Source organism: Bacillus cereus group sp. BcHK124 (genome assembly GCF_027712065.1).
Lineage (GTDB): Bacteria > Bacillota > Bacilli > Bacillales > Bacillaceae_G > Bacillus_A > Bacillus_A pacificus.
The window spans coordinates 1-57,671 of the sequence record NZ_JAQFPJ010000023.1 but is presented as its reverse complement, the minus strand read 5'-3'; the positions used below and the strand labels follow the sequence as shown (position 1 = coordinate 57,671).

Sequence of the window (57,671 nt, the reverse complement as noted above, 5' to 3'; positions counted from 1 at the left end):
TTTCCTCGCCGCAAATATGAACATACCCATAATCAACTAGTTTCTTTAATAACCTTTCAGTTGATCGTCGAGTCACTTGTAAGTATTCAGAAAGATCTGCTGCTGTAAACTTCAATGACGGATGTGATTGACTAAATTGAATAATCTTTGATAAATTTGCTGGGCTAAGTTTCGTTTCCTTCGCTATTTTCATTAGTTCCGGGTTGTCGTTCTTCAAACTTTGTACTCTCTGTTCTTTCGGGAACGGACCAAATAGTTCTTTATCACTTGTTAGTATATAAAAACAGTGGTCTATTGGATTATTCTTCGCGAAACCTTGGGCGATTTTAGCATTTTGCTCCGCTTCTTTCACAGTTTTTCCGTAACCAAATCCAATAGCTATCGTTCCTTCTATACTCGCAAATAAATTATTTATCATATTTGTTTTTATAATGGATTCAATATCACCACGAGTTGTATACAAAATGAACGTCATTTCATCAATTGTTTTAAATGAACCACGTAGTTCTTTTGAAATGACATTTAATTGCTCAAGCAAAACATCTCGTAATTCTAAAGAAGAAATAATACAAGCACCAACAGTAGCTGAATGGCTTCTTGCTAACTCAGCTTTTATTTTCGCATTTTTTAACCCATGTATAATAGATTGCTTCGGATCTATCATACGTTCTGAAGGAATACCTATTTTTTGAAGTTCATCATAGACAGCATGAATACTAGTTAAAGCTAAATGAGCTTCTCCAGATTGATATTTAGCTACATGAAAATCAATAACTCTATTTATTTCATCTTTACTCCACAGCATATTTTCATAATCAAACACTTGTGGACTTTCTTTTATACCGATATCCTCGAACACATTTACAATAAATGAGCGGTCTACTAAATCAATTGAGATTTGATGTGGTTGAATACCTTGGTGATACATGACAGAAAGAATGGAAGATGCGATGGTTGTCTCGTCTTGCTGTAAGTACGTACTCGGAATTCGTAATTGTTCTCTTATTTCTTTTGCCATATAATAAGGTAAAGCACCTGAGAAAAAGATGAAATCACAAGGCTTTAAACGCTTTAATAGTTCAGAAGATTCTGCCGGATGAAGGTAAATATATGGATCAATTTCTATTTCTTCTATTTTATGAGCAATAGGTAAAAGTGTCTCCATAAACTCTTTTGAACCGACAACTGCAATTTTTATCATCATTTCTCTAACTCCTTATCATTAATTAACGACTATTTAACGTCAACTATATCAAATGTACAAAACCATTGTAAACAGGAAGGGGTCTCTACCTAATGAAAATTACAGCTATTCATCTTTATGCAATTCGTTTACCGCTTCGCGATCCGTTTGTTATTAGTTATGGTTCTTATTCTGATATGCCTTCTATTATCGTCAAAATGGAAACAGATGAGGGCATTATCGGGTACGGTGAAGGCGTCGCTGATGATCACGTTACAGGCGAATCATGGGAAAGTACTTTTCATACTTTAAAGCATACACTAGCTCCTGCCCTTATCGGCCAAAATCCAATGAATATCGAAAAAATACACGATATGATGGACAATACAATTTACGGTGTTCCAACAGCGAAAGCCGCAATTGATATTGCTTGCTTTGATATAATGGGTAAAAAATTAAATCAGCCTGTATATCAACTAATTGGTGGGCGCTACCATGATGAGTTCCCTGTTACTCACGTTTTAAGCATCGCAGACCCAGAAGAAATGGCCGAAGAAGCTGCCTCTATGATTCAGAAAGGTTACCAATCTTTCAAAATGAAAGTCGGTACAAATGTAAAAGAAGATGTAAAAAGAATTGAAGCGGTACGTGCACGTGTAGGAAATGATATTGCGATTCGCGTTGATGTAAACCAAGGGTGGAAAAATAGCGCCAACACATTAACAGCACTTCGTTCATTAGGTCATGTAAACATCGACTGGATTGAACAGCCTGTTGTCGCAGACGATATTGACGCAATGGCTCATATTCGTTCGAAAACAGACCTTCCGCTTATGATTGATGAAGGATTAAAGAGCTCTCGTGAAATGCGCCAAATTATTAAATTAGACGCTGCTGATAAAGTAAACATAAAACTAATGAAATGCGGCGGCATATATCCCGCTGTAAAACTCGCTCATCAAGCTGAAATGGCAGGCATTGAATGCCAAGTTGGATCTATGGTCGAATCATCCGTTGCCTCTTCCGCAGGATTCCATGTCGCTTTCTCGAAAAAAATCATTACGAGCGTCGAGCTAACAGGTCCATTAAAGTTCACGAAAGACATCGGAAACTTACATTACGACGTACCATTTATTCGCTTAAACGAAAAGCCAGGACTCGGCATTGAAATAAATGAGGATATCCTGCAAGAACTTACCGTCTTTCAAGACGTTGTACGCTAAAGGAGGACTAACGCATGACAGTTCTATACGAAGGCAGATTAAAACAAAATAATGAGCGATTTCACGTTACATTACTCACACTAGAGAACATCGAACAAATCTTATCACTACAAAACGTTGTAGTTGAGACGCTTGAGGATAAAAGTCGCTTACAACCACTATCGTTAGAAGAATTTCAATACATTCTAGAAGGAAATGGCATGATGATCGGTGCTTTTATCAAAAACGAACTCATCGCATTTCGCGCCCTACTCGTCCCTCCTATGGACGATGAACATTTAGGACTTGATATCGGCTTACCAGAAAGTGAACTACACCGCGTCATCTATCAAGAAATCTCAAACGTTCATCCGAACTGCCGCGGAAATGGGATGCAAAAAATATTAGCGACAGTCATCATGGACGAATTACAAAAAGAAAACGGCAAATATGATTATGTGTGCTGCACTGTTGCACCTTTTAACATTCCAAGTTTAAAAGATAAGTTCTCACAAGGGATGGAGATTGCTGCATTGAAGGAGAAGTATGGTGGTAGTATGCGGTATGTTTTTGTGAAGGAATTGCGCGGAGTTAAAAAACAAGATTGGACGGATATTAAGATCGTTCCGATGAGTGATGCTGGTGGACAGCAGGCGTTGCTTTCGGAGGGTTATCGTGGGTATGAGATGGAGAAGGTGGATAGAGATTTTATTGTGAAGTTTGGACGATAATTGCTACGCCAGAAAAAAAAGGAGATGTCTGCTGTGACATCTCCTTTTGCTTTCTCTTCATTGAACATATCGATTGCAACTTCAAATATATCAGCGATTTTTAAAATATATCGGCGCAACTCCAAATATATCAGCGATTTCCAAAATATATCGGCGCAACTCCAAATATATCAGCGATTTTTGAAATATATCGACTTACCGACAAATATTGACAATAATCGCAACCTATACAAAGCGTAACATTAAACCGTCATCTTCCAACTAGATAACGCTAACCAGTTCTCCATTTCCTTATAATCAGGCATGATCTTCCCGACAAGACGCCAAAAAGAGCGATCATGATTTAAATGAACCATATGACACATTTCATGAACAACTACATAATCAATTACTCGCTGTGGTGCCATCGCTAGCTTCCAATTGAAGGTTAGTTGTAAATTCGAATCACAAGTACCCCACGTGCGACTACTATCTGTAATACGAATAGAACGTGGTTTTGTTTTAAAGTTACTTTGATGCGCTTTAATACTCTTCTCTACTAATGACTTACACTGCTTATAGTAAAAGCGTTTTAAAGCTTGCTGTATTTTCTCATCTTTAAGATCTTTCACATAAATATGTAGCTTATCTCCTTCAAACACTGCATTGTCTTGCGTAATATTTGCATCTTGAGAAATTTGTATCGGATACATACTTCCTAAATACAAAAAGCCTTCTCCTTGATCGTAATCCTTTTCCTGTGGTCCACGCGCTCGCTCCTCCATTTCCTTACAGGTTGTCTGAATCCAATCCCACTTCTCCTCTAGCAACTGGACTAAATATTCAACAGGTGTCCCTTTCGGAGCTTGTACTTCTACATTTCCGTAAGAATCTACAAAAAGACGCACTGATTTTTTCTTCTTATAAGTTATATGAAAATTAATTGTCTCACCTAAATAAGTATGTACCATTTCATCACCTAACGTATTATTTTACATATAAAAAGAGTAGGATACGAACATCCTACTCTACCTATTATACCATTTGCTGCTTTGACGAACTCATTATCCTCTATACTTTACAGCTAATCCTTTAATGAAATTCCTTGCGTATCTATCGCCGCACTCTTTGTAATTTTTATGGCCTTTTTTTCTTAATAGAGCGCCTAGTTCTCCCTTAGTCACCGTAACGCCTACGCTATCTAATATATCAAGTACATCCTCACTCGTTAAAGATAGTGCTATTTTCATTTTCTTTAGAAGAAGGTTATTCGCACTCTCTTTGCTTTGTACAGGTGCCGGTTGCCCTGGTTTCGGATCTTGCTTACCTCGTTTTAAAGTAATAAATCCATTTAAAAATGCCTCTAACATCATCATATCGCATGTTTTTACGTACTCATCTTCTTCCACATCAGGGTTTTCAGGTTCGTGCTGAGGCGCTCTCTTTATTTTTGTAAGCATATCAACTACGTCTTCTTTCGTTACTTCCATTCCGCCAAGTTTAAAAATTTCTACCATATCTATATCTTTTATATCTAAAGCATATCTTACTCTTTTTAATATATCGTTATTGCTCATTGCCATTGGGTTTCCTCCTGAAATGTTGATTATAGTAATGCTTTTAGCATGTGTAAATGAATGTCGTCAAATTACTACTTTAACACTTTAGGGGAAGGTTTTGTAGTCTTAGGTGGATTAATGCTTGTGGAGATGATTTTAAAACAGCAACATATGCTTTTAGGCACTTTAAATTATCTATTTAAAACCAATTGGATTATAATGATACTAGAGTTCATATAGGAGGGAATCAATAATGAATTATCTAATTGGTTATAAAGATGCTGAACGAAATTTCGGACATGAGGACCCGATGCTAACAGAATATACATATGGAGAGTCAGGGGCTAATACCGACAAACTCCAAAAAGTACAAAAGGGAGATTTTCTATTCTTTCATAAAACAATACATAACAAGCGCTATATAACCGCATATTATCTGGTCGAAGAAGTCGTGATTGTAAAAGATATCAAACAGAATCGTTTAATCATGAATAAATATGATAATCCCCACCTAAAGAAAGAGATACAACAACTAACACCAAGCGAATGTATTGCGTTTGGAAATCCTATTCAATCTAAAGTCCTTCAAGTTCCTTTGGAAATTACCCCTGAATTATTGAGTAAATTATCCAGACCTGCAAACCTTAATCCTAATCAATCTTTATTAAGTGCAATTTCTTCTGCTCTTCGTACTTGGAAAGAATTGAATCCATCTGATATCAATTTATTGTTAGATTTAATTGAGCAAAATGAGTCCAAGGGTAGACTTACTAATAGAGTTTTAACCGCTGAAGAAGTATTTCAAATTTTAGAAAGAGATATCGAGAAATTCATCATTTCTAACCCTTCAATACTTGATGTAAACTATAAAATTGAAAAATCACAACATATCTTCTCAGATGAATCACGTTTAGATTTGTTATTAAGAGATACTACTAATAACGAATTTATTGTAGTAGAAATTAAGAAAGGACCTATTGATAGAAACGCTTTAAATCAAATTAAACATTATATTAAACTATGTAAAAAAGAATTAAAATTAAATACTGTAAAAGGTATTTTAGTTGGTAGTGGGATAGCACCTTCCTTTGAGGATGATATTAATAAAGCAAAAAGGGATGGAATAACCGTGCGAAATTATGGTTGGGGCTTTACTATTAATTAACACACTTAAAAATGGACAAATCTAATATAGGTTTGTCCATTTTTTTATACTACTCAAATATAAATATTTGTGATACAGTTCAACAAAACTAATCTAAATAAGATTAGTTTTTATTATTTAAATAATTAAATTTAACAAAAAAGGTAGTGCCTTCGGATCCTGTTTGAATTTCTATTTTTGCATTATGACGGGCAGCAATGGCATAACATACGCCTAATCCCAATCCAGTTCCATTATCTTTGGTTGTGTAAAATGGAGTCCCCAGTTTCTCTAATACTTCAGGCCTGATACCATTCCCTTCATCCCGCACTGCAAGCACCACACATTTTTGCCCTTCCTTATAGGTGCTAATGGTTAGAGTTTTCCCTGTACTCATCGCTTCTAAGCCATTACGGTATAGGTTCATTAATAATTGCCTTATCTCATTACGATTTAAGAGTAATTCTGGAACGTCATTTGTATCGACTTGAATATATTTATTTTGATTATGCGTATCAATCTTTATTAAAGGAATAATATCACGGATAATTGAGTTTAAATCTAACATCTGCAAATCTGATTTCTTTGTATTACCGATTGAGAGAAATTCAGTAATAATAGAATTGGCACGATCAAGTTCTTCAACCATTAAATTAAAGTAGTTATTATGTTTCTCATAGTTGTTCTCTTCTTTTAATAACTGCAAAAATCCTCGTACTGTTGTCATTGGATTTCTAATCTCGTGGCTAATACCTGCTGCCATTTGCCCTATTAACTCTATGTTGGATAACCTTTTCAATTCCTGCTCATATTGCTTTTTTTCCGTTATATTTTTACAAATACAACAAATGCCATCATCATACGGATATGCAATAACTTCATACCAATATTCTTCAGAGGTAGAAAGAAATTCGAAATGAACTGTATTTCGCTCTGACATTACACGATGAAGCTCCTTATATATAACTGTATCGATGCTACTTGGGAAGACCTCCCATATATTCTTACCTAATACATCTTTTGCTGTTTTTCTTTGCGGGAAATGTTGATGCTTATTTACGTACGTAAATTCCCATTTATTATTCAAAGTCAAGAATCCATCCGTAATACTTTCAATCACACTTGTAACTTTTTCATTAGCAACAGCTAGTTCTCTCGTTCTTTCTTCCACCATACTTTCAAGTTGATCCATATATAACAAGTTTGAAAACGTAGGAGCTGTAGCATCAACGATAGATTTTGCCAGTTGAATTCGGGAAGCATCGTAATTATGAGCTTTTGCCCCTTTACCAACGACGATTACCCCTAATACTTCTCCCATCGAAACTAATGGCAGCATCAGTAGGCCCTTACTATCTATATTTTTTGTTTGAATAACCTTTCGAAGCTTGGCTTCATAGGTTTTCTCCGTCCAGTCAGTTTCTGCCCAATCACAGTCCGCGCTTAATTTCGTTGTTTTAATCGTTGTTTTATCTAGCCGGTCTAAAAGGTGGGCAGCCATGTTTTTACTCTCTAAAATCTGTCCTAAGTAAAAAAAACATTTATCAAAAATCTCCTGTACCGAGGAACACACTGATAAATCACGGGTAACATTTAGTAACAGCTGCTTCTCGGCAATAAGATTTTCTTTTTGGGTTAAATTTTTTGCGTTTTGAATGGCGACCGCCGCCATATTTACATAAGCTTCAACACTTTGAATTTCTGAATCTGTTAAGTTCATTGGAACTCCATAATCAAATAAAAAAACAAGACCAAATAACTCTTGCCCAAATGAGATAGGCAGAGCTAATAAAGATTTAATTTTGAACGCATCGACTGGTCTCGGATCCGGTCGATGATCCTTTGAGGTATCAGGAATATAGATCGTTTTTTTAGTTTCAATAACTTCTTTTGCCAGTAAGTCTATTTCAGGATCAATTACCTGCGTATCGAGCGTTACGCCATTTATGGTCTCTGGTTTTCCCGCAAACCCTCTAAATGTTCCATCTTCTTCAGGTAAATAAATTCCAACAGCGTCACACCTAACAATCTCCTCTGATATCGCCATTGTTACACGCTGCAATACTTCACGTAGTTCTAATTTTGTATTTATTATTTTTGTTATATTTGCGAGCCTAGAATATCTCGTCTGATCACTTAACATTTACATAGCCTCCAATTATAGGCGTAATAAAGTGAAACTTTATTTAATAAGTGGGGGTTTGGTTCATCCCCCACTTATTATTAGTTGAACCAATCAGGCTTTTATGGGCAGTCCGCCCCCCACCTAACTTCTTTGCTTCCGCTGAATTTTGAGGTGGGGGTCTTACTGCTCGTTAATGCGGGATAAAATTGCTACACTCCATCCCTTCTAACTTTCAAAAGTTACACAGTTTCACTCCCCTGTGTCTCACTAACACTCGCCTCAAACTGATTAAGCAATGTACGCACTTCATCCGTCGACTTCGTACTCATCAACTGATTTCTCAATTCAGCAGCTCCAGGGAAGCCTTTTACATAAATTTTGAAGAAGCGATGTAGTCCTGTGATAGAGCGTGGTAATACTTCTGCATATTGATCTTGAAGATCGAGCTGTAGTCTTAAAAGATCTAGATGTTCTTTACTACTATGCTCTCTTGGTTCTTTTTCAAAGGCAAATGGATTTTTAAAGATGCCTCGTCCAATCATAACACCATCAATACCGTATTTTTCAGCAAGTTCCAGCCCAGTTTTACGGTCAGGAATGTCTCCGTTTATCGTTAGGAGCGTATTTGGTGCAATACGATCACGTAATTTTTTAATCTCCGGAATTAGCTCCCAGTGTGCATCTACTTGGCTCATCTCTTCTCTTGTACGTAAGTGAATAGAAAGGTTTGCAATATCTTGTTTGAAAATATGCGTTAACCAATCTTCCCACTCACTTAACTCTTTAAAGCCAAGTCTTGTTTTTACGCTGACAGGTAGTCCGCCTGCTTTTGCAGCTTGAATAAGTTCTGCCGCAACGTCTGGACGTAGAATAAGGCCACTACCTTTCCCTCTTGATGCTACGTTCGGTACAGGGCAGCCCATATTAATATCAATGCCTTTAAATCCTAACTCTGCCATACCAATACTCATTTGACGGAAATATTCAGGATTATCTCCCCAAATATGTGCCACCATTGGCTGTTCATCTTCTGTAAAAATTAAACGACCACGTACGCTTTTCATACCTTCTGGATGACAATAGCTATCTGAGTTTGTGAACTCTGTGAAGAATACATCTGGACGACCAGCTTCACTTACTACGTGACGGAAAACAACGTCTGTCACATCTTCCATTGGTGCAAGTACGAAAAATGGTCGTGGTAAATTACGCCAAAAATTATCTATCATTTCAAATTCAAATCCTCTCACTATGAATACAATTTCAAACTCTCAATAAACCAAAAAGCAGATGGTATAGATTTTCCTATATCAACTGCTTTCCTATTATACCAACTTCAGCCAAGCTACACACTCCACATGAGTCGTATGCGGGAACATATCAACAGGTTGTACTTCCTGCGTCTTATATCCACCTTCTTCTAGTACTTTTAAGTCACGTGCTAATGTTGCTGGGTTACATGATACGTATACGACGCGTTTTGGTTTCATGTCGATGATTGTGTTAAGTAGTGCCTCATCACAACCTTTACGCGGTGGATCTACGACCATTGTGTCAGCGATTACGCCTTCTTTATACCATTTTGGAATAACTACTTCTGCTTCTCCTACACCAAATTCAGCGTTTGTCATGTTGTTTAGTGCTGCGTTACGCTTTGCGTCTTCGATCGCTTCTGGGACAATTTCAACGCCGTACACTTTTTTCGCTTTTTGTGCTAGGAATAAGGAGATTGATCCAATTCCACAATAGGCATCAATTACTGTTTCATTGCCATCTAATTTTGCGTATTCTAACGTTTTATCGTATAACACTTTTGTTTGTTCTGGGTTTACTTGGTAGAATGAACGTGCTGAAATCGCAAATTTAATATCGCCGATAAAGTCATAAATATATTCTGATCCGTACAGTACTGTCGTTTTGTCTCCGAAGATTACATTTGTACGTTTCGGGTTTACGTTTTGAACAATTGATTTTACTTCTGGGAATTTCGTAGCAATTTCTTCAATGATTGCTTTTTTGTTTGGCAGTTCTGCTGTACGAGTAATGAAGACAAGCATAATCTCCCCTGTTACTTGTCCGTAACGAGCCATTACGTGACGAAGCGTTCCTTTGTTACGCTCTTCGTTGTACGCCGAAATACCGTGTTTTTCACAAATACGTTTTACTTCTTGAATCAATGTATCGTTTTCTTCTGCTTGAATTAAACATGATTCCATATTAATAATGTCATGCGTTCCTTGACGATAGAAACCAGCTACAAGTCCGCCTTCACGTTCTCCAATTGGCACTTGTGCTTTATTACGGTATACCCACGGATTCTTCATGCCGAGTACAGGGTGAACAGGAACATCGCTTAGTCCTCCGATGCGCTGCATAACGTCGCGTACTTGTTTTTCTTTCGCTTGTAATTGTCCTTCATATGTTAAATGCTGAAGCTGACAACCGCCGCACTGATTGTACACTGGGCATTCGGCATCTTTACGATATGGGCTCTCTGTATGAAGCTTCATTAAACGACCGAATGCGAAGTTTTTCTTCACTTTAATAATTTTAATTTGCGCTTCTTCACCTGGTAATCCGTTCTTAACGAAAATAGGATAGCCTTTTACTTTCGCAACACCGGCACCATCATGTGTTAAATCTTCAAATACTACATCTATAAACTCGTTTTTTTCAACTGGTGGCGTCATTTTTGTACTCATTTTCCGACCTCTCTTTTTCATAACACTGCGTTACATTTTATCATACTTATATGGTCTATTTCTATTGGAAGAAAAAAAGCTATTGACGATAGTTCTCTGTTAATGTTACGCTACTACTAATTTAATACGGACGATGTTACCTCATATATACTCGATAATATGGATCGAGAGTTTCTACCCGGCAACCTTAAATTGCTGGACTATGGGGAAAACTAATGAATATTAGCCTATGTGCAAAAAAGGACTCATATTGATTAGCTTTCTCTCATAGATGAAAGTGAATCCATATGGGTCTTTTTTTATTTCCATTTTTCTAAAAGGTCAGACATCTTACGTATGACATAAAACCTCTTTGTTTTATTTTTAGTAATACAACGAGCGTTTTATGTACAAACTTTATACGAACTTCTGAAAGGGGTAACTACATGCAATATGTAATGAGCATTATCGGTATTCTTGTCGTTTTAGGTTTATGTTTTGCTTTGTCAAACAACAAAAGTAAAATCAACTTCCGTGCAATTGCTATTATGATTGGTTTTCAAATTTTAATCGGTTGGTTTATGTTTGGCACAAAGATTGGTCAACAAATCATTATTTTCATTGGTAAAGTTTTCAACAAACTAATTAAACTTGGTACGACAGGTGTTGATTTTCTCTTTAATGGAATTCAAAGAGACTTTGTCTTTTTCTTAAACGTACTATTAATTATCGTATTCTTCTCAGCACTACTTTCTATCTTTAGTTATTTAGGTGTTTTACCATTCATCGTTCGTGTTGTCGGCGGTGCGATTTCAAAAATTACTGGTTTACCACGCGTTGAATCGTTCCATGCGGTAAACTCTGTATTCTTCGGTTCAAGTGAAGCGTTAATCGTTATTAAAAATGATTTACAACATTTCAATAAAAACCGTATGTTTATCATTTGTTGTTCTGCAATGAGCTCAGTTTCTGCTTCTGTTACAGCATCATACGTAATGATGTTAGATGCAAAATACGTACTAGCAGCTCTTCCGCTAAACTTATTCTCAAGCTTAATCGTTTGTTCGTTATTAACACCAGTTGATACGAAAAAAGAAGACGAAGTGATTCAAAAATTTGATAGAACGCTATTCGGAGACAGCTTTATCGGTGCGATGATTAACGGCGCGCTTGATGGTTTAAAAGTAGCTGGTATCGTTGCAGCATTAATGATCGCCTTCATCGGTGTGATGGAAGTTGTAAACTACGTAATTAGTGCAGCTTCAGGGGCAATGGGACATGCTGTTACGTTACAACAAATCTTCGGTTACGTACTTGCTCCATTCGCATTCTTAATGGGGATTCCAGCTCAAGATATTATCCCAGCTGGCGGAATTATGGGTACGAAGATTGTATTAAACGAGTTTGTAGCAATCCTTGATTTAAAAGGTGTTGCAGCAACATTATCTCCACGTACAGTTGGAATCGTTACAGTATTCTTAATTAGCTTCGCAAGTATTAGCCAAATTGGCGCGATCGTTGGTACAATTCGTGCTCTTTCTGAGAAACAAGGAAGCGTCGTATCGAAATTTGGTTGGAAAATGCTATTTGCATCAACACTTGCTTCTATTTTATCTGCGACAATCGCTGGATTGTTTATTTAATAAAAAATCACCTTACTCGTTGAAGTAAGGTGTTTTTTTTATCTATTGTTACTTTTCTCATTCCATACATCTTCTTCAAATGCTATGATGAACAAGGGTATGTCCCCACCTCTCTTACAGCGGTGGGGATTTTAAATATAAATATGTAACATAATACACAATAGAAGGTGATTTTATGAGAAAATATGCTGCAATCGCTTTATGTACATCTGCCATTTTAGCAGGTTGTAATACTAACAATGTAAGTCAAGAACCTAAAAAAGAGAAAAAAATTCAAGAAACTAAGAAACAAGAAGAGACCGTGAAAGAACAAGGGAAAATTTCTTATAACCAAATTACACATGAATCTACAAACACTACTATTCATATGACAGATATAAAAGATGCTTTAACTGAAGTACAATATAAAATTTGGCGTACTGCTGATGGAAGGGAACACACTAAATCTTTTTCTTCTAAAGAAAAGGAGAAACAGTTTACACTTCCTTTTGATATAAAAGAATTTGAAGGAAAACGCGGTGAGTTTCAAATTGAAGCAATAGGTATAAAAGAAGATGGGAAAACCATTCCACTCACAAAATCTGCTATTACTTTCGAACAAAAAGTTCCCGTTCTTATGTACCATGCAATCGATGATTATCACGGACAAGGCATTAAAGACTTATTCGTATCACCTGCTAACTTTGAAGCCCAAATGAAATATTTAAAAGACAACGGCTATACATTACTAACTTTTGAACGTTGGGGTGATATTAATAAAGTAAATAAACCTATCTTTGTTACATTTGATGACGGTATGAAAAATAACATGAATGCATTCCATGTTTTACAAAAGCTAAAAGACGATACGTTTAAACCAACAGCAACAGAATATATGATTGTTGATAACGTTGATGTAGAAGGATCACTGTCTACTTCTGAAATAAAAGAAATGGTCAATTCCGGCATTTTCTCAGTGCAATCTCATACAGCGACGCATGCAGACTTACCGAAAATTACAAACTATGAAGAGGAATTAAAAGGATCAAAAGAAAAGTTAGAAAAAATAACAGGTAAGCCCGTTATCGCAGTTGCTTATCCATTCGGTCATGTAGATGATAAAGTCGTTGCAGAAACGAAGAAATATTATCAATTTGCGACGACAACAAAACCCGGAAAATTCATTACAAAAGGTGAACCCGATGAATTGTTAAAAATGAAGCGTGTTCGCATACACCATACGACGACCGTAGAACAGTTTGCTTCTTCGATTCAATAACGATGAGGGCTCAATATATTTTGAGCTCTCTTTTTACGCTATATTTATATATATTTTTTGAATTTTCTTGTATTATATATAGTAAGAAATCTTTCAAATTAAAGGAGATTATACATATGTCATTTGAACAAACGTTAGAGAAATATGCTGCCCTTGCAGTCAATGTTGGTGTTAATATTCAACCAGGACAAACATTATCAATTAGCGCACCTCTTGAAGCTGTACAATTTGTACGCCTCGTTACAGAAAAAGCATATAAATCTGGTGCAAAACACGTATATGTGGATTGGAATGATGAGACGTTAACACGCTTAAAGTTTGATCTAGCTCCTGAAGAAGCATTCGCTGAGTTCCCATCTTGGAAAGCACACGCTCGTGAAGAATTAGCAAAAGAAGGCGCTGCATTTATGTCTATTTATGCAGAAAACCCTGATTTATTAAAAGGTGTAGAACCAACGCGTATCGCAACAGCTCATAAAGTAGCTGGTGAAGCAATGAAAGTATACCGTGATTACGTACAAGCTGATAAAGTAAGCTGGTGTGTCATTTCTGTTCCTACGAAAGAATGGGCTGCGAAAGTATTCCCTGACGTTGCACCAGAAGAACAAGAAGCAAAACTATGGGATGCTATTTTCAAAGCTACTCGTGCTGATTTAGAAAATCCTGTGGAAGCATGGAAAGAACACGATAAAACATTACATACAAAAGTTGATTACTTAAACGAAAAGCATTATAAAGCTCTTCACTATACAGGTCCTGGAACAGATTTAACGATCGAACTTCCAGAAAAACATGTATGGGCTGGTGCTGGTAGCTTAAATGAAAAGAACGTACCATTTATGGCGAACATTCCAACTGAAGAAGTGTTTACAATGCCACTTAAAACAGGTGTAAACGGCCAAGTATCTAGTACAAAACCGTTAGCATTTGCAGGTAACATTATCGATAACTTCACGTTAACATTTGAAAACGGACGTATCGTAGATTATAAAGCTGAAGTTGGAGAAGAAGCTTTAAAACATTTAGTAGAAACAGATGAAGGTTCTCACTTCTTAGGAGAAGTAGCTTTAGTACCTCATGATTCACCAATTTCAAACACAAATATTTTATTCTACAACACGCTATTTGATGAAAACGCATCTTGCCACCTTGCAATCGGAAATGCTTATGCATTTAACTTAGTTGGCGGAAAAACGATGTCTAAAGAAGAACTTGCTAAAAATGGCGCAAACGCTAGTATTACACACGAAGATTTCATGATTGGATCAGCTGAGCTTGATATTGACGGTATTACTGCTGATGGCAGACATGAGCCTATCTTCCGTAAAGGTAACTGGGCGTTTTAAATTTATTACCATAAAGAAACACATTGGATAATCCAATGTGTTTCTTTATTTATTTGGTTTCAATTCAAATTTTATTGTTCTATTTTCACGCGTAAACTCTGGTCTATACGTAGCGATATACGTATTTTCTTTCGCTACGTCAAATAGCATGATATCTTGAATTTTTTCTTCTGGTGCTAACTTTTTACTAATAAAGCTATCAGGGTTATTATATTCTTTAAATCTTGTACCTTTCTTATCGGTAATCTCAAATTCATAAAATGCAAAAGGTATTTCCTTTTTACTATTATTTTCTACTTTGAAAATAATCCCCAAAATCTCCTCTTTCTTTTTATCCTCATCATAATCCGGATATCCTAATTTAACTGAATCGATAGTTACTTGCAAACCATCTACGTCTACTGTCTCCCCTATTTTATACACTTTATCTTGAACATCTTCTTGTTTACTTTCATTACTATCTTTAGTCTCAGTGCAAGCACTTAAACTAAAAGCTATGCCAAAAATTAAAACAATTTGACTTACCTTTTCTAACATACTCTTTCCTCCACATAAGACAAAATTTCATATATATCATAACAAAACGCTTTACTCTTTCTTGTCATATTTTGTCGTATTAATTGCTAACTGCACAAATAGAAAAAAGCTATCTTCTACAAAAGATAGCTTTCATGATGCCGATGAAACCTTAAGCCCAATGACACCCAAAACAATAAAAAGAATACAAAATGCTTGAAATAAACTAATATGCTCTTTAAAAAAGTACACACTAATGATTGTAATAAGCAATGTTCCAACGCCAGACCAAATAGCATAAGCAATACTTAAATGGATCTTTTTCACAACGATGGCGAACACGCTGAAACAAATTCCATAAAACACGAAAATCAGTACACTCGGAACAAGCTTTGTTAAACCATTTGATAGTTTCATCGCAATTGTTCCAGCTACTTCAAAAATAATTGTAACAAGTAATAATAGCCAATATACCATACTAGAATCTCCTTCTCTGTTACCTTATAGAGATTCTAGTATACTACTTATAGTCCCAATGAAATATATTTAATTTCTAAATATTCCTCGATGCCGAAATGGCCTCCTTCACGACCGATACCACTTTCTTTAAATCCACCGAATGGTGCTTGTGCAACTGATGGAAGACCGTCGTTTAGACCGATAATACCGTACTCTAACGCTTCACTAATTTGGAATGCTTGACTAATATCTTTCGTGAAAATGTACGCTGCTAAACCGTATGGCGTATTGTTTGCACGTTCAATTACTTCTTCAACCGTTTTAAATTTCGCAACAGGTGCAACTGGTCCAAATGTTTCTTCATTCATACAAAGCATCGTATCATTCGCCAATCCAATTACAGTTGGTTGCATAAAGTGTCCGTCTAGCTCTGCAACCTTTTGACCACCATATAAAACTGTTCCACCTTTTTGAATAGCATCTTCAATATGTTCCTGTACTTTCGAAACTGCATTCTCGTCAATAAGTGGTCCTACAGTCGTTCCGTCACCGAAACCGTCTCCTACTTTCAACTGCCCTACTGCCTTTTGAAACTTCTCTGCGAATACTTCGTAAACTTCTTCCTGAACAAATACTCGGTTTGTACATATACACGTTTGTCCTGCGTTACGGAATTTCGAACCGATTACTGCCTCTACCGCTTTATCTAAGTCTGCATCATTCATAACAATAAACGGTGCGTGACCGCCTAACTCAAGTGAAACCTTTTTCATCGTTTGTGCCGCACTAGCCATTAACTCTTTCCCAATTTCCGTTGATCCTGTAAAGGACACTTTTCGAACACGCCCATCTTCCATCCACGTATCAGCAATTGCTTTCGCACTACCTGTTACAATATTTATTACGCCTTTTGGAATGTCTGCTTCATGAGCTAATTCAGCTAATTTCAACGCAGTTAACGGCGTTTGACTTGCAGGTTTTACAACCGCTGTACAGCCTGCTGCAAGCGCCGGAGCTACCTTTCTCGTAATCATAGCAGCAGGGAAGTTCCAAGGCGTAATAGCTGCCATAACTCCGACTGGTTGCTTCATAACTAAAATACGTTTATTTGGATGAGAAGCAGGAATCATTTCACCATACACGCGTTTTCCTTCTTCTGCATACCATTCGACAAAACTATTTGCATAATTCACTTCACCAAGCGCTTCTGCAAACGGCTTTCCTTGTTCTCTCGTCATAATCGCTGCAATCTCTTCTTTATTTTCATCGATAAGTGTAAACCATTTTTTTAATTTCACTGCACGGTCTGCCGCTGTTAACTTAGACCATGATTTAAAAGCTTCATGTGCAGCATCAACGGCTTGCTTTGCCTCAGTTACCCCACCCTTTGGTACAGTCGCAAATATTTCCTTCGTTGCTGGATTATTTACTTCGATTTGTTCTTGCAATGTAATCCACTCACCATTTATATACATCGCCTTTTTCTCTACATTTACAAACGTCGCTTTTTTATCCAATGTTCTCTTCCTCCTCTATAAGTTTCTTTATTTTCCTCGTGGCAGCAGATTGACTTATTTTTAAAAACTCCGCTACTTTATAACTCGATCCATATGTTTTATATGCTTTCAAAATAATATTCCGTTCTACTTCTTCTAACATTTTATAGAGACTTTGACCAGACTGTTCAACTGTTGATTCTTGCATCGCTATTGGCAAATCCTCTATCGTAACGATATCATCAGCAGTTATAACAATTCGCTCAATCACATTTTCAATTTCTCTATTATTTCCTTCCCACGGGTAACCAACAAACATTTGCAATGTGCTAGGCGCTAATTTTACATTCCGACCATATTTCTCGTTAAAGTGTTGTAAATAATGATAAATAAGTGGCAAAATGTCTTCTGTTCTTTCCCGTAGTGGCGGGATTACAATGGGAATGACATTCAGACGATAATATAAATCTTTCCGAAATGTTCCTTGTTTCACCATCATACTTAAATCTCTATTTGTTGCCGCTACAATTCTAACGTCCACCTTTTTTAATTCTCTTCCGCCTATAGGGCGAAACGTTTTTTCTTGCAACACTTGCAAAAGCTTCGCTTGAATTTCAAGCGGCATTTCACCAATTTCATCTAAGAAAAGAGTTCCCTTATGCGCTGATTCTAATAGTCCCTTTTTCCCTTCACGATTCGCACCTGTAAAAGATCCGCCTGAGTATCCAAAAAGCTCTGATTCAATTAAATTCGTTGGCAATGCCGCACAGTTAATTTCATAGAAACTTTCATTCTTCCGGTTACTCACTTCATGTAAATGACGCACCAATCGACTCTTTCCTACTCCTGTCTCACCTAAAACGAGAACAGTACTATCTACCACGGATACTTTCTTGATTGTCTCGACTATTTTTTGCATAGCGATACTTTTAAAAATAAGTCCTTCATGTTCATATGTTTCTCTTAATTCTTTTTTATATGTTTTTAACTGATTATCCATTTCTTCTACCTTTTGACGTAATTGATAGAGTTCTGTAAGATCACGAGAGTAACTGATCACCCTTCTTAAATTGCCCTCTTCATCAAAAACAGGCCTTGTACGAACGTGTAAATACTCTCCTGATTTTGTCGTTTGAACGAGTTCAATCGGTCTCTTTTTTTCAATTACTTCTAACGTTGCCGATGGATAAAAGATACCATCCTTCTGCAATTCTTTTACATGTTTACCTACTAACTCTTTAGCAGCCAATTGATAGTGCCTTTCACATGTACTATTTACACGTACAACGATTCCCTTTTCGTCAGTCACAAAAATTTCGTCAAACGCATATTCAAATACATCTTGTAAATCCATTAACACTCGTTCCTTTTCTGCAACCATCCTAGCCACCCCTAACTTCCAATCCGTCGATTCACTTCACTACCTTTATTATAAAGTGAATTTTCTGGATTTTATATAGAGTCAGCTAGAATGTTTGCTGTTTTATTATTTAACTTTTAAACACGAGCAATATTTGCTTTCTCATAACAGACTTGCAATGATTCTTCAATGATTGTTAATCCTTCTTCAAGTTGCTCATCTGTAATCACTAATGGCATTAGCACACGAATAACATTACCGTATGTTCCTGCTGATAGTAGAAGTAAGCCGCGTTTATTTGCTTCTGCGCATAAATTAGCTGTTAACGTTTTATCAGGTGCTTTCGTCTTACGATCTTGAACGAGCTCAAATGCACACATTGCTCCTAAACCGCGCACATCACCGATGCAATTATATTTATTTTTCATCTCTTCGAATCGGTTTATTACGACCTTTCCTAATTCTATCGCTCTATCATTTAAATTCTCTTTTTCTATTACATCAAGTACTGCTAATGCTGCCGCACATCCTAGCGGGCTTCCTGCATACGTTCCACCAAGTTCTCCTGGTGCAGACTCATTCATAATTTCTTTGCGCCCAATAACACCACTAATCGGTACACCAGCACCTAATGATTTAGATACCGTAATTAAATCCGGAACGACATCATAATGATCAATGGCGAAATATTTTCCTGTACGGCTAAATCCAGTTTGAATTTCATCCGCTACAAATAAGATGCCGTGTTCTGAACAAATATTGCGTACTTCTTGCACAAACTTCTTACTTGGGACGATAAATCCACCTTCCCCTTGAACAGGTTCCATTACAACAGCTGCAATCGTTTCTGGTGCTACTTCTGATATGAAGAAATTCTTAAACTCTTCAATCATAAAGTTATCGTACTGCTCTTCCGTTAATCCTTCTGGGCGACGGTATTCATACGGAAATGGCGCTTTATAGACTTCAGGCGCAAATGGACCAAATCCAAATTTATATGGTTTTACTTTACTTGTCATTGTCATTGTCATTAATGTACGCCCATGGAATCCTTTAGAAAATGCGATAATACCAGGTCTTTTTGTATATTTACGAGCGATTTTCACAGCGTTCTCGACTGCTTCTGCACCACTATTTAAAAATAGTACTTGCTTATCAAAACTTCCCGGCGCTAATGCCGCAAGTTTTTCTGCTAATTCAATATATGGCTCATACATCATGACATTAAAGCCAGTATGAATGTATTGATCTACTTGTTTATGGAGCGCTTCTTTAACAGCTGGGTGACAATGTCCTACGTTAATTGTTCCTATCGCTCCAGCGAAATCAATGTACTGATTACCATCAACATCAGTAACAAGAGCACCATTTGCAGATTGTACAAACGTTGGGATGCCGTTACTTACTCCTTTTGGTACTATATTTTGGCGGCGTTCTAGTAAAGATGCTGCTTTCGGTCCAGGAATTTGTTCATTTACTTTAGCAAATTTTTTTGTATTCATTACGTACCCCATCCTTTTCTTTACATTGTTTTCTCTTTTCATTGCAAAATGTATGCCAATATTCTTTTTCAGTATTCATCCTACACACCTTCTATTTCGCCATAAAAAATAAGTCTATAAAGACTCATTCAGAGTCTTTATAGACTTATTTTTCTTACACATTAGACTTTCCTTTTTCCCAAACAAACTCACCTGAATGAGAAATAAAGTCCCCAACAGATTGTACTACTAAATCAGCAAGTGGTTCTAATGTTTGACGATTCCCTGTACCAGATAGTACTCCAATTGCATAGCAATCACCATTTTTCGCTAAATATAAATCAGTCGGTGTATCCCCAACGACCGCTACTTCACATGCCTTTAAATGAAACCTCTCACAGAAGGATTCTATAATTCTTTTATCGGGTTTTTGTGCCGCAAATGTATCTGAAGCTACAACATAATCAAAAAAGGTCTCTAATTGATACTGTTTTAAAAATAATTCTGTCGGTGCGAAATCATCAGCTGTAACAACACCTAAAATAAATCCTCTATCCTTTAAGCTTTGTAAAATTCTCGGTAAATCTGCCGTCATTTTCATGTAAGAACGATGCTCGTACATAAGGGCAAACAGTTTTTCACTTACCCATTCATGCATTTCCTCTTCCTTAGATGACGTAATATACTTACAAAGCCCCTTTGCCACATCAAGGCTTGTTCCTGCCGCTATTGCGCTACGTGGGTGAACAAATACCCCATCCACACCGATCTCTTTTAATAAAGTCGGCTGCATTGACTGTGGCAGTTGGTATAATTTTATACATTCAGCCACAAGTTCTTCAGCCACTTTTATCCAAATTGAATGAAAATCCATTAATGTCCCATCTTTATCAAATAGTATTGCTTTTACTTTCTCCATAACACCCCACCTCTCATCTCTTATCTCCTCCAGTGTATCAATAAAGTATGGATATAAAATAAACGAATTGTAAAAATACCATAAAAATCAAACTAACTTCAAATTTACAATTCTTCTATATAATAAAAAAGGATGCCTTTACAGGGCATCCTCTTGATGTTCAGGAACAAATAGTTCCAGACAATGATACATATTTTCGAATTCCATCGGTGCATCTCCACCATATTCACCATCTAAATTAATCATTAGTTTATCTGGTGAATGCACTTTAATTCGGTTCGCTTGTGTGTATAGTACTTTTGGATTGTTAATATGTTCACCACGCTGCGCTTGTGTTGCAGCTTTAATTAAGTCGGCAATCGAACCTTTTTTCAACACTAATAAATCAAATAAGCCATCGTTAATTGATGCATATGGTGCTACCTTTTCAAAGCCGCCCACTGAACGAGTATTCGTAATTAAAAACATCGTAATTTCTTCTTGTAGTAATTTTCCATCATACTCAATTTCAACGTATGTTGGATGTAGTGATGGTAGCATTTCAATACCTTTTAAATAATAAGCAAGTTGTCCTAATACAGTCTTTAGCTTACTTGGTACTTCATATGTTAATTCTGTAATACGACCGCCACCAGCAATGTTAATAAAATATGTATCGTTTGCTCTACCAAGGTCTAATGGCACAGTTTTTCCTTCACAAATAATATCCGCTGCCTCTTCAATAGAACGAGGTACACCGATTGCACGTGCAAAGTCATTTGTTGTTCCAACTGGAATAATTCCAAATTTCGGACGGAATTCATGACCAACTAGACCGTTTACGACTTCATTTAACGTGCCGTCACCACCAGCCGCAATAACAACATCAAATTTACGCTCTACAGCTTGCCTCGCCGCCACAGTTGCGTCTCCAGGACCCGTTGTCGCATGACAAGATGCTTCATATCCAGCTTGTTCTAATTTTTGTAATACTTCCGGTAAGCTCTTCTTAAATAGCTCACGCCCAGAAGTAGGATTATAAATAATTCTTGCTCGCTTCATCATTTATTAGCACAGGAAATTTCTTTATGTATCGACAAAGAACATACCGAACTTCTATTCAGTATTCCCGTGCCTACCTCCTCTCATCTTCCTATCCTTCTTTTATCTCGCTCAAACAGGCAGTAAGAACCCGATTCGTGTAGCCCATCAAAAGTAAATATTCATTTCAATGGTTTTGTTTTATTTGACAAAAAATTTATGTCCATCTATTTCTTCACAACAATTTACATATAACGAATAATAATTATCTATTATTTCATGAGATGAAAAAACCTCTATTTCTAGATTTATCATTATTCCCACCTTTTTGCAACTATCATACCATAGTTGCTATACAAACATTTTTCCACTTTTGACAGTTAATCAAACGTTTGTTTAAATAATTTTCTCTCATTTAAACAAACGTTTGATTAACCTAGAAAAACACCCATGTACGGGTGTTTTTCTGCTTAATCTTTAAAAGTTACTACTATTATCGCTTATTAATCTCTTCAAGTAAGATTTTGTTAACAAGCGGTGGATTTGCTTGTCCTTTTGTAGCTTTCATAATTTGACCAACTAAGAAGCCAATTGCACGGTCTTTACCGTTTTTAAAGTCTTCGATAGATTGCTCATTATTATCAAGAATTTCTGTTACAACTTTACGAAGTGTACCCTCGTCAGAAATTTGAACAAGGCCTTTCGCTTTAACGATTTCTTCTGGGTCTCCACCTTTTTCAATTAATTCGTTAAATACTTTCTTCGCAATTTTAGAAGAAATTGTACCTTTTTCAATTAATTGAACCATTTTAGATAAACCAGCAGGCGTTAATGCAACGTCTTTTAATTCTTTTTGTTGTTTGTTTAAGTACGCAAGCACTTCACCCATTAACCAGTTCGATGTTAATTTCGCATCAGCACCATCTGCAACAGTTGCTTCAAAGAAATCAGACATTTCTTTCGTTAATGTTAATACGTGTGCATCATAAGCCGGTAAGCCTAATTCTGCAACGTAGCGAGCTTTACGTGCATCTGGAAGTTCTGGAATAGAAGCACGAACTGCTTCTTTCCACTCATCGTCGATGTAAAGTTCAACTAAGTCCGGCTCTGGGAAGTAACGGTAATCATCAGATCCTTCTTTCACACGCATTAAGATTGTTTTCTTCGTTGCTTCATCATAACGACGTGTTTCTTGTTGGATGATACCACCAGATAATAATTCTTTTTCTTGGCGAGCTTGCTCAAACTCAAGACCTTTTTGTACGTAAGTGAAAGAGTTTAAGTTTTTCAGTTCCGCTTTTGTACCGAACTTCTCTTGTCCAACTGGACGAAGGGAAATGTTCGCATCACAACGCAAGGAACCTTCTTCCATCTTACAATCAGATACGCCAGTGTATTGAATGATTGATTTTAACTTCTCTAAGTATGCATATGCTTCTTCTGGCGTACGCATATCTGGCTCAGATACGATCTCAATCAAAGGCATACCTTGACGGTTGTAGTCTACTAATGAGCCGTCAGCTGTATGCGTTGATTTACCAGCATCTTCTTCTAAATGAAGACGTGTAATACCGATACGTTTCTTTTTACCGTCTACTTCAATTTCAATCCAACCATTTTCACCAATTGGCTTATCAAACTGAGAGATTTGGTAAGCTTTCGGATTATCTGGATAGAAATAGTTTTTACGGTCAAACTTCGTTTCTGTTGCGATTTCACAGTTTAATGCCATTGCAGCTTTCATTGCAAAGTTAACTGCTTCTTTATTTAAAGTAGGAAGTACTCCTGGGTATCCTAAGTCAATTACACTTGTTTGTGTATTTGGTTCCGCTCCGAATTCTGTTGGACTCGCAGAGAAAATTTTCGAATTTGTTTTTAACTCAACGTGAACCTCTAAACCAATAATTGTTTCTAAATTCATCTATGCTCGCCTCCTTACAGACTTGCTTTTTTTGTATGATGGTCTGTTGCTTGCTCAAACGCATGTGCAACGCGGTAAATTGTCGCTTCATCGAAGTGTTTACCAATGATTTGTAAACCAAGTGGCATGTTGTTAGCACCGAATCCACATGGAACAGAAATCGCTGGAACACCTGCTAAGTTTACTGGGATTGTTAAAATGTCATTTGCATACATTGTCATTGGATCATCAACTTTTTCGCCCACTTTAAATGCCGGAGTTGGCGTTGTTGGTCCAATAATAACATCGTAGTTAGCAAATACATTTTCAAAGTCGTTTTTAATTAATGTACGTACTTGTTGTGCTTTTTTGTAATATGCATCATAGTAACCAGAGCTAAGAGCAAATGTACCAAGCATAATACGACGTTTTACTTCATCACCGAAGCCTTCGCTACGTGTGTTTTTGTAAAGATCCATTAAGTTATTCACATTATCAGAACGAACACCATAACGTACGCCATCAAAGCGTGAAAGGTTAGCTGATGCTTCAGAAGAAGATAATAAGTAATACGTTGCTAGAGCGTATTTAGAGTGTGGAAGAGATACTTCCTCCCAAGTTGCGCCCATACCTTCTAATACTTTTAAAGCAGCTAGTACTGACTCACGAGCTTCTTCGCCAACACCTTCTCCTAAGTATTCTTTCGGTACAGCAATGCGTAAACCTTTAACGTCGCCTGTTAAACCAGCTAAGTAGTTTCCTACTTCAACGTTAGCAGAAGTTGCATCCATACGGTCAAGACCTGAAATAGCTTGTAATAAGTATGCATTGTCTTCTACTGTACGTGTAATCGGTCCGATTTGATCAAGTGAAGATGCAAATGCTACTAATCCGTAACGAGATACACGTCCGTAAGTTGGTTTTAAACCTACAACGCCGCAATATGCAGCTGGTTGACGGATAGAACCACCCGTATCAGAACCTAGAGAGAATAATACTTCTCCTGCTGCTACAGCTGCTGCAGAACCACCACTAGATCCGCCTGGAACGTAATCTAAGTTCCACGGATTTTTCGTAGCGTAGAAACCTGAGTTTTCATTTGAAGAGCCCATTGCGAACTCGTCCATATTTAATTTACCGATTGTAATTGTGTCAGCAGCTTTTAGCTTTTGCACAACTGTCGCATCATAAATTGGATCGAAGTTTGCTAACATTTTGCTTGCACAAGTCGTACGAAGACCGTTAGTTACAATGTTATCTTTAACACCGATTGGCATACCGAATAATAAACCATTATCTTCAGCACCAATTTTCGCATCTAATTCTTTCGCTTTCGCGCGTGCGTTTTCTTCATCTAATGTAAGAAAAGCTTTTACGTTATCTTCAACATCCGCAATACGTTTGTAAGATTCTTCTACTAAATCCGTAACGGAAATTTCTTTGTTGTTTAATTTCTTATGTAACTCTGATACTGAATGATCAAATAATGACATCGAAATTCCCCTCCTCTATTCTAATACTGCTGGAACACGGATTTGATTATCTTTGTGATCCGGTGCATTTTTTAATACTTCTTCAACTGGTAAACCTTTTTCTGGTACATCTTCACGCATAACATTTTTCATAGTTAATACATGAGTTGTTGGTTTTACATCTGTTGTATCTAATTCATTTAACTGTTCTGCAAATGTAACAATTGCATCTAGTTGTTTTTGAAATTTTTCTGCTTCTTGATCAGTAATTGCAAGACGTGCTAAATGTGCTACGTGCTTTACATTCTCAACGGAAATTCTTGACACGGCTAGGCCACCTCCATAATATATCGTTCAATCTACAATACTATTGATGATACCAAATTTTCAGTACTTCAAGCAAGTCAACACACGGCACTTACAGCATTTTTACATAAAAAAAGAAAGGCAAACGCCTTTCTTTACGATTTACTCTTTATCTAACGGTTTATTTTTCGGAAATCTCTCGTTATCTTCTTCATTATCACGAATTGTTTTTTGTAATACAAAACAAGACATCGTTAAAAATAATGTTCCAAGTAAATAATATCCTTTTACACTAAGCGTTTCATCTAGCGTATAAATTCCAATTAGCATACCTGAAAGCGCGCAAACAAATGAAGTCCATGCTAAAAACGTGAACGCTTGCGTATTACGTCTTCTCATCGTTCTCCCCCTCGTTAGCTGTACATCCATTATAGATAAGTATATTTACCATGATGGATTTTTATGTAAATTCTAGTTTACTATTTATAAATCTATCACAAAAAAATATTATTTTAAAGATAGTTTTCTTTCTAATCTGAAAAAACAGTTAAAAACATTGACATTTATTTCAATTCTACATAAAATAAAAATAAATATTACGAACCTCGAAATATACGGGAGTGGAATTAATTGTTGCAATACGAACATTTTTTAGACTTACTGCTAGATAACGCCAAGAAACTTTTCTATCCTGAAGAATGGGTAAGCTTAGATTTAACACTTTCTAAAACTGAAGTATTTTGTTTACTTTGGATGGAGCGAAATACGGATATTACAATGACAAAAATCGCTGATCTTCTTGATATACCGATGAGTACAACGACAGGTGTTGTAAATCGCCTTGTAAAAAAAGGATATATTGAAAGATACCGTGATGAAAACGACCGACGCATTGTATTAATTCGTTTAACAGAAAACGGCGTAATGCTCGTTCAAGAAGTAAAACAAAATGCAGCCTATTATTTTAACCTAGTGACCGAAGCATTATCGGAAGAAGAAAAAGCATTTTTACTACAAATCTTCCAAAAGATTATGAATTACATTGCTACGTCACAACAAAAAACAGAAGAAAAGGTTTCTACACCTAAAATGAAAAACATTCCGATTGAATAAAACCCTAGTTGGGTTTTTATTCAATTATTTATTTCGTCACTCGTAATATTCGATATTCGAAACAAAGGGGATATGAATGATGAGAATTATTTTGTATACAGGTAAAGGCGGCGTAGGAAAAACTAGCATTTCAGCGGCAACTGCACTTCAAAGCGCAAAACAAGGATTAAAAACTTTAGTAATGAGCACAGACCCAGCTCATAGTTTAGGAGATTCATTTGGTATAAAACTATCTTCTGAACCATTAGAAATTCGTGAAAACCTATGGGCACAAGAAATTAATACAATTTATGAAATGGAAAAGGGCTGGGGAAAGTTACAGAAATATATTACACTACTTTTCACTTCCAAAGCAGCTGATGATATTACAACCGAAGAGTTAACGATGTTTCCCGGTATGGAAGATTTAATTAGTTTACTTCGCGTACTCGATTATTATAAACAAAACACATATGACGTTATTATCATTGATTGTGCTCCAACAGGAGAAACATTAGCAATGCTCAGTTTTCCAGACATGCTCGGCTGGTGGATGGAAAAACTCTTCCCTATTAAAAGAAAAGTTTTAAAAGTTGTTCGCCCTGTAGCTCAACCACTTCTTGGTGTCCCCCTTCCAACCGATGATATTATGGACGAATTAACAAATACACTTGAACAACTTGGAGAAATGAGAGATATTTTATCAAACCGAGACGTAACAAGTATCCGCATCGTTGTAAATCCCGAAAAAATGGTCATTAAAGAGGCTCAGCGTAGCTTTACGTATTTAAATTTATACGATTATAACGTAGATGCGATTATGATTAACCGCGTCATCCCTAACACTGTCATCGATCCTTATTTTCAAGCTTGGAAAGATACTCAAAAGAAATATAAAACATTAATTCAAAATAGTTTTGATCCACTTCCTATTTACGAAGCTCCAATGTTTGAACAAGAAGTTGTTGGCTTACCTATGTTAGAACGCGTTGGAGATGCTTTATTTAAAGAAGATTATTGTCCTACTGAAGTAAAATTTAACGGTCGCACTCAATATGTAAAAAAAGATGGCGATGAGTATATTTTCGTTCTGTCCATTCCCTTCTCTAACAAAAGTGAACTTGCATTAAATCAAAAAGGTGACGAGCTTATCATTCGTGCTGGTTCTGTTAAACGAAACATCACATTACCCAAAACGTTAACACACCTTTCTATTCAAGGAGCAAAATTTGAAGACGATGTACTAAACATTCGTTTTGGAGGTGTCGTGCATGCATGAGGAATTAATAAGGAAGGTAATTCGTACAAAAATAAAAATGGGTATGCATATATTAGAAGAGCTACCTACTCCAATCCAGCAACAAGCTCAGCAAATACTAAATATTTTGCAAGAGGAGCTAGCTGCTTATCCGAAAGAACAAGGGCATCATAAAAATAATTTTAAAAATATTATAATCGAATGAATCTCTCTGGATAGAAGGCCTTTTTAGGCTTTCTATCTCTATATTGGAGCGATGTAAGTTGTTTAAAAAACATTCCACTATTATGCTTTGGATGATTCCCTTGTTATTTCTCATTCATAACCTTGAAGAATCTTTCCAAATGCCACAATATCTTGCTAATCAATTTTCAATTACTTTTATAACTAGCCAACAATTTTTCATTGCAATTTCTGTATTAACTCTCTTTGTCTTACTTATCGTCTTTCTATATCAACTAAACTTCTTGTCTTCTATATACTGGATTATTTTTATACAAGGAGCTATCTTCTTCAACTCTGTTCAACATATTATTTTGTTTTTTATTTACCGCTCCTATAATCCGGGCGTAATATCAGCTGTTTTCATTGTTATCTTTTCTATTTTCTTTTTTTCATCCCAAAAACACTTAATTCAAAAAAAGCAATTCGTAATTACACTCGTGTTCAGCTTATTTTCTTACCCCATTATAATTTGGATTACCTTACTACTTGCTAGTTGCTTTCAGTAATAAAAAAAGACCAGGAAAACTCCTGGTCCATTACTCTACTTAACAAACATTGGATTCTATGTTATACAGAATTGGAAGGTACAGAATTAGGGTTTGTTTTGTTTGTTAAGTAGATTATATGTTGAACGAACTAACAGCGGAGGGGTTCCTTCTGTTAGTCCATTAAACCCAATCATTATTTTACGATCTTTTCAAGCTCATCAAGTGAAAGATCTACTGAAATGGAACCATCATTTGTTTCTTTCTTAATTGCCTCTGTTACTTCTTTTGAATGATACAGTTCAATTACTTTTTTCAGTGTTGGATCATCTTTATCTTTCGTACGAGCTGCGAAAATATTAATATATGGCTTCGCATTTTCATTCTTTGGATCTTCTAAGAAAATTGGATCCTTAGCTGGATCTAATCCAGCTTGACCAGCAACACCGTTATTAATAACTGAAGCTGCAACATCTTTTAATACACGAGGTGTTTGCTGTGCGATAACCGGTGTAATTTTTAATTTCTTCGGATTTTCAGCAATGCCGCTTGGATCTCCAAATAAGCCAAAGTCTTTCTTAAGCTTTAATAACCCAGCTGCATCAAGAAGTTTTAATGCACGTGCTTGGTTCGTTGGATCATTGGGAATCGCAATTTCAGAACCATCTGGAATTTCATTTGCTTTCTTATGTTTTTCAGAGTATAAACCCATTGGTGCAATTTGCGTTGTACCAACAGCTGTAATATCTAATTTATGCTCCTTTTTAAATTGCTCTAAGAAAGCAATATGCTGGAATGAGTTTAGCTCAATATCTCCATCAGCTAACGCTTTATTTGGCGTCGTGTAATCAGAGAACTCAACCAGTTTAACTTTAATTCCTTCTTTTTCAGCTTTCCTCTTCAAAATTTCCCAAGCGTCTCCATCCGTTCCAGTTACACCGACACGAACTACTTTTTCTTTCGCCCCTGCCCCCGTGTCTCCACTTGAGCAACCGCTTAACGCTGAAACCCCTACAATCGCTGATAATGCAAATGCTAAAATTTTCTTCATTTTCTTTCCCCTCTTTCTTTTTATGATCTGCGTAAAAAGACTTTCGCAAAGTAGTTTCCTAAATTTTGAGCTAACTGTACGAGAATAATAAGTAAAACGACCGTTACGAACATAACTGATGTATCAAAACGTTGATAACCATATGTCATTGCTAAGTCACCAAGACCGCCACCACCGACAAGCCCAGCCACTGCAGAAAATTCAATTAAACCAACTGTCATAAATGTAACACCTAAAATTAATGGCGCTAACGCTTCTGGTACAAGGATTTCAAAAACAATTCTAATTGGTGAAGCACCCATCGCTTGAGCTGCTTCGATTACCCCTTTCGGAACAGAAACAAGATTTGTTTCAACCATTCTAGCAATACCGATTGATGCAACTAACGTCATTGGGAAAATTGCTGCCGCCGTTCCAATTGTCGTTCCGATAACACTTCTTGTTAGCGGGCTTAAAGCTACTAAGAAGATGATGAATGGAATCGGACGAATTGTATTAATGATAATATTAAGAATAGAAAAGACCCATTTATTTTCTAAAAAGTTTCCTTTTCTCGTTACATATAGAAGTAAACCTAGAGGTATACCAAGAATTGTAGCAAATATAAGGGTTACAATTACCATTAAGAGAGTATCCCCCGTCGCATCTACTATGCGCGGCCAAAATATACTCCAATCAACTCGCATGAGCTTCTACCTCCTTCAGCTGCACTTGCAGTCTTAGATGTTGTAATGCTTTTTGAATTTCCCTCTGTTCACCTTGCAATTCTACAAGAAGATTTCCAAATAGCACATTTTGAAGTTCAATAATATTTCCGTACAGTACATTTACATCGACATTATAGTTTTTTGCGATATATGATAGTACTGGCTGTCCTGTCTCCTCGCCAGTAAATGTTAGACGATAAATCTGACCACCATTTTGAATTTTTGCTAAAACACTTTCCGGTAAATGATCATTAATAACAGAACGTACAAAGTTTTGAGTCGTCTTTGTTTTTGGTTGTGTGAAAACATCAAACAGTTTTCCTTCTTCAATAACTTTTCCTTTCTCCATTACAGCTACACGGTGACAAATTTCTTTCACAACATGCATTTCATGTGTAATAAGAAGAATTGTTAAGTTGTATTCTCGATTTACTTTCTTTAATAAGTTCAAAATTTCTGTCGTTGTTTCTGGATCTAAAGCTGATGTTGCTTCGTCACATATAAGAATATCTGGTGATGTTGCGAGCGCTCTAGCAATACCAACACGCTGCTTTTGTCCACCTGATAGCTGCTCTGGGTAATTGTTTGCTTTATCTTCTAACCCTACAAACTTCAGCAATTCATTTACTCTTTCTTTTATCTCATTCTTTGGTACTTTCGCTAACTTTAATGGATAAGCAATATTCCCAAATACTGTTCTTGAATTAAATAAATTAAAACTTTGAAAAATCATCCCGATTCTTTGTCTTAGCTTCCGTAATTCTTTCGTCGATAATGATGTAATCTCTTTATCATCTATTGAAATCGTTCCTGCCGTTGGTCTCTCTAACATGTTTACTAGGCGTAATAACGTACTCTTTCCAGCGCCACTAAAACCGATAATGCCAAAAATTTCGCCTTTCTCAACTGATAATGTTACATCCTCCACCGCATGAACAGATTGCCCACCTGTTTCATATACTTTACTTACATTGTTAAAAGAAATCATTTTTTCCCCTCCTATATGCTGTGAAAACTTGAAGCAGAGCTCTCGAGGTAAAATAAAAAGTGCTCTCCTTCTTATCAACCATAAAGATAAGAAGGAGAGCACTTATATGTACTCGTTCACATCTTCTCATCTTCCAAGCCTTTCATAGGCTTGCTGGAGTTAGCACGGTATTAAAAAAACCCGTTGCTGAGGTATCGTAGGGCCAGTCCCTCCACCTCTCTGGATAAGAATGTATCGATTTAATTGTCGTTTAATTAATTCTCATTATAGAACTCAGAATAATAAGAGTCAATACATTTTTTAGAAAAATATTAATTATTTCTTTATTAAAATTTTCAGATGAAAAATTCAAGAAAAAATAGTAATCTTTAAAGTTATGTAAAATTCTCCTCTTGCATATTTTTTAAAAGGATAATCTTCTCTACTAATTGAATACCATTATTTGAATATGAAATCGGAGGAAGATAAATATATGAAAACAGCTCTTTTACTCATTGATATTCAAAATGATTATTTTCCACACGGCAAAATGGAATTACGTAATCCAGTCGAAGCAAGCGCATATGCCCGTCGGCTACTACAGCTCTTTAGAAAGAAAAACGAACCTATTTTTCATATCCAACATGTAGCAATAAAAGAGGACGCTACTTTTTTCCTCCCCAATACAGAAGGTGTACATATTCATGAAAGTGTACGCCCACTTAGAGAAGAAACGGTTATACTCAAGCATTATCCAAATAGTTTTCGCGAAACTGATCTTCTAAAGCAATTACAACGTTTAGCTATTGAACACGTTGTCATATGCGGGATGATGACTCATATGTGTATTGATGCTACTGTAAGGGCTGCCTTTGATTTCGGCTTGCAATGTACTGTTATACATGATGCTTGTGCTACAAAAGACCTTTCTTTTAAGAATGCTACTATACCAGCCGTTTATATTCATAACACAATTTTAGCTAGTTTAAATGGTGTCTATGCAAATGTAATGAGTACAGAGGAGTTTTTAGCTACAAAAAAACACTCTCTTCAGTGAGCAAAACCGAAAAGAGTGTTTCTTGTCAAACCATAGATTTTCTTTCAAATTGTATTATACAGGAAATCCTTAAAATGAATACAAAAAAATGTGACTAATAAGTCAACTTTTCTCATTGTTTTGTTTCTATTTACATGTTTATCCTGATATGAATAGGGTTTAGCTAGTTCCAATTACCAGATAGTAATATATGGTAAGTGTTTTTTATTCAAATTAACTAGTTTCTCCTACTATTTATCTGTTTGTTTTTGTTTCTTTTTCAAATACTCCGCACGCAATTTTTCAATTTGCTGCTTTTTATCAAATTTGACAGGCGTCTGTTTTTCATGAAACTTTGCGACAGCTACCTGACCTTTATAATCCAATTGATATTTTCCCATTTTGTTCACCTACTTTTCTTTTCTTGAAAGAGAATTTATTCAACCAATATAATATACCTTATTTTACTGAAGTAAACCTTATATTATTTTTTCTGCTTATATGTATCTTAATCCACATATAAGCAGAAAAAAGAGATCTTCGCAGACTGCGAAGATCTCTTCTACTATTTCTTATAAAGTTTCAGAAGTAGTTTTTGCTTGCATGTGAAGTGCTAAGTAGTCAGGGCCACCAGCTTTAGAATCTGTACCAGACATGTTAAAGCCACCAAATGGTTGGTATCCTACGATTGCACCAGTACATCCACGGTTGAAGTATAAGTTACCTACGTGGAAGTCTTCACGCGCTTTTTCAATATGATCACGGTTGTTAGAGATAACTGCTCCTGTTAAACCGTATTCTGTATTGTTTGCAATCGCAAGTGCATGGTCAAAGTCTTTTGCTTTACAGAATGCTACTACTGGTCCGAAGATTTCTTCTTTCATTAGGCGAGCATCTTCTGCAACGTCAGCAACGATTGTTGGTTGGATGAACCAGCCTTTAGAATCGTCTCCTTCGCCACCTGCTAAGATTCTACCTTCTTCTTTACCAATTGCAACATAGCTCATTACTTTATCGAATGCAGCTTGGTCATTAACAGGACCCATGTTTGTACCTAATACAGCTGGGTTAGCAACTGTTAATTCTTTCGTTAATTCAACAGCACGATTTAATACGTGATCGTATACATCTTCGTGGATTACTGCACGAGAACATGCAGAACATTTTTGTCCTGAGAATCCGAATGCTGATGCAACGATAGATTTAGCTGCTAATTCAAGATCTGCTTCTTTATCAACAACGATTGTATCTTTACCACCCATTTCAGCGATAACGCGTTTTAACCAAATTTGGCCTGGGTTTACTTTCGCTGCACGCTCATAAATACGGATACCTACATCACGAGATCCAGTGAAGCTAATGAAACGTGTACGAGGGTGATCTACTAAGTAATCACCAACTTCAGAACCACTACCTGGTACGAAGTTTACTACGCCAGCTGGTAAGCCAGCTTCTTCTAATACTTCCATGAATTTCGCTGCTACTACAGGAGTTGTACTAGCTGGTTTTAGTAATACTGTATTACCAGAAACTAAAGCAGCTGTTGTCATACCTGCCATAATTGCGAATGGGAAGTTCCAAGGAGAAATGATAACACCTACTCCTAATGGAATGTAAGAGAAACGATTATATTCAATTGGACGGCTTTCTACTGGAATTCCGTCTTTTAATTTCAACATTTGACGACCATAATATTCCATAAAGTCGATTGCTTCTGCTGTATCAGCATCTGCCTCATTCCATGGTTTACCTGCTTCTTTTACAAGAATAGCAGAGAATTCATGTTTTCTACGACGAACGATCGCTGCAGCACGGAATAAAATGTCTGCACGCATTTCTGGTTTTGACTTTCTCCAAGTTTGGAATGTTTCATCCGCTACTTGCATTGCTTTTTCAGCTAACTCACGGCTTGCTTTTGAAACGCGACCAACAAGTTCCTCTTTATTTGCAGGGTTTACAGAAACAATTTTGTCTTCTGTAGTGATTTTTTCTCCCCCAATAATTAATGGATAGTCTTGTCCAAGATAAGATTCTACTTTCTTTAAACCTTCTTCAAACGCTAATTTGTTAGCCTCTACTGAAAAATCTGTAAATGGCTCATGTTTGTATGCTACTACCATTATTTTTAGCCTCCCCTTAGAAAAACGTTTACATTTTACAACATTATTCTACACGATAATTTAGATTTATTCAAATATTCCTAGACTTATATTTTAAAAATTAATTAATTTTTAAAATATAATAAAAAAATAGAGTTATACAAATGTATAACTCTACAAAATATGAGTATATTCCAAAACGTTTTTGCTAATCAATAAAATAGTTACTAACAAGAATAAAGTTCTTACATATCCAACACCTTTTTGAACTGCAAATTTCGATCCAAAATAAGCGCCCAAAATCATCGATAATCCCATAATAATACCGTATTCAAAATGAATTACGTCTAAAAATAAAAAAGTGATTAACGATACGATATTACTAACAAAGTTCAAAAGTTTTCCAGATGCTGCTGCTTGAATAAAATCCAAACCAATTAATAAAAATGCAAAAATTAAGAAGGATCCTGTCCCTGGTCCAAAAAACCCATCGTAAAACCCTATCATTAAAATAACAAAGAAAAATATTAATGTTTTTCTTTTCGTCATCTTCTTATAGGTAGATACACTTCCCCAATCCTTTTTCGCAATAATATAAATGGCAATAAACACCAACATCACAAGCACTAACGGACGTAAAATATCCGGCGGAATAAACTTTACTACTAAAGCACCTGCGACTGCCCCTATAATAGTTAACGGGATTAACTTTCCTACAATTTTAAAATCAACCTTTCCCGATCGAATAAAGTAAATCACACTCGTAAACGTCCCCATCGTTGCAGCTAATTTATTCGTTGCAATTGCCGAAGCTGGTGGTAAACCAACAAACATAAGTGCCGGAAGCGAAATTAATCCTCCACCACCAACAACTGAATCAATAAAAGCTGCTAAAAAACCGAATGCAATTAATAAAATAATGACTTGAAAACTTAATTCGTCCATGCGCTTTACCCCTTACCCCATTATTTACAACATTTTAAATTATAACAAAATTACCCAAGAAAAAAAGCCGTTCCATAAAGGAACAGCCCTTGTATTTAATCTAAAATTTTCACATACGGTTCATCTTGCTTCGCTTCACGTATAATAATCGCTTCTGGACGCTCTACAGATTTAATCGTTACTTGTACTTTCATATAATTCGGGAAGTATTCCATAACAAGCCCGGCTACATATTGTGTAAAGCCAATTATTTCTGCTTTCCCATTAAACTGGACAGGAATATCGAGCTTTATTTCTCTTAATTCATCGTCTCTATACATACCAGTACCGATAACAGCTGTATAGTCGCCTTGGAAATAATCACTTAATTTTGCCTTGAAGTTTGATACTCTCGCCAGATCTTCACGTTTATTATCTGTTTTCGCTTGTTCAGATGGGAACAAATAATATTTCTCATTAATTTGTTTCCAATCCTCAACTGTTTCACTGCCTTTTTCAACATTCGCATAAGAAACAAAGTTACCTGGCACAAGCGAAGACTTTGGAGCCTGACGATAAATCGCAAATGTTATCGGAAGGTTTTTTGTCTCAGGATCTTGTTGATGCATAACTTTCAAGATTTCTGGCACCATTTTTTTCCCTTCCGCTAACATCTTTTCATTCGAAATTGCAGCCTCACGCGGATAACCATGCTCTTCCTCATAATAATGAACCGAATTCATCGCTAATCCAACTACAATGCCGCTACGCTCATTTTTTTCGCCTTTGTTCACATAATAATCATGCTCTAAAATATTTGAAATATATATTGGATTTTTTTTATTTTTCACTTCTAATGATTCGGATCCTGTACCTAATGCAGGATTCAACCCTATGTTCGGGAATTTAACCGCATCTTTTTTTAGTGTATCTTCTAGTTTCTTTTGTTCTGCATCTGTACGTTTTCTTTTAACAAGCATCTGTATATGCTGAGTATCTAGGGCCTTTCCGCCTTTTAAAACATTATCTTTCGTACTAAATGATTCTTTCGCAATACGCATTAATCCTGTTTCAAATTCATCTATATCAAGACGATTACTTACTCCTTGCACAACTAAGCCACGTGCGTTTCCTCCCTCAAATGGAATAGTCGTCTTATAATATTCATCCGAAATAGAGTAATTCGGGACGATTGCTTGCTCTTTTGCTTTCCCCGATTTCTCAACCACTTTTTCATCTTTGTCGGCACCTGCACTACACCCACTTACAAGTAGGCCAAGGCTTAATACCGCTAATGCTATTTTTTTCATGGTAAGTTTGCACCTCTTACTTATTTAGCTCTTGTAAGAACCTCTCTTCATTCCAAACCTCAACATTATGTTTCTCCGCTTGTGCTAATTTCGAACCTGCCGCTTCACCTGCAACAACTAAATCCGTACTTTTACTAACACTTCCTGTTACTTTTCCACCTAATGCCTCAATTTTCTTCTTCGCTTCACTACGTCCCATAACTTCTAATTTCCCTGTTAAAACGACAGTTTTTCCTGCGAAGTACGACTCAACGTTTTGTAAATCAGCAATTTTCATGCCTTTATATGTCATGTTCACGCCGTATTCTTTAAATTGTTGTAATAACTCTAATACGTCTTCATTATCGAAATACGTTACTACGGATTGAGCCATTTTTTCACCAATTTCATTAATTGCTTTTAGTTCTTCTTCCGTTGCCTTCACAAGCGCATCCATCGTTTCGAAATGCTCTGCAAATGTACGTGCTGCTTTCGCTCCGACATGGCGAATACCTAGACCGAATAATAATCGCTCTAATGAGTTTTCTTTAGAATTCTCAATTGCTTGTACTAAATTCGTTGCTGATTTTTCTCCAAATCGTTCTAGCTGTAATAATTGCTCTTTCGTCAACGAATATAAATCAGCAAATGTACGAATATAATCTGCCTCAAAGAGTTGTGTAATGACACGTTCTCCAAGTCCATCAATATTCATTGCATTTCTTGAAACGAAATGGATTAACCCTTCTCGAATTTGAGCAGGACAAGTTGGATTTATACAACGAAGTGCTACCTCTTCTTCTAAACGAACTAGTTCACTCTCACATGCTGGGCAATGCGTTGGCATATGATATTCTTCTTCCTCACCAGTACGCTTATCGAAAATAACATTCACAACTTCAGGAATAATATCTCCAGCCTTCTTCACAACAACGTAGTCACCAATTCGAATATCTTTTTCACGAATTAAATCTTCGTTATGTAAAGAAGCACGACGAACGATCGTACCAGCCACTCGCACTGGCTCTAGCTCTGCAGTCGGTGTTACAACCCCTGTACGACCAACACTTAATTCAATCCCTGTTAATCTTGTTACAACTTCTTCAGCTGGGAATTTATAAGCAATTGCCCATCTTGGACTCTTTGCTGTAGTGCCTAGACTTTCTTGAAGAGCAACATCATCTACTTTTATAACGATCCCATCAATCTCATAATCAAGATGCGGACGTTTTTCTTGCCATTCTTCTACATAAGCTATAACTTCTTCAATTGTTTCACATGTGCGTCGATTTGGATTTGTTTTGAATCCAAGTTCACCTAAGAAATCAAGCGATTCACTATGTGATAGGATTGTTTTTTCTTCTACATTCGCAAGACCGTATACAAACATAGATAAGTTACGCTTCGCTGCAATTTTCGGATCAAGTTGGCGGATTGAACCTGCTGCCGCATTACGCGGATTTGCAAATACATCTTCACCATTTTGCTCTTTTTCTTCATTTAACTTAACGAATGAACGCTTCGGCATATAAGCTTCGCCTCGTGCTTCTAACGTTACTTCTTCATTTAAACGAAGCGGGATTGCTTTAATCGTTTTTAAATTTTGAGTAATATCTTCACCTGTTACACCATCACCACGTGTTGCCCCTTGAATGAAGCGTCCTTTTTCATAATGAAGTGAAACAGCAAGTCCGTCAATTTTTAATTCGCATATATATCTTACATTCGCATCATCAATTCCTTGACGTACTCGTCGGTCAAAATCACGTAAATCTCCTTCGTTAAATGCATTTCCTAAACTTAACATCGGTGACTTGTGTGTTACTTTTTCAAATATATCAAGAACCGTTCCCCCAACGCGAACGGAGGGAGAATCTTCACTCATAAACTCTGGGTTCTCTGCTTCTAATTTTATAAGCTCCTGCATATTACGGTCATACTCCGCATCAGAAACAGAAGGATTGTCTAATACGTGATATTGATAGTTAAATGTATTTAACAAATCACGTAGTTCTTCTATACGTTTTTTTGCTATCTCTTTTGACATATCCTCATTCCTTTCCTATTGTTTCGTCACAGGTGCAAATTTTGCTAACAAACGTTTAACACCAATTGGGCTTGGGAACGCAATATCTAATTCTTTTGCATCACCTTCACCTTTTACACTTACGACTGTACCGATTCCCCATTTTTGGTGGGAAGCTTTATCGCCTACTGCCCAGCCGATTTGTTCGCCGCCTGTCGTCTTAGCTGCAGGACGCGCGAAAGCTGAGCGAGAACGTGTTGTAGTTGTCATTTTACTGCTACTTGCCGTTCTTCCTTTTGCACCAAACGAAGTTTCACGCTTCGGCGCTGTTTCATTTAATGATTCTACTAGTTCTGTCGGGATTTCTGTAATGAATCGGGATGCGGCATTCATACTTGTTCTACCAAATAAAGTACGCATTTGTGCATTTGATAAATACAACTCTTCTTCTGCACGAGTAATACCTACATAAGCAAGACGACGCTCTTCTTGCATTTCATCTTCTTCCATTAGGGAACGAGTATGCGGGAATATTCCTTCCTCTAAACCAACAATAAAGACAACTGGGAATTCTAATCCTTTCGCTGAGTGCATCGTCATTAAAATAACTTCCTCACCAGCAGTCGGGTCTTCATCTACACGATCAATATCTGCAACAAGTGCTAAGTCTGTTAAGAATGCAACAAGGCTCTTATCTTCGCTTTGAGATTCAAATGTTTGCGTAACAGATAAAAACTCATCTAAGTTCTCTAGACGACCTTCCGCTTCTAACGTACGCTCGTTTTTCAACATGTCGCGATAGCCGGTTTTTTCAATAACTTCTTCTACCAATTCTGTAACAGATAAATACTCTTGCATATTTACCCAGTTGTGTAATAAACCTGCGAATTCTTTTACTGCCTTTGTAACCTTTGCACTTACTCCAACATGCTCAATCTCATCGAATACAGCTGTTAATGAAATTCCATTTTGTACACCGTAATTAATAATTTTATCGATAGAAGTCGCACCAATTCCGCGCTTTGGCACGTTAATAATACGTGCGAAACTAATCTCATCATCTGGATTCCCAATTAAGCGTAAATACGCCAAAATGTCTTTAATCTCTTTACGGTCGTAGAACTTCGTACCGCCGACAATTTTGTAAGGAATATTAGATTTCAGGAAAATCTCCTCGACCATACGAGACTGCGCATTTGTACGATATAACACCGCAAAATCAGTATATTTTCGTTTTCCCATTTGAATATCGTCGCGAATTTTTTTCGCAACAAAGTATGCTTCGTCCTTTTCCGTTGCAGCACGATAGTAAGAGATTTTGCTTCCAACTTCATTATCTGTCCATAATTTCTTCGGTTTACGATTCGTATTTCTTTCAATAACAGCATTCGCTGCATTTAAAATATTTTGTGACGAACGATAATTTTGTTCTAACAGAATAACTTGCGCATTCTCATAGTCTTTTTCGAATGACAAAATGTTAGAAATGTCCGCACCACGCCAGCGATAAATTGACTGATCTGAGTCACCTACAACACATAAATTTTTAAAACGTGCTGCCAAATGTTTAACAAGAAGGTATTGCGCTTTGTTCGTATCTTGATACTCATCCACGTGAATATACTGAAATTTACGCTGATAAAACTCTAGTACTTCTGGAACACGTTCAAATAGTTGAATCGTCGTCATAATTAAATCATCAAAGTCTAGTGAGTTATTTTTCAAAAGACGTTTTTGATATTCTGTATATACATCGCTCGTTAATTTTTCATATGGATCAGCAATTGTAATTTTCTTCGCATATTTATCCGCAGATAACAATTCATTTTTCGCATTACTAATACCAGCTAAAATAGAGCGCGGCTCAAATTTCTTCGGATCAATATTGCGCTCTTTCATAATTTTTTTAACTACAGTTAACTGATCACCTGAATCTAAAATTGTAAAGTTACGATTAATACCAATGCGATCGATATCACGTCGTAAAATACGTACACACATAGAGTGGAACGTAGAAATCCAAATATCTTCAGCTTCTGGTCCGACAAGTGTATCAATACGCTCGCGCATTTCACGAGCCGCTTTATTTGTAAAGGTAATAGCTAGTACATTCCATGGCGCTACTCCTTTTTCACCAAGTAAATACGCAATACGATGTGTTAACACACGTGTTTTACCACTACCTGCGCCTGCCATTAATAGAAGTGGTCCGTTCGTTGTTTGTACTGCTTTTTGTTGCTGCGGATTTAAACCATTTAATAATCTATCTGTCATACTCATATACGCCTGCACCTACTCTCCTTTTACTGCTTTAACCGTTTTTAACGCTGCTTTTATATCATCATAAATAATATTTCCAACAACTACTGTATCAGCATGCTGCGCCATTTCCTTCGCCTGTTCAGCATTAGAAATACCACCGCCATAATATAACTTAGCTTGTTTCAATTGTGCTTTTACATTTTTAACAAGTTCAACATCTCCATACGTACCGCTATATTCTAAATAAAATATCGGTAAACGTAATAGCTTGTCTGCTAAACGCGCGTATGCAATCACATCATCTTCTGTTACATCACACTTTGCATCTGTAAGCTGGGCTACTTTCGCTTCAGGATTTAAAACACAATATCCTTCCATAAAAATTTCGTCCCAATCCATAATATCCCCAAATTCTTTCAAAGCTTCATGATGAACGCCTGTTACCCATTCCACCTTTCGGCTATTTAAAACGCTTGGGATATAATAAAAATCGAATCCTGGTGTAATTGCTTCCACATCAGAAACCTCTAACACACAAGGAACTGCATATCTACGAATGCTAACTAGCATGTGTAGTACATTATCAATTGTCACCCCATCACTTCCGCCTACAATAACAGCATCTGTTCCAGACTCACAAATCATTTCTAAATGTTCGTCACTTAATTCCTTATTCGGATCAAGCTTAAATACATGTTTCCATCCGGAAATATCGTACATGAAAACACCCTTTCTTTTCTCAAGTTGTATATATTTCTGTTTAAAATAACAGTTTATTTTCATTAGGATTTTTTAAGTTCACCTTAAATATTTGTTTAAAGCGGAGAATTAAGTTTGGAATCCCCTCTTCCACATTTTTTAAACGAGAGGATTTAATTTTGAACTTCCTTTTATGCATTCTTTCATTATACCAAAAAAAGCTACTTACACACACGCACAATCCAACATCTTTTTCCACGTCAAATGTTGGATTACATATCCGAAAAATCAAAAGGGATACTAATAAAAGAAATAGTATTATCTATTTCAACTTTCATAAAAGGAGTGTTTTTCTAATGAAGCAAAATATCGGTACAATAAATGCCCTAATTCGAATTACACTCGGACTCGTCCTCTTCGGTTGTAGTGCAACGAAACTCGTGCGCAAACCTTGGTGCACTTGGTCTAACATTTTGCTATGGATTGGTGCAATGAAAGTTGCAGAGGGAATTGTTCGTTTCTGCCCTATTGTTGAAATGTGGAAATTCGGAAAATACATGAACATGGGGGCATTTAAAATGCCTAGCATGAATTTTGCTGAGAAGGGACATACTAAAGAAGAAGCGAATCAAACTTCCAAGCACGACAAACCACAGTCAAATGGAAGTTATGACGCTTCTGACAAAGAGATTGAGTCAGCGATTGAAGATATAATCCTGGCAAAACCGCTTTGAATCATTTGTCACGATGCAAGATGCTCTCAAAGGGACTTAGCTGCTGCAGTGGGCGGTTAAGTCTTCTTTATTTTATCACAAAAATAGAACATACATTCTTATTTCAGACATTAAAATATACATAATCAATAAAATTCAGAAAATTAGGTGTACACCTCTTGCTTAAAATGATATAAAAGTGATATCATTTTTATATCAGGAGGCGATCATATGAAAGAAAAACAAGTGTTTTATGTTAATGGTTTTCTTGGGATTATTGGAATTTTGATTTTAGCCGCTATCGGTGTATTTTTCCTCATGCAAGAAATTTTCATAGGAGCAGCATTAACTATTATTTTAGCTGCAGTTCTTGCTACAGGTATTGGTATTGTTCAACCAAATCAAGCAAAAGTCATTACGTTTTTCGGTAATTATTTAGGAACAATTCGTCAAAACGGTTTATTTTTAACGATTCCGTTCGCGTTCCGTCAAACTGTATCATTACGTGTTGAGAACTTTAATAGTAAGAAATTAAAAGTAAATGATGTTGACGGAAATCCAATTGAAATTGCAGCTGTTATCGTCTATAAAGTTGTTGATTCTGCAAAAGCGATGTTCGGCGTTGAACATTATGATCGATTTGTAGAAATTCAAAGCGAAACGGCAATCCGCCACGTTGCAACGAAATATCCTTATGATAATTTCCAAGATGAAACTTGCATTACGTTACGTGGAAATACTGAAGAAATCTCTGAAGAATTAAAACGTGAATTAGAAGCACGCCTTGAAATTGCTGGCGTAGAAGTGTTAGAAACTCGTTTAACACATTTAGCTTATGCAACAGAAATTGCCCATGCAATGCTACAACGCCAACAAGCAAAAGCAGTATTAGCTGCTAGAAAAGAGATTGTTGAAGGTGCTGTGAAGATGGCAAAAGATTCAATCCATATGTTAGATGAAGAAGGCGTACTTGAATTAGATGACGAGCGTAAAGCGAATATGGTGAACAACTTATTAGTTGCCATCGTTTCAGATAAAGGTGCGCAACCAGTTATTAATACAGGAAGCCTATACTAAAAGGCTGTAAATCACTATGGCTAAAAAGAAAAGCTTTCCATTACGTATTGATCCTGAATTACACGCAGTCATCGAAAAATGGGCGAATGATGAGTTTCGTAGCGTCAATGCACACATCGAGTATTTACTTCGAGAAATGGCAAAGCAAAAAGGGAAATTGAAAAAAGATAAAGATGCATAAAAAATCTCGCTGATTTCTCAGCGAGATTTTTTACATATTAGCTTCTCATCATCTCATGCCCAATTGCACGATATCCTATATCACTTCGGTAAAATAGAGCATCACTCTCAATTTTACCAATTTCTTTATACACCTTATCTTTCGCTTCTTGTAAACTATTCGCCTTACAAGCAACAAATAGTACACGACCACCGTTTGTTACAAAATCACCATGTTTCATCGCTGTACCTGAATGAAACACAATTACATCTTGCAATGCATCTAACCCGTTAATAATATCACCTTTTTTATATACTTCTGGATATCCTTTCGAAGCAAGTACAACGCCAATAACTGCTTCTTCTGACCATTGTAACGTTAGTTCACTCTCATCTAATACAGCGTTACATACATCAACTAAATCATTTTCTAGGCGTGGTAATACAACTTCCGTTTCAGGATCACCAAAGCGAGCATTAAACTCAATTACCTTTGGACCATCATTTGTTAAAATAAGTCCCGCATATAAAATACCTGTAAACGATCGATTTTCTGCAATCATCGCTTTAGCAGTTGGATGCAATACGTTTTTTATCGCCTCTTGAACTGCTGATTCCGAAATTTGTGGTACTGGAGAATATGCACCCATTCCACCTGTATTTGGACCTTTATCTCCATCAAAAGCTCGTTTATGATCTTGAGCAATTACCATCGGATGCACAGTTGTTCCATTTACAAATGCCATTAATGAAAATTCTTGTCCATCTAAAAACTCTTCAATAACGACCTTCTTACTCGCTTCACCGAACTTTACATCTTGTAGCATTTCTTTCACAGCCTGTAATGCTTCTTCAAGCGTCATCGCTACTGTTACACCTTTACCAGCAGCTAATCCATCTGCCTTAATAACAATTGGTGCACCAACTTTTTGAATGTACTGTACTGCTTCTTCATAATCTGTAAAAGTTTCATATGCCGCAGTTGGAATATTATATTTTTTCATCAATTCTTTCGTAAAAGCTTTACTACCTTCAATAACAGCAGCCGCTTTATTCGGACCAAATACGCGAAGTCCCTCTTCTGTAAAACGATCAACAATTCCATTCATAAGCGGAATTTCTGGTCCAACGAAAGTTAATTCAACCCTATTCTCTTTAGCAAATAAAACTAATGCATCAAAATCATTTTCATCAATATCAACTGGTGTTGCAATATCGCGCATACCTTCATTGCCCGGTGCTACATACACCTTTTTCACTTTTGTAGATTGTGCAAACTTCCAAGCTAAAGCATGCTCACGCCCACCGCGGCCAATTACCAAAACGTTCATATTTCATCCCCCAATATTTAAATAAGTACAAACTAGAAGCTATGCTCCTAGTTTGTTTTTTCATATCAATCAAAGGTTATCTTGACTGGACTTTTTAAACATCCTCTATTAGTGTTTAAAATGACGTACGCCAGTGAACACCATCGCAATCCCATACGTATCCGCCACTTTAATAGAATCTTCATCACGGATTGATCCGCCTGGTTGAATGATTGCTGTAATTCCTGCTTTTGCTGCTTCTTCTAATGTATCTGGCATTGGGAAGAAAGCATCAGATGCAAGCGCGCTACCTTGTGCTTTTTCACCAGCTTGTGTAATTGCGATTTTTGCAGAACCTACACGGTTCATCTGTCCAGCACCGACACCAATTGTCATATCATCTTTTGCTAAAACAATTGCATTTGATTTCACATGCTTTACAACTTTCCAAGCTAATTTTAAATCTTTCCATTCTTGCTCTGAAGGTTCACGTTTCGTTGGAATTGAAATTGTACTTTCATCTAATGATAACGTATCTTCCTCTTGAACGAGAAGGCCACCTTGTACAGAAGTTAGTTTTTTGCTCGCACTTGTCGATTTTTCAATATTTACAGTTAATAAACGTAAGTTTTTCTTACTTTGCAACACTTCTAAAGCTTCTTTTGAGAAAGAAGGTGCAATAATAATTTCTAAGAAAATTTCATGTAACTTTTCAGCTGTAGATTTGTCAATCTCACGATTCGCTGCAATAATCCCTCCAAAGATTGATACTGGATCCGCTTCATAAGCACGTGTGTATGCTTCATGAATATCAGTTCCTACTCCAACACCACATGGATTCATATGTTTTACTGCTACTACTGCTGGTTCTGTAAATTCTTTTACGATGCTAAGTGCTGCGTCTGCATCATTAATATTGTTATATGATAATTCTTTACCGTGTAATTGTTCTGCGTATGCAACAGAAGAAGTTGCTGCGAATGGCGCTTTATAGAAAGTTGCCTTTTGATGTGGGTTCTCGCCATAACGTAAGTCTTGCTTTTTCTCAAATGTCACAGTTAATGTTTCTGGGCTTTCTTCACCCATTTGCTCTGTTAAGTAGTTAGAGATTAACGCATCATATGCTGCTGTATGGCGGAATACTTTCGCTGCTAATTTACGTTTCGTTTCTTCTTTTACTTCACCGTTCTCTTTCAGTTCTGCTAATACAACATCGTAATCTACTGGATCTACAATTACCGATACAAATTTGTGATTTTTCGCAGCAGAGCGAATCATTGTTGGGCCACCAATATCAATATTTTCAATTGCATCAGCAAATGTTACATCAGGCTTAGCGATTGTTTCTTTGAATGGGTATAAGTTAACGACAACAAAATCAATTGGCTCTATACCTAACTCATTCATTTGTGCTACATGCGTTTCATTATCGCGAACTGCTAATAGACCACCATGAATATTTGGATGTAATGTTTTCACACGACCATCCATAATTTCTGGGAAACCAGTTACTTCAGAAATACCGATTACTTGTAAGCCGTTTTCTTCTAGTAATTTTTTTGTACCGCCTGTTGATATAACTTCGATCCCTTGTTCTAGTAAACCTTTAACAAATTCTACTACTCCTGTTTTATCTGAAACACTTACTAATGCACGCTTTTTCATTTACCCTTCACCCCTGGTTGTATGTTAGTTAACAGTTGGTTCTTTCGTAGATTGAACAATTTGATTCACTGTATTTACGTATAATTTATGTTCAACTTGTTGAATTTTCTTTTGTAAGCTTTCTCTCGTATCCCCTTCAGAAACAACTACTGCTTCTTGTGCAATAATTGGCCCTGTATCCATACCTGCGTCGACATAATGAATCGTTACTCCAGTTACTTTCACACCTGCTTCTAACGCTTGACCAACAGCATCTTTCCCTGGAAAACTCGGTAATAGTGATGGATGAATATTAATAATCCTTCCGCCGTAAGCTTCTAGTAAAGTTGGTCCAATTAAACGCATATATCCAGCTAAAATAACATAATCAATTTCATACTCTTCTAGCTTCTTTAATATCTCTTTTTCAAACGCTTCTTTTGACTCATATGCTTTAGCTGAAAAAGCGAAACACGGGATATGATGATAATGTGCTCGCCCAACAGCGCGTGCTTCTGGTTTATCACATACTAATAAACTAATTTCTGCATCCAATCTTTTTTCTTCTACTGCATTAACGAGAGATTGAAAGTTAGATCCGCTTCCAGAAGCAAAAACTGCTAATCTACTCATAGCGCTGTGCCTCCATTAAAAGTAACGCCAGCTCCTTGTACAGTGCGTCCAATAATACGAGCAGTTTCTCCTTGCTCTTCAAGAAGACGAACAACATCTTTTGCATCTTCTTCCTTCACCGCTACTACCATACCAATACCCATGTTAAAAATATTGAACATTTCTTTCTCTTCCAACTTGCCAACTTCTTGAAGTAAACTAAAGATTGGCTGAATTTCCCAAGATCCTAATTCAATTTCTGCACCGATTCCTTCTGGTAACATACGTGGAATATTTTCAATGAATCCGCCACCTGTAATATGTGCCATACCGTATACTTCATATTTCTTCAATAGTTCTAAAATAGGTTTGACATAAATTTTCGTTGGTTTTAATAATTCTTCACCAAGAGGTAGCTCTAAGCGTCCGTAAATGCGATCTAAAGATAGTTCTCCATCTTCTAGTAATACTTTTCGTACTAAAGAATAACCGTTACTATGAATACCGCTAGATGCTAAGCCAATTAATACGTGACCAGCTTCAATTTTTTCACCTGTTACAATTTTCTTTTTATCAACGATCCCAACTGTAAAACCAGCTAAATCGTATTCTTCTGTAGAATACATTCCTGGCATTTCAGCTGTTTCTCCACCAATTAAAGCACAACCTGCTTGGCGACAGCCCTCTGATATACCTTTGACGATGTTTTCAATTTTACTAGGTTCAGCTTTACCACAAGCAATATAATCAAGGAAGAAAAGCGGCTCTGCTCCTTGGACAACAATATCATTTACACACATTGCTACCGCATCAATACCAATTGTGTCATGTTTATCTGCCATAAAAGCGAGCATCAATTTCGTTCCCACGCCATCTGTTCCAGATACTAATACAGGTTCTTCTAATGCAAATTTTGATAGGTCAAACATACCTCCAAAACCGCCTAAACCGCCTAGTACTTCTTTTCTCATTGTTGTTTGTACGTGTTTTTTCATGCGAGATACCGCTTCATATCCAGCTTCAATATCTACTCCTGCTTGCTTATATGCATTCGCCATCGTTATCTACACCTCGTCTTTTAATTTCTCCCTATCCTGTGCGGGCCGTTTTAAGAAAGAAGCTAGCTTCTACATCAAAAAGAAGTAGAAGCTTTTTTCTTCTTATTTCATACTTTCTAAAAGCTCTTGCTCATAATCATAAAGAGCTGTTGGATAATCTCCATTGAAGTACGCCATACATAGGCCACCGTATTTCCCTTCATATGGACGTCCAATTGCATCTACTAATCCATCTTCACTTAAAAATGTTAATGAGTCTGCACCGATCATTTCACGAATTTCTTCTACCGTATGATTTGCTGCAATTAATTCTTTTCTCGTTTGAATATCAATGCCATAGAAACATGGATATTTCAAAGGTGGTGAAGCTATTCTTACGTGAACTTCTGTCGCTCCAGCCTCGCGAAGCATACGAACAATTCGTTTACTCGTTGTTCCTCGTACGATAGAATCATCAATCATAACAACTCGTTTTCCTTCAACTACACCTCTTACTGCTGAAAGCTTCATCTTAACCCCTTGCTCTCGCAGTTCCTGAGAAGGTTGAATAAACGTACGTCCAACGTAACGATTTTTAATTAATCCTAACTCATATGGAATACCTGTCGCCTCCGCATAACCAATTGCTGCTGAAATGCTAGAGTCTGGTACACCAGTAACAACATCAGCTTCAATAGGAGCTTCTGCCGCCAAACGTTTCCCCATGTTTTTACGTGCTGCATGGACATTAACACCAGCGATATTTGAATCTGGGCGTGCGAAGTAAATGTATTCCATACTGCAAATTGCATGTTCTACATCATTTGTAAAACGATCTACGTGAATTCCATCATCATTAATGATAAGTAATTCACCCGGTTCTACATCACGAATGTATGTTGCACCTACTACATCAAAAGCACATGTTTCTGATGCTACAACGTAAGCATCTCCCATCTTTCCAATTGAAAGGGGACGAAATCCATTTGGATCTAGCGCAACGATCATTTCATTTCCAGTTAGTAAAAGATATGCAAACGCACCTTTCACTTTATTTAGAGCTTCTTTTACACTTTCAATTAACGAATCTTTCGTACTACGTTTAATAAGGTGTAAAAGTACTTCTGTATCTGAACTTGTTTGAAAAATACTTCCCTCTGCCTCTAATTCGCGGCGAAGCATTTTTGCATTAATTAAATTCCCGTTATGAGCTAATGCCATACTATGATCAGAAAAACGGAATAGTAATGGTTGAACGTTAGCCACTTCACTTCCACCAGCCGTCGCGTATCGTACGTGTCCGATTGCTGATTTCCCGTTCAATCCTTCTAGCTCTCCTCTTGAAAACACTTCCGATATTAAACCTAACCCCTTGTGACCGACGATTTTTTCTCCATTATTTACGACAATGCCTGCGCCTTCTTGCCCACGGTGCTGTAAACTGTGCAATCCGTAGTATGAAACTTGTGCCGCATTTTCATGCCCCCAAATTCCGAAAACGCCACATTCTTCGTTTAACCCCTTTATTTCAGCAAGCATGGGATTGCCCCTTTCCAAGCCTTTCTCATTTCATCTACATTTGCTGTAAGTAATACTTCATTTTCTTCATTATGAATTGTCACTTCATTTGTATTTGTTACTTCTCCAACTTGAATTGCTTCTACCGCTTTCTCAAACGCTTCTTTATTTTCACGTTTTACAGTTATCACAAAGCGAGATTGCGATTCCGCAAATAATGCCGCTGTTGCTTCCCCGTCTAATTTCACAGTAGCACCTAAGCCGTTAGCACCAATTGCACTTTCTGAAATTGCAACTGCTAAACCACCTTCAGCAACGTCATGTGCAGATTGAATAAGGCCAGCTTGAATTGCTGCTAATACTTGTTTTTGACGTTTTAATTCTACGTCTAGATCGATACTTGGTGATTGGCCGAAAATTTTGCCGTGAAGCATTTTCTGTAATTCACTTCCACCAAACTCAGCTTTCGTCTCTCCGATAATATAAACTAAATCGCCAGCTTGCTTAAATTCTTGTGTTGTTACATGTTTTAAGTCATGTACTAGTCCGACCATCCCAACTGTCGGTGTTGGATATACCGCTTCACCACTACGTTCGTTATACATTGATACGTTTCCGCCTATAACTGGTGTTTGTAATGTGCGACAAGCTTCACTCATACCATCTACTGATTTCTCAATTTGCCAGAAGATTTCTGGTTTCTCTGGATTACCGAAGTTTAAGCAATCTGTAATTGCAAGTGGCTCTCCTCCAGAACATACGATATTACGTGCTGCCTCTGCTACTGCAATTTTACCGCCCATTTCTGGATCTAAATAAATGTAGCGAGAGTTACAATCTGTCGTCATTGCTAATCCTTTTTCTGTACCGCGTACACGTACAACTGCTGCATCTGAACCCGGTGTAACAACTGTGCTTGTGCGAACTTGATAATCATATTGATCATAAACCCACTCTTTACTTGCAATCGTCGGTTGTTGTAATAGAGCGAATAACGTTTCTTTATAATTTTCTACTTTTGGTGTTTCCATTTTCATCTGCTGGAATTCAGCAAAATATGCTGCTTCTTGTGATGGTTTATGATAAATTGGCGCTTCTTCTGCAAGAGCATCCGCTGGTACTTCAGCTACCATTTCACCTTTATGGAATAAACGAAGCATTTTGTCTTCCGTTACTTTCCCCATCGTAACGGCTGCAAGACCATACTTCTCAAATAAGTCTACTATTTCTTGCTCTCTACCTTTTTTCACAACAATTAACATACGCTCTTGTGATTCAGATAGCATCATTTCATATGGTGTCATTCCTGTTTCTCGTTGTGGTACATCATCTAAGTACATTTCAATACCCATTCCTGCTTTACTTGCCATTTCTGCAGAAGATGATGTTAAACCAGCTGCACCCATATCTTGAATTCCAACAAGTGCATCCGATTGAATAAGTTCTAAACAAGCTTCAATAAGAAGTTTCTCCATAAATGGATCTCCTACTTGAACTGCTGGACGCTTCGCTTCTGAGCTTTCAGATAACTCTTCAGATGCGAATGTAGCACCGTGGATACCATCACGACCAGTTGATGCTCCTACGTACATTACTGTGTTTCCAGCACCGTGCGCTTGCCCTTTTTTAATGTCTTCGTGGTTAATTAAGCCTACGCACATTGCATTTACAAGTGGATTTCCTTCATAACATGGATCAAACTGTACTTCGCCGCCAACAGTCGGAATACCGATACAGTTACCGTATCCTGCAATTCCTGCTACTACTTCTTCGAATAAGTATTTCACACGTGGTGATTGTAATTCTCCAAATCGAAGTGAGTTTAATAGAGCTACTGGACGTGCTCCCATAGAGAATACGTCACGAATAATACCACCAACACCTGTTGCCGCTCCTTGATATGGTTCAATAGCAGAAGGGTGGTTATGACTTTCCATTTTAAATACAACCGCTTGATTATCACCGATGTCTACAATTCCAGCACCTTCCCCAGGCCCTTGCAAGACGCGCTCACCTGTTGTTGGGAATTTTCGAAGTACTGGTTTTGAATTTTTATAACTACAATGTTCAGACCACATAACAGAGAATAATCCTGTTTCTGTATAATTTGGCAGACGGCCTAAAATCTTTTCAACCATGGCGAACTCTTCGTCTGTTAGCCCCATTTCCGCATATATGCGCTCTTCTTTAATTTGTGTTGGATTTGGTTCAAGCATTAACGACATATGTTTCCCTCCACTGTTTTAAGATAGATTGAAAGACTTTTAACCCTTCAGCACCGCCAAGTAATTCATCTACAGCACGCTCTGGGTGTGGCATCATACCCAGTACATTTCCTTTTTCGTTTACAATACCAGCAATATCTGAAACGCTTCCGTTCGGGTTTTCTACGTAACGGAATGCGATTTGATTATTCTCTTCTAATTGTTTAAGAGTCTCTTCATCACAATAGTAATTCCCCTCACCATGTGCAATTGGAATATTGATTACTTCATCTTTTTCATATTGTGATGTAAACATTGTTTCATTATTTTCAACACGTAACTGAACTGTTCGACACATAAATTTTAAGTTTTCATTTCTCATTAATGCTCCTGGTAATAATCCTGATTCAACAAGAATCTGGAATCCATTACATACACCTAAAATTGGCTTTCCTTGCTCAGCTGCTTTCTGTACTGCTTTCATTGCATTCGCAAAGCGAGAAATAGCACCGCAGCGTAAGTAGTCACCGTAAGAGAAACCACCTGGTAGTAGAATTGCATCATATTCATCTAAATTCTCTGTATCGTGCCAAACGTAATCTACTTCTTCGCCAAGCTCATCTTTAATTGCATGGAACATATCAACATCACAGTTCGAACCTGGAAATACTATTACGGCAAATTTCACTGTGCGACAACCTCCTCAACTTCATAACGGAAGTCTTCCATTACAACGTTTGCTAATAGTTTTTCACACATTTCCTTTACCTTGCTATCTAAGTCGGTTACCGATTTATCAATTGTTAGTTCCATGTACTTTCCAATTCGAACATCCTGTACTTCTGTGAATGAAAGGCTATGAAGTGCTCCTTTTACTGCTGTTCCTTGTGGATCTAATACGCTTTCTCTTAATGTTACATATACCTTAACTTTATACATGTGAAATTCCCCCTAAACGTTTTAAAATCTCTTCATAAGCATCTGTTAAATTTCCAAGATCACGACGGAATACGTCTTTATCAAACTTCTCATTGCTCGTTTCATCCCATAAACGGCAAGTATCTGGTGAAATTTCATCTGCTAAAATGATTTCTCCTTCATCCGTTACACCAAACTCTAATTTGAAATCTACTAATCTTACACGACAGCTTGCGAAATGATCAATCAACACTTGATTGATTTGTAGAGCCATATCTCGTAATACGCTTACTTGCTCTGGCGATGCAACGTTTAATACACGAATATGATCTTCCGTTACAAGCGGATCTCCTAAATCATCATCTTTGAAGTAAAATTCTACGATTGGTTCTGCAAGTACAGTTCCCTCTTCCATTCCTAATCGTTTTGAAAGACTTCCTGCAATTACATTTCTTGTGACAACTTCTAAAGGAATAATACTCACTTTTTTAACAAGTTGTTCTGTTTCAGATAGCTTCTCAACAAAGTGTGTTTTAATTCCTACTTCTTGTAACTTTCTGAACAATAAAGTTGTAATCTCATTGTTCAAACGACCTTTTCCTGTAATCGTCTCTTTTTTCTCCCCATTGAAAGCAGTCGCACTATCTTTGTACTCTACCCAAACCATATCTGCTGATTCTGTACGATAAATTCTTTTTGCCTTACCTTCATACAGCAATTCTAGCTTTTGCATTTCGCAAGCCCCCTGTAGTTTGAAAAATGTGAATAATGTTTTTATAAAGAATGGCACAGAATGACTCTATTCTGTGCCATATGAAATTTTACGCTTCGTTTAATCCAAGGCGTTCAAAGATTGTATCAACGTGTTGCATATGATGCTCATAGTTGAAGCATTCATTAATTTCTTCTTGTGTTAACTTGCTCGTAATACGCTCATCAGCTTCTACAAGCTCTTTAAATTGTACTTGTGTTTCCCAAGCTTCCATCGCTTTAGGTTGTACGATATCGTAAGCTTCCTCACGTACCATACCTTTATCGATTAATGTAAGCATTACGCGCTGAGAATAAATTAAGCCGTATGTTCTTGTCATATTACGTTTCATATTCTCTGGGTATACAGTTAAGTTTTTAACAATATTACCAAAGCGGTTTAGCATGTAATTTAACGCGATTGTAGCATCTGGTAAAATTACGCGTTCTGCTGAAGAGTGAGAAATATCACGCTCATGCCATAATGGAACATTCTCATAAGCTGTCATCATATAACCGCGGATAACACGAGCTAAACCAGTCATATTTTCAGATCCAATTGGATTACGCTTATGCGGCATTGCAGAAGAACCCTTTTGACCTTTTGCGAAAGCTTCTTCAACTTCACGTGTTTCACTCTTTTGTAAACCACGAATCTCAACTGCCATCTTTTCGATAGACGTTGCGATTAATGCAAGTGTTGACATGTAATGTGCATGGCGATCACGTTGCAATGTTTGTGTTGAAATTGGTGCTGCTTCTAATCCTAAGTTTTCACAAACATACTTTTCTACGAATGGATTGATATTTGCATATGTACCAACCGCACCAGATAATTTACCAACACGAACTGTATTAGCAGCTTGTTTGAAACGCTCTACGTTACGTTTCATTTCTTCATACCAAAGACCAAGTTTTAAACCGAATGTTGTTGGTTCTGCATGAACACCGTGTGTTCTTCCCATCATGATCGTGTATTTATGCTCTTTCGCTTTGTTAGCTAAAATACTTACAAAGTTTTCTAAGTCTTTTAATATGATTTCATTCGCTTGTTTTAAAATGTAAGATAACGCTGTATCTACTACGTCTGTAGATGTTAAACCGTAATGAATCCATTTACGTTCCTCGCCTAATGCTGGTGTTTCTGATACAGCACGAGTGAATGCAACTACGTCATGACGTGTCTCTTTTTCAATTTCATAAATACGATCAATATCAAATGATGCATGCTCACGAATTTTTTTAACATCTTCTTTCGGAATATCGCCAAGCTCAGCCCATGCTTCACAAGCTAAAATCTCAACTTCTAACCACGCTTTAAATTTGTTCTCTTCCGTCCAAATTGCACCCATTTCTGGGCGTGTATAACGACTAATCATCTTTTTCCCTCCAACAGTTGTTCTTGATGGTCCCAAATATGCAAACTCTTCGCTTTTTCTAGAGCGACTTCAATATTATCATTTAAAATATTAACATGCCCCATTTTTCGCTGCGCTTTTGCTTCTTCTTTTCCATACAAGTGTAAATAGCACCCGGTTAATCTATTCACTTGTCTTAGGACCCCTTCTATATGTTCGCCTAAAATGTTTACCATGACAACTGGTTTTAACAAATTTGTTTCTCCAAGAGGTAAATTACAGATTGCTCGAATATGTTGGCCGAATTGACTCGTTTCACATGCATCCTGTGTATAGTGTCCTGAATTGTGAGGTCTTGGTGCTAATTCATTAATGTAAATCTCACCATCAGCTGTAGCAAACATCTCTACCGCTAGTGTTCCCACAAGTTCTAGTTCATCCGCAAGCACTTTTGCATAAGCAATAGCTTTTTGAGAAAGTTCTTCTGTAATGCGAGCTGGAACGATGGATTCATGCAAAATGTTATTTACATGAATATTTTCCGCTACCGGAAATACTTTCGTTTCACCACTTACACTACGAATGACAATAACTGATACTTCTTTTTCAAAAGGCACCCATTTCTCTAAAATACACTCTGCTGCATTCGCAAGCTCTCGCGCTGTATCAACGTCATCCTCACTTCTTAAAACAACTTGCCCTTTCCCATCATATCCACCTGTCGTCGTTTTTAAGACAGAAGGATATGATAACTCAGCGATTGCTTCAGTAAGCTGACCTTGATTTTGAACTAATCTATACGTTGCTACTGGTAATCCTGCTTTCTCAATCGCATTCTTTTCTGTAAAACGATTTTGCGTTTTACTTAACAACTGACTGCCTTGCGGTAAGTAAGCATGTTTTTCAAGCCATTGTAAACATCTATAATCAATATTCTCAAATTCATATGTGACAACATCACTGATCTCTGCTAAATGCTGAATTGCTTTTAAATCGTCATATGATGCAACAATTTCAATATCAGCAACTTGTGCACATGGTGAGTTTTTTGTAGGATCTAAAACAGCAATTTTATATCCCATCTCCTTAGCCGCCAATGCCATCATTCTTCCTAGCTGGCCGCCTCCAATAATACCGATTGTTTTTCCAGGTAAAATGATTCTCGTCATACTAGCTCACTACCTTCGCGCACATCTTTTTCAATTGCTTCTCTTCTCAATTCTAATGCATCATATATGTCATCATGGAATGATCCAAGTATTTGTGCAGCAAGTAAACCAGCATTTGTTGAACCAGCCTTACCAATTGCAACAGTTGCAACTGGAACCCCTCCTGGCATTTGGACGATGGATAATAATGAATCTAAGCCGTTTAACGCTTTTGATTGAACTGGAACTCCGATTACAGGAAGATTTGTCTTCGCTGCAACCATTCCTGGTAAATGTGCTGCTCCACCAGCTCCAGCAATAATAACTTTCAATCCACGTTCACGAGCCGTCTCTGCATATTCAAACATATAATCCGGAGTCCGATGAGCGGATACAACTTTTTTCTCATACGGTATATTTAATTCATCTAAAATGTCACAAGCATATTTCATTGTTTCCCAGTCTGACGTGCTTCCCATTATGACTCCAACTAGTGATTTCATATTAGAATCCCCCCGATTCAAATAAAAAAAGCCTGAAATAGAACAGTTTCTCTTTTACTATGAGAGAAAGCGCTCTACTCAGGCATACGTATCCCTTGTGAATAGAAAAATACCGAGTGACTTTCCCTCATAGTCTAACGAATAACGGTCGTTAGGTAGAGACTTGCAGGCCATATCCCCGCGATTATATGAGGTCTTATATATTATTCTTTCTATGGCTATATTAACAATATTTCATAAACAATGTCAACAAATAATCGAATGTTTTTTTATTACTCATCAATAACGTTCGTGTTTTAGTTATATTCAAAAGAATAATTGTAACTATATGCAAGAAGGATAAGCAATTAGAATATATATTTCTAGAGATCTACCATACACAAAACGGTTTGTATAAAGAAATAACAGTTCCTATCATAAGGATTGTTTGGGAGCACTTAGAAAGCCTGAAAAGCAAAAAATCATTACTATTACCCTCAATAGCCTCATTTTCATTCTTTTCTCTCATTAAGATTACTAAATTTACGGATTATGACATTTGATATATAAAAATAAACACAAAAAAACCTAAGTCGAAACGACTTAGGTTTTTGCTTGGCGACGTCCTACTCTCACAGGGACAAGGTCCCAACTACCATCGGCGCTAGAGAGCTTAACTTCCGTGTTCGGTATGGGAACGGGTGTGACCTCTCTGCCATCATCACCAAACTATGAAGGCATATTCCTTCAAAACTAGATAACATTTGCTACATATTATATGGTTAAGTCCTCGATCTATTAGTATTCGTCAGCTCCACATGTCACCATGCTTCCACCTCGA

The 57,671-nt window shown here is 36.8% G+C and carries 53 protein-coding genes, 1 rRNA gene and 3 riboswitches (1 of these 57 running past the window's edge); of the genes, 14 read left to right on the top strand and 40 right to left on the bottom strand.

Annotated elements, in window-relative coordinates:
- Nucleotides 1-1,204 carry the 5' portion of a hypothetical protein gene (locus tag PDK19_RS23395; protein ID WP_014893356.1) on the bottom strand. It extends 68 nt beyond the left edge of the window, so 1,204 of the gene's 1,272 nt are visible here — the first part of the coding sequence; its start codon is at nt 1,202-1,204; its stop codon lies beyond the left edge, outside the window.
- Nucleotides 1,205-1,296: 92 nt separating this feature from the next.
- Between PDK19_RS23395 and PDK19_RS23390 the strand changes: the two genes are divergently transcribed.
- Together PDK19_RS23390 and PDK19_RS23385 are read left to right on the top strand one after the other, a co-directional pair.
- Nucleotides 1,297-2,406, top strand: a complete 1,110-nt coding sequence (locus PDK19_RS23390; RefSeq protein ID WP_049112344.1) for a mandelate racemase/muconate lactonizing enzyme family protein — start codon at nt 1,297-1,299, stop codon at nt 2,404-2,406.
- A gap of 14 nt (nt 2,407-2,420) precedes the next feature.
- Nucleotides 2,421-3,116: a GNAT family N-acetyltransferase gene (locus PDK19_RS23385; protein ID WP_270708130.1), complete on the top strand. Its 696-nt coding sequence runs from the start codon at nt 2,421-2,423 to the stop codon at nt 3,114-3,116.
- A gap of 242 nt (nt 3,117-3,358) precedes the next feature.
- On the opposite strand, the gene PDK19_RS23380 is transcribed toward PDK19_RS23385, so the two are convergent.
- Nucleotides 3,359-4,066, bottom strand: a complete 708-nt coding sequence (locus PDK19_RS23380; RefSeq protein ID WP_000233752.1) for a M48 family metallopeptidase — start codon at nt 4,064-4,066, stop codon at nt 3,359-3,361.
- Nucleotides 4,067-4,159: 93 nt separating this feature from the next.
- On the bottom strand, nt 4,160-4,678 hold the full coding sequence (locus PDK19_RS23375; protein WP_001251709.1) for a DUF1456 family protein: 519 nt from the start codon (nt 4,676-4,678) through the stop codon (nt 4,160-4,162).
- A 229-nt stretch (nt 4,679-4,907) separates the two neighbouring features.
- On the opposite strand from PDK19_RS23375, the gene PDK19_RS23370 reads away from it, so the two are divergent.
- Nucleotides 4,908-5,819 carry an endonuclease NucS domain-containing protein gene (locus tag PDK19_RS23370; protein ID WP_001108406.1) on the top strand — a complete coding sequence of 304 codons (912 nt, stop codon included), beginning with the start codon at nt 4,908-4,910 and terminating at the stop codon, nt 5,817-5,819.
- Between the two features lie 103 nt (nt 5,820-5,922).
- Here the strand turns inward: PDK19_RS23370 and PDK19_RS23365 are convergent, their stop codons facing one another.
- From PDK19_RS23365 to rlmD, 3 genes are all read right to left on the bottom strand, one after another.
- Nucleotides 5,923-7,941 (bottom strand): GAF domain-containing sensor histidine kinase, encoded by a 2,019-nt coding sequence (locus PDK19_RS23365; RefSeq protein ID WP_000947569.1) that lies wholly within the window; start codon nt 7,939-7,941, stop codon nt 5,923-5,925.
- 221 nt (nt 7,942-8,162) lie between these two features.
- On the bottom strand, nt 8,163-9,152 hold the full coding sequence (locus PDK19_RS23360; protein ID WP_000566719.1) for a tRNA dihydrouridine synthase: 990 nt from the start codon (nt 9,150-9,152) through the stop codon (nt 8,163-8,165).
- Between the two features lie 96 nt (nt 9,153-9,248).
- Complete coding sequence (gene rlmD, locus PDK19_RS23355) at nt 9,249-10,625, bottom strand: 23S rRNA (uracil(1939)-C(5))-methyltransferase RlmD (protein ID WP_000105046.1); 1,377 nt, start codon at nt 10,623-10,625, stop codon at nt 9,249-9,251.
- 121 nt (nt 10,626-10,746) lie between these two features.
- A riboswitch (purine riboswitch) is annotated at nt 10,747-10,848 on the top strand.
- 202 nt (nt 10,849-11,050) lie between these two features.
- Between rlmD and PDK19_RS23350 the strand changes: the two genes are divergently transcribed.
- The 3 genes from PDK19_RS23350 (at nt 11,051) to PDK19_RS23340 (ending at nt 14,851) form a co-directional block, all read left to right on the top strand.
- A complete protein-coding gene (locus tag PDK19_RS23350) occupies nt 11,051-12,247 on the top strand; it encodes a NupC/NupG family nucleoside CNT transporter (RefSeq protein ID WP_001200497.1) in 1,197 nt (398 codons plus the stop codon).
- A gap of 175 nt (nt 12,248-12,422) precedes the next feature.
- A complete protein-coding gene (locus tag PDK19_RS23345; RefSeq protein WP_074615571.1) occupies nt 12,423-13,505 on the top strand; it encodes a polysaccharide deacetylase family protein in 1,083 nt (360 codons plus the stop codon).
- A 116-nt stretch (nt 13,506-13,621) separates the two neighbouring features.
- The gene (locus tag PDK19_RS23340) at nt 13,622-14,851 is read left to right on the top strand and encodes an aminopeptidase (protein WP_000007361.1); all 1,230 of its coding nucleotides are present in this window, start codon (nt 13,622-13,624) and stop codon (nt 14,849-14,851) included.
- A 45-nt stretch (nt 14,852-14,896) separates the two neighbouring features.
- Here PDK19_RS23340 and PDK19_RS23335 read toward each other — a convergent pair whose 3' ends face one another.
- From PDK19_RS23335 to PDK19_RS23285, 11 genes are all read right to left on the bottom strand, one after another.
- Nucleotides 14,897-15,388 carry a DUF4352 domain-containing protein gene (locus PDK19_RS23335; RefSeq protein ID WP_000891129.1) on the bottom strand — a complete coding sequence of 164 codons (492 nt, stop codon included), beginning with the start codon at nt 15,386-15,388 and terminating at the stop codon, nt 14,897-14,899.
- 132 nt (nt 15,389-15,520) lie between these two features.
- Nucleotides 15,521-15,844 carry a DMT family transporter gene (locus PDK19_RS23330; RefSeq protein WP_000263262.1) on the bottom strand — a complete coding sequence of 108 codons (324 nt, stop codon included), beginning with the start codon at nt 15,842-15,844 and terminating at the stop codon, nt 15,521-15,523.
- A gap of 47 nt (nt 15,845-15,891) precedes the next feature.
- Nucleotides 15,892-17,343 carry an NADP-dependent succinate-semialdehyde dehydrogenase gene (gabD, locus tag PDK19_RS23325; RefSeq protein ID WP_000358112.1) on the bottom strand — a complete coding sequence of 484 codons (1,452 nt, stop codon included), beginning with the start codon at nt 17,341-17,343 and terminating at the stop codon, nt 15,892-15,894.
- A complete protein-coding gene (locus tag PDK19_RS23320; protein WP_000225163.1) occupies nt 17,336-18,703 on the bottom strand; it encodes a sigma-54 interaction domain-containing protein in 1,368 nt (455 codons plus the stop codon). The genes gabD and PDK19_RS23320 overlap by 8 nt, the downstream gene beginning before the upstream one ends.
- Before the next feature lie 116 nt (nt 18,704-18,819).
- Nucleotides 18,820-20,184: a 4-aminobutyrate--2-oxoglutarate transaminase gene (gene gabT / locus PDK19_RS23315; protein WP_001093016.1), complete on the bottom strand. Its 1,365-nt coding sequence runs from the start codon at nt 20,182-20,184 to the stop codon at nt 18,820-18,822.
- A gap of 154 nt (nt 20,185-20,338) precedes the next feature.
- Nucleotides 20,339-21,082, bottom strand: a complete 744-nt coding sequence (locus PDK19_RS23310) for an HAD family hydrolase (RefSeq protein ID WP_000416638.1) — start codon at nt 21,080-21,082, stop codon at nt 20,339-20,341.
- 138 nt (nt 21,083-21,220) lie between these two features.
- A complete protein-coding gene (locus tag PDK19_RS23305) occupies nt 21,221-22,126 on the bottom strand; it encodes a diacylglycerol kinase (protein WP_000977677.1) in 906 nt (301 codons plus the stop codon).
- Nucleotides 22,127-22,595: 469 nt separating this feature from the next.
- Nucleotides 22,596-24,023 carry an Asp-tRNA(Asn)/Glu-tRNA(Gln) amidotransferase subunit GatB gene (gene gatB / locus PDK19_RS23300; RefSeq protein WP_001047674.1) on the bottom strand — a complete coding sequence of 476 codons (1,428 nt, stop codon included), beginning with the start codon at nt 24,021-24,023 and terminating at the stop codon, nt 22,596-22,598.
- Nucleotides 24,024-24,037: 14 nt separating this feature from the next.
- On the bottom strand, nt 24,038-25,495 hold the full coding sequence (gatA, locus tag PDK19_RS23295) for an Asp-tRNA(Asn)/Glu-tRNA(Gln) amidotransferase subunit GatA (RefSeq protein ID WP_000051445.1): 1,458 nt from the start codon (nt 25,493-25,495) through the stop codon (nt 24,038-24,040).
- A gap of 15 nt (nt 25,496-25,510) precedes the next feature.
- The gene (gene gatC, locus PDK19_RS23290; protein WP_000086999.1) at nt 25,511-25,801 is read right to left on the bottom strand and encodes an Asp-tRNA(Asn)/Glu-tRNA(Gln) amidotransferase subunit GatC; all 291 of its coding nucleotides are present in this window, start codon (nt 25,799-25,801) and stop codon (nt 25,511-25,513) included.
- Between the two features lie 141 nt (nt 25,802-25,942).
- Nucleotides 25,943-26,179, bottom strand: coding sequence for a YiaA/YiaB family inner membrane protein (locus tag PDK19_RS23285; protein ID WP_001254396.1), 237 nt, complete (start codon nt 26,177-26,179; stop codon nt 25,943-25,945).
- A 231-nt stretch (nt 26,180-26,410) separates the two neighbouring features.
- On the opposite strand from PDK19_RS23285, the gene PDK19_RS23280 reads away from it, so the two are divergent.
- The 4 genes from PDK19_RS23280 to PDK19_RS23265 all read left to right on the top strand — a co-directional run bounded on the left by PDK19_RS23280 (nt 26,411) and on the right by PDK19_RS23265 (nt 28,861).
- Complete coding sequence (locus PDK19_RS23280) at nt 26,411-26,893, top strand: MarR family winged helix-turn-helix transcriptional regulator (protein WP_000942487.1); 483 nt, start codon at nt 26,411-26,413, stop codon at nt 26,891-26,893.
- A gap of 76 nt (nt 26,894-26,969) precedes the next feature.
- A complete protein-coding gene (locus tag PDK19_RS23275; RefSeq protein ID WP_002026876.1) occupies nt 26,970-28,151 on the top strand; it encodes an ArsA family ATPase in 1,182 nt (393 codons plus the stop codon).
- Nucleotides 28,144-28,335 (top strand): DUF3926 domain-containing protein, encoded by a 192-nt coding sequence (locus PDK19_RS23270; protein ID WP_049111664.1) that lies wholly within the window; start codon nt 28,144-28,146, stop codon nt 28,333-28,335. The genes PDK19_RS23275 and PDK19_RS23270 overlap by 8 nt, the downstream gene beginning before the upstream one ends.
- A 58-nt stretch (nt 28,336-28,393) precedes the next feature.
- A complete protein-coding gene (locus tag PDK19_RS23265) occupies nt 28,394-28,861 on the top strand; it encodes an HXXEE domain-containing protein (RefSeq protein WP_011039940.1) in 468 nt (155 codons plus the stop codon).
- 175 nt (nt 28,862-29,036) lie between these two features.
- On the opposite strand, the gene PDK19_RS23260 is transcribed toward PDK19_RS23265, so the two are convergent.
- From PDK19_RS23260 to PDK19_RS23250, 3 genes are read right to left on the bottom strand one after another with little or no spacing between them, the layout of a single operon-like run.
- Complete coding sequence (locus PDK19_RS23260; protein WP_000721607.1) at nt 29,037-29,891, bottom strand: MetQ/NlpA family ABC transporter substrate-binding protein; 855 nt, start codon at nt 29,889-29,891, stop codon at nt 29,037-29,039.
- Nucleotides 29,892-29,911: 20 nt separating this feature from the next.
- Nucleotides 29,912-30,577, bottom strand: coding sequence for a methionine ABC transporter permease (locus PDK19_RS23255; RefSeq protein ID WP_001261879.1), 666 nt, complete (start codon nt 30,575-30,577; stop codon nt 29,912-29,914).
- Entirely contained in the window at nt 30,567-31,586 is a 1,020-nt protein-coding gene (locus PDK19_RS23250) for a methionine ABC transporter ATP-binding protein (protein ID WP_000622992.1), read from the bottom strand. Before PDK19_RS23250 ends, PDK19_RS23255 begins: the two co-directional genes overlap by 11 nt.
- Before the next feature lie 123 nt (nt 31,587-31,709).
- Nucleotides 31,710-31,816: riboswitch (SAM riboswitch) on the bottom strand.
- Between the two features lie 242 nt (nt 31,817-32,058).
- Here PDK19_RS23250 and PDK19_RS23245 point away from each other — a divergent pair.
- Nucleotides 32,059-32,622 carry a cysteine hydrolase family protein gene (locus PDK19_RS23245; RefSeq protein ID WP_000844890.1) on the top strand — a complete coding sequence of 188 codons (564 nt, stop codon included), beginning with the start codon at nt 32,059-32,061 and terminating at the stop codon, nt 32,620-32,622.
- 230 nt (nt 32,623-32,852) lie between these two features.
- Here the strand turns inward: PDK19_RS23245 and PDK19_RS23240 are convergent, their stop codons facing one another.
- From PDK19_RS23240 to PDK19_RS23210, 7 genes are all read right to left on the bottom strand, one after another.
- Entirely contained in the window at nt 32,853-33,002 is a 150-nt protein-coding gene (locus PDK19_RS23240; protein ID WP_000521648.1) for a hypothetical protein, read from the bottom strand.
- 171 nt (nt 33,003-33,173) lie between these two features.
- A complete protein-coding gene (gene pruA, locus PDK19_RS23235) occupies nt 33,174-34,721 on the bottom strand; it encodes an L-glutamate gamma-semialdehyde dehydrogenase (RefSeq protein ID WP_000259559.1) in 1,548 nt (515 codons plus the stop codon).
- Nucleotides 34,722-34,874: 153 nt separating this feature from the next.
- A complete protein-coding gene (locus PDK19_RS23230) occupies nt 34,875-35,645 on the bottom strand; it encodes a TSUP family transporter (protein WP_262723085.1) in 771 nt (256 codons plus the stop codon).
- 95 nt (nt 35,646-35,740) lie between these two features.
- Nucleotides 35,741-36,934 carry a CamS family sex pheromone protein gene (locus PDK19_RS23225; protein WP_014893357.1) on the bottom strand — a complete coding sequence of 398 codons (1,194 nt, stop codon included), beginning with the start codon at nt 36,932-36,934 and terminating at the stop codon, nt 35,741-35,743.
- Between the two features lie 16 nt (nt 36,935-36,950).
- On the bottom strand, nt 36,951-38,960 hold the full coding sequence (ligA, locus tag PDK19_RS23220; RefSeq protein ID WP_000031440.1) for an NAD-dependent DNA ligase LigA: 2,010 nt from the start codon (nt 38,958-38,960) through the stop codon (nt 36,951-36,953).
- A 15-nt stretch (nt 38,961-38,975) separates the two neighbouring features.
- Nucleotides 38,976-41,219: a DNA helicase PcrA gene (gene pcrA / locus PDK19_RS23215; protein WP_011039939.1), complete on the bottom strand. Its 2,244-nt coding sequence runs from the start codon at nt 41,217-41,219 to the stop codon at nt 38,976-38,978.
- 12 nt (nt 41,220-41,231) lie between these two features.
- Nucleotides 41,232-41,921 (bottom strand): heptaprenylglyceryl phosphate synthase, encoded by a 690-nt coding sequence (locus PDK19_RS23210; protein WP_000272093.1) that lies wholly within the window; start codon nt 41,919-41,921, stop codon nt 41,232-41,234.
- A gap of 335 nt (nt 41,922-42,256) precedes the next feature.
- On the opposite strand from PDK19_RS23210, the gene PDK19_RS23205 reads away from it, so the two are divergent.
- The 3 genes from PDK19_RS23205 (at nt 42,257) to PDK19_RS23195 (ending at nt 43,871) form a co-directional block, all read left to right on the top strand.
- Nucleotides 42,257-42,634 carry a YgaP family membrane protein gene (locus PDK19_RS23205; RefSeq protein WP_002026867.1) on the top strand — a complete coding sequence of 126 codons (378 nt, stop codon included), beginning with the start codon at nt 42,257-42,259 and terminating at the stop codon, nt 42,632-42,634.
- A 210-nt stretch (nt 42,635-42,844) separates the two neighbouring features.
- Nucleotides 42,845-43,690, top strand: a complete 846-nt coding sequence (locus PDK19_RS23200) for an SPFH domain-containing protein (protein WP_000660679.1) — start codon at nt 42,845-42,847, stop codon at nt 43,688-43,690.
- 16 nt (nt 43,691-43,706) lie between these two features.
- Nucleotides 43,707-43,871, top strand: a complete 165-nt coding sequence (locus tag PDK19_RS23195; RefSeq protein WP_001085171.1) for a toxin-antitoxin system HicB family antitoxin — start codon at nt 43,707-43,709, stop codon at nt 43,869-43,871.
- 37 nt (nt 43,872-43,908) lie between these two features.
- Here PDK19_RS23195 and purD read toward each other — a convergent pair whose 3' ends face one another.
- From purD to rrf, 13 genes are all read right to left on the bottom strand, one after another.
- Nucleotides 43,909-45,180, bottom strand: a complete 1,272-nt coding sequence (purD, locus tag PDK19_RS23190) for a phosphoribosylamine--glycine ligase (protein ID WP_049111669.1) — start codon at nt 45,178-45,180, stop codon at nt 43,909-43,911.
- Nucleotides 45,181-45,288: 108 nt separating this feature from the next.
- A complete protein-coding gene (gene purH, locus PDK19_RS23185) occupies nt 45,289-46,824 on the bottom strand; it encodes a bifunctional phosphoribosylaminoimidazolecarboxamide formyltransferase/IMP cyclohydrolase (RefSeq protein ID WP_074615324.1) in 1,536 nt (511 codons plus the stop codon).
- Nucleotides 46,825-46,848: 24 nt separating this feature from the next.
- Entirely contained in the window at nt 46,849-47,436 is a 588-nt protein-coding gene (gene purN / locus PDK19_RS23180; protein WP_000088580.1) for a phosphoribosylglycinamide formyltransferase, read from the bottom strand.
- Nucleotides 47,433-48,473 (bottom strand): phosphoribosylformylglycinamidine cyclo-ligase, encoded by a 1,041-nt coding sequence (gene purM, locus PDK19_RS23175; RefSeq protein WP_001262432.1) that lies wholly within the window; start codon nt 48,471-48,473, stop codon nt 47,433-47,435. Before purM ends, purN begins: the two co-directional genes overlap by 4 nt.
- Before the next feature lie 102 nt (nt 48,474-48,575).
- The gene (gene purF, locus PDK19_RS23170) at nt 48,576-49,991 is read right to left on the bottom strand and encodes an amidophosphoribosyltransferase (protein ID WP_000879021.1); all 1,416 of its coding nucleotides are present in this window, start codon (nt 49,989-49,991) and stop codon (nt 48,576-48,578) included.
- Entirely contained in the window at nt 49,976-52,195 is a 2,220-nt protein-coding gene (gene purL / locus PDK19_RS23165; RefSeq protein WP_000055585.1) for a phosphoribosylformylglycinamidine synthase II, read from the bottom strand. The genes purF and purL overlap by 16 nt, the downstream gene beginning before the upstream one ends.
- Nucleotides 52,179-52,862 (bottom strand): phosphoribosylformylglycinamidine synthase subunit PurQ, encoded by a 684-nt coding sequence (gene purQ, locus PDK19_RS23160; RefSeq protein WP_000666779.1) that lies wholly within the window; start codon nt 52,860-52,862, stop codon nt 52,179-52,181. Before purQ ends, purL begins: the two co-directional genes overlap by 17 nt.
- Nucleotides 52,859-53,113: a phosphoribosylformylglycinamidine synthase subunit PurS gene (purS, locus tag PDK19_RS23155; protein ID WP_000278826.1), complete on the bottom strand. Its 255-nt coding sequence runs from the start codon at nt 53,111-53,113 to the stop codon at nt 52,859-52,861. The genes purQ and purS overlap by 4 nt, the downstream gene beginning before the upstream one ends.
- Complete coding sequence (gene purC, locus PDK19_RS23150) at nt 53,106-53,825, bottom strand: phosphoribosylaminoimidazolesuccinocarboxamide synthase (RefSeq protein WP_001170542.1); 720 nt, start codon at nt 53,823-53,825, stop codon at nt 53,106-53,108. Before purC ends, purS begins: the two co-directional genes overlap by 8 nt.
- A gap of 88 nt (nt 53,826-53,913) precedes the next feature.
- On the bottom strand, nt 53,914-55,221 hold the full coding sequence (purB, locus tag PDK19_RS23145; RefSeq protein WP_000625679.1) for an adenylosuccinate lyase: 1,308 nt from the start codon (nt 55,219-55,221) through the stop codon (nt 53,914-53,916).
- A complete protein-coding gene (gene purK, locus PDK19_RS23140; RefSeq protein WP_000196798.1) occupies nt 55,218-56,369 on the bottom strand; it encodes a 5-(carboxyamino)imidazole ribonucleotide synthase in 1,152 nt (383 codons plus the stop codon). The genes purB and purK overlap by 4 nt, the downstream gene beginning before the upstream one ends.
- On the bottom strand, nt 56,366-56,851 hold the full coding sequence (gene purE, locus PDK19_RS23135; RefSeq protein WP_000839371.1) for a 5-(carboxyamino)imidazole ribonucleotide mutase: 486 nt from the start codon (nt 56,849-56,851) through the stop codon (nt 56,366-56,368). The genes purK and purE overlap by 4 nt, the downstream gene beginning before the upstream one ends.
- Nucleotides 56,852-56,961: 110 nt before the next feature.
- A riboswitch (purine riboswitch) is annotated at nt 56,962-57,063 on the bottom strand.
- Nucleotides 57,064-57,443: 380 nt separating this feature from the next.
- Nucleotides 57,444-57,559 (bottom strand): 5S ribosomal RNA (gene rrf, locus PDK19_RS23130).
- Between the last annotated feature and the right edge of the window lie 112 nt (nt 57,560-57,671).

Excerpts from the sequence above, each read along its gene's own strand:
- purL (WP_000055585.1), bottom strand. The coding sequence starts at position 52,195 with ATGTCGTTAATGCTTGAACCAAATCCAACACAAATTAAAGAAGAGCGC.
- PDK19_RS23390 (WP_049112344.1), top strand. The coding sequence starts at position 1,297 with ATGAAAATTACAGCTATTCATCTTTATGCAATTCGTTTACCGCTTCGC.
- ligA (WP_000031440.1), bottom strand. The coding sequence starts at position 38,960 with ATGTCAAAAGAGATAGCAAAAAAACGTATAGAAGAACTACGTGATTTG.
- PDK19_RS23275 (WP_002026876.1), top strand. The coding sequence starts at position 26,970 with ATGATGAGAATTATTTTGTATACAGGTAAAGGCGGCGTAGGAAAAACT.
- purC (WP_001170542.1), bottom strand. The coding sequence starts at position 53,825 with ATGCAAAAGCTAGAATTGCTGTATGAAGGTAAGGCAAAAAGAATTTAT.
- PDK19_RS23380 (WP_000233752.1), bottom strand. The coding sequence starts at position 4,066 with ATGGTACATACTTATTTAGGTGAGACAATTAATTTTCATATAACTTAT.
- PDK19_RS23375 (WP_001251709.1), bottom strand. The coding sequence starts at position 4,678 with ATGGCAATGAGCAATAACGATATATTAAAAAGAGTAAGATATGCTTTA.
- purH (WP_074615324.1), bottom strand. The coding sequence starts at position 46,824 with ATGAAAAAGCGTGCATTAGTAAGTGTTTCAGATAAAACAGGAGTAGTA.
- PDK19_RS23240 (WP_000521648.1), bottom strand. The coding sequence starts at position 33,002 with ATGGGAAAATATCAATTGGATTATAAAGGTCAGGTAGCTGTCGCAAAG.
- PDK19_RS23335 (WP_000891129.1), bottom strand. The coding sequence starts at position 15,388 with ATGTTAGAAAAGGTAAGTCAAATTGTTTTAATTTTTGGCATAGCTTTT.
- PDK19_RS23200 (WP_000660679.1), top strand. The coding sequence starts at position 42,845 with ATGAAAGAAAAACAAGTGTTTTATGTTAATGGTTTTCTTGGGATTATT.
- purE (WP_000839371.1), bottom strand. The coding sequence starts at position 56,851 with ATGAAATCACTAGTTGGAGTCATAATGGGAAGCACGTCAGACTGGGAA.
- PDK19_RS23285 (WP_001254396.1), bottom strand. The coding sequence starts at position 26,179 with ATGAGAAGACGTAATACGCAAGCGTTCACGTTTTTAGCATGGACTTCA.
- PDK19_RS23330 (WP_000263262.1), bottom strand. The coding sequence starts at position 15,844 with ATGGTATATTGGCTATTATTACTTGTTACAATTATTTTTGAAGTAGCT.
- PDK19_RS23340 (WP_000007361.1), top strand. The coding sequence starts at position 13,622 with ATGTCATTTGAACAAACGTTAGAGAAATATGCTGCCCTTGCAGTCAAT.
- PDK19_RS23365 (WP_000947569.1), bottom strand. The coding sequence starts at position 7,941 with ATGTTAAGTGATCAGACGAGATATTCTAGGCTCGCAAATATAACAAAA.
- purS (WP_000278826.1), bottom strand. The coding sequence starts at position 53,113 with ATGTATAAAGTTAAGGTATATGTAACATTAAGAGAAAGCGTATTAGAT.
- purF (WP_000879021.1), bottom strand. The coding sequence starts at position 49,991 with ATGCTTGCTGAAATAAAGGGGTTAAACGAAGAATGTGGCGTTTTCGGA.
- PDK19_RS23225 (WP_014893357.1), bottom strand. The coding sequence starts at position 36,934 with ATGAAAAAAATAGCATTAGCGGTATTAAGCCTTGGCCTACTTGTAAGT.
- purM (WP_001262432.1), bottom strand. The coding sequence starts at position 48,473 with ATGGCGAATGCATATAAGCAAGCAGGAGTAGATATTGAAGCTGGATAT.
- purK (WP_000196798.1), bottom strand. The coding sequence starts at position 56,369 with ATGACGAGAATCATTTTACCTGGAAAAACAATCGGTATTATTGGAGGC.
- PDK19_RS23385 (WP_270708130.1), top strand. The coding sequence starts at position 2,421 with ATGACAGTTCTATACGAAGGCAGATTAAAACAAAATAATGAGCGATTT.
- pruA (WP_000259559.1), bottom strand. The coding sequence starts at position 34,721 with ATGGTAGTAGCATACAAACATGAGCCATTTACAGATTTTTCAGTAGAG.
- PDK19_RS23270 (WP_049111664.1), top strand. The coding sequence starts at position 28,144 with ATGCATGAGGAATTAATAAGGAAGGTAATTCGTACAAAAATAAAAATG.
- PDK19_RS23320 (WP_000225163.1), bottom strand. The coding sequence starts at position 18,703 with ATGGTTGCAGAAAAGGAACGAGTGTTAATGGATTTACAAGATGTATTT.
- PDK19_RS23255 (WP_001261879.1), bottom strand. The coding sequence starts at position 30,577 with ATGCGAGTTGATTGGAGTATATTTTGGCCGCGCATAGTAGATGCGACG.
- purB (WP_000625679.1), bottom strand. The coding sequence starts at position 55,221 with ATGATTAGTCGTTATACACGCCCAGAAATGGGTGCAATTTGGACGGAA.
- PDK19_RS23245 (WP_000844890.1), top strand. The coding sequence starts at position 32,059 with ATGAAAACAGCTCTTTTACTCATTGATATTCAAAATGATTATTTTCCA.
- PDK19_RS23195 (WP_001085171.1), top strand. The coding sequence starts at position 43,707 with ATGGCTAAAAAGAAAAGCTTTCCATTACGTATTGATCCTGAATTACAC.
- PDK19_RS23310 (WP_000416638.1), bottom strand. The coding sequence starts at position 21,082 with ATGGAGAAAGTAAAAGCAATACTATTTGATAAAGATGGGACATTAATG.
- purD (WP_049111669.1), bottom strand. The coding sequence starts at position 45,180 with ATGAACGTTTTGGTAATTGGCCGCGGTGGGCGTGAGCATGCTTTAGCT.
- purN (WP_000088580.1), bottom strand. The coding sequence starts at position 47,436 with ATGAGTAGATTAGCAGTTTTTGCTTCTGGAAGCGGATCTAACTTTCAA.
- PDK19_RS23260 (WP_000721607.1), bottom strand. The coding sequence starts at position 29,891 with ATGAAGAAAATTTTAGCATTTGCATTATCAGCGATTGTAGGGGTTTCA.
- PDK19_RS23210 (WP_000272093.1), bottom strand. The coding sequence starts at position 41,921 with ATGTACGATATTTCCGGATGGAAACATGTATTTAAGCTTGATCCGAAT.
- gatB (WP_001047674.1), bottom strand. The coding sequence starts at position 24,023 with ATGAATTTAGAAACAATTATTGGTTTAGAGGTTCACGTTGAGTTAAAA.
- gabT (WP_001093016.1), bottom strand. The coding sequence starts at position 20,184 with ATGAATACAAAAAAATTTGCTAAAGTAAATGAACAAATTCCTGGACCG.
- PDK19_RS23205 (WP_002026867.1), top strand. The coding sequence starts at position 42,257 with ATGAAGCAAAATATCGGTACAATAAATGCCCTAATTCGAATTACACTC.
- PDK19_RS23230 (WP_262723085.1), bottom strand. The coding sequence starts at position 35,645 with ATGGACGAATTAAGTTTTCAAGTCATTATTTTATTAATTGCATTCGGT.
- gatA (WP_000051445.1), bottom strand. The coding sequence starts at position 25,495 with ATGTCATTATTTGATCATTCAGTATCAGAGTTACATAAGAAATTAAAC.
- PDK19_RS23345 (WP_074615571.1), top strand. The coding sequence starts at position 12,423 with ATGAGAAAATATGCTGCAATCGCTTTATGTACATCTGCCATTTTAGCA.
- PDK19_RS23305 (WP_000977677.1), bottom strand. The coding sequence starts at position 22,126 with ATGATGAAGCGAGCAAGAATTATTTATAATCCTACTTCTGGGCGTGAG.
- PDK19_RS23370 (WP_001108406.1), top strand. The coding sequence starts at position 4,908 with ATGAATTATCTAATTGGTTATAAAGATGCTGAACGAAATTTCGGACAT.
- rlmD (WP_000105046.1), bottom strand. The coding sequence starts at position 10,625 with ATGAGTACAAAAATGACGCCACCAGTTGAAAAAAACGAGTTTATAGAT.
- PDK19_RS23350 (WP_001200497.1), top strand. The coding sequence starts at position 11,051 with ATGCAATATGTAATGAGCATTATCGGTATTCTTGTCGTTTTAGGTTTA.
- PDK19_RS23250 (WP_000622992.1), bottom strand. The coding sequence starts at position 31,586 with ATGATTTCTTTTAACAATGTAAGTAAAGTATATGAAACAGGTGGGCAA.
- PDK19_RS23360 (WP_000566719.1), bottom strand. The coding sequence starts at position 9,152 with ATGATAGATAATTTTTGGCGTAATTTACCACGACCATTTTTCGTACTT.
- pcrA (WP_011039939.1), bottom strand. The coding sequence starts at position 41,219 with ATGAGTATGACAGATAGATTATTAAATGGTTTAAATCCGCAGCAACAA.